Source organism: Lysinibacillus sp. FSL M8-0355 (assembly GCF_038008985.1).
Taxonomy (GTDB): Bacteria; Bacillota; Bacilli; order Bacillales_A; family Planococcaceae; genus Lysinibacillus; species Lysinibacillus fusiformis_D.
On the sequence record NZ_JBBPAI010000001.1, the window covers coordinates 3,517,959 to 3,574,656 of the forward strand.

General features: G+C 37.2%; 67 protein-coding genes and 1 riboswitch (2 of these 68 only partly in view). Of the genes, 12 read left to right on the forward strand and 55 right to left on the reverse strand.

Annotation, left to right across the window (positions count from 1 at the left end):
- Positions 1-1,951 carry the 5' portion of a DNA polymerase III subunit alpha gene (gene dnaE, locus MKY46_RS17000; RefSeq protein WP_036118912.1) on the reverse strand. The gene continues 1,133 nt to the left of window position 1, outside the view, so only the first 1,951 of its 3,084 coding nucleotides appear in the window; it begins with the start codon at positions 1,949-1,951; its stop codon lies beyond the left edge, outside the window.
- A 22-nt stretch (positions 1,952-1,973) separates the two neighbouring features.
- Positions 1,974-2,918 (reverse strand): DHH family phosphoesterase, encoded by a 945-nt coding sequence (locus MKY46_RS17005; RefSeq protein ID WP_036118911.1) that lies wholly within the window; start codon positions 2,916-2,918, stop codon positions 1,974-1,976.
- 90 nt (positions 2,919-3,008) lie between these two features.
- Here MKY46_RS17005 and MKY46_RS17010 point away from each other — a divergent pair, with 90 nt between their 5' ends.
- A complete protein-coding gene (locus MKY46_RS17010) occupies positions 3,009-3,314 on the forward strand; it encodes a YtpI family protein (RefSeq protein ID WP_036118909.1) in 306 nt (101 codons plus the stop codon).
- Positions 3,315-3,370: 56 nt separating this feature from the next.
- Here MKY46_RS17010 and MKY46_RS17015 read toward each other — a convergent pair whose 3' ends face one another.
- Both MKY46_RS17015 and MKY46_RS17020 read right to left on the reverse strand, forming a co-directional pair.
- The gene (locus MKY46_RS17015; RefSeq protein WP_036118907.1) at positions 3,371-4,678 is read right to left on the reverse strand and encodes a DRTGG domain-containing protein; all 1,308 of its coding nucleotides are present in this window, start codon (positions 4,676-4,678) and stop codon (positions 3,371-3,373) included.
- Between the two features lie 152 nt (positions 4,679-4,830).
- Positions 4,831-5,514 (reverse strand): metal-dependent hydrolase, encoded by a 684-nt coding sequence (locus tag MKY46_RS17020; protein WP_036118905.1) that lies wholly within the window; start codon positions 5,512-5,514, stop codon positions 4,831-4,833.
- Between the two features lie 233 nt (positions 5,515-5,747).
- On the opposite strand from MKY46_RS17020, the gene MKY46_RS17025 reads away from it, so the two are divergent.
- On the forward strand, positions 5,748-6,836 hold the full coding sequence (locus tag MKY46_RS17025) for a M24 family metallopeptidase (protein WP_036118903.1): 1,089 nt from the start codon (positions 5,748-5,750) through the stop codon (positions 6,834-6,836).
- Between the two features lie 48 nt (positions 6,837-6,884).
- Here the strand turns inward: MKY46_RS17025 and ald are convergent, their stop codons facing one another.
- Complete coding sequence (gene ald / locus MKY46_RS17030) at positions 6,885-8,000, reverse strand: alanine dehydrogenase (protein ID WP_036118902.1); 1,116 nt, start codon at positions 7,998-8,000, stop codon at positions 6,885-6,887.
- A 425-nt stretch (positions 8,001-8,425) separates the two neighbouring features.
- Between ald and MKY46_RS17035 the strand changes: the two genes are divergently transcribed.
- On the forward strand, positions 8,426-8,875 hold the full coding sequence (locus tag MKY46_RS17035; protein ID WP_036118901.1) for a universal stress protein: 450 nt from the start codon (positions 8,426-8,428) through the stop codon (positions 8,873-8,875).
- A gap of 209 nt (positions 8,876-9,084) precedes the next feature.
- Here the strand turns inward: MKY46_RS17035 and MKY46_RS17040 are convergent, their stop codons facing one another.
- The 5 genes from MKY46_RS17040 to mbcS all read right to left on the reverse strand — a co-directional run bounded on the left by MKY46_RS17040 (position 9,085) and on the right by mbcS (position 14,163).
- Complete coding sequence (locus MKY46_RS17040; RefSeq protein ID WP_036118900.1) at positions 9,085-10,014, reverse strand: class I SAM-dependent methyltransferase; 930 nt, start codon at positions 10,012-10,014, stop codon at positions 9,085-9,087.
- A 90-nt stretch (positions 10,015-10,104) separates the two neighbouring features.
- Positions 10,105-10,608, reverse strand: a complete 504-nt coding sequence (gene tpx / locus MKY46_RS17045) for a thiol peroxidase (protein ID WP_004226187.1) — start codon at positions 10,606-10,608, stop codon at positions 10,105-10,107.
- 134 nt (positions 10,609-10,742) lie between these two features.
- Positions 10,743-11,369: an RDD family protein gene (locus MKY46_RS17050; protein WP_036118898.1), complete on the reverse strand. Its 627-nt coding sequence runs from the start codon at positions 11,367-11,369 to the stop codon at positions 10,743-10,745.
- A 12-nt stretch (positions 11,370-11,381) separates the two neighbouring features.
- Positions 11,382-12,395: a signal peptide peptidase SppA gene (gene sppA / locus MKY46_RS17055; protein ID WP_036118896.1), complete on the reverse strand. Its 1,014-nt coding sequence runs from the start codon at positions 12,393-12,395 to the stop codon at positions 11,382-11,384.
- Positions 12,396-12,561: 166 nt separating this feature from the next.
- Positions 12,562-14,163: an acyl-CoA synthetase MbcS gene (mbcS, locus tag MKY46_RS17060; protein WP_036118894.1), complete on the reverse strand. Its 1,602-nt coding sequence runs from the start codon at positions 14,161-14,163 to the stop codon at positions 12,562-12,564.
- A 190-nt stretch (positions 14,164-14,353) separates the two neighbouring features.
- Positions 14,354-14,451: riboswitch (TPP riboswitch) on the forward strand.
- 92 nt (positions 14,452-14,543) lie between these two features.
- Here mbcS and thiM point away from each other — a divergent pair.
- From thiM to thiE, 3 genes are read left to right on the forward strand one after another with little or no spacing between them, the layout of a single operon-like run.
- Positions 14,544-15,311, forward strand: a complete 768-nt coding sequence (gene thiM, locus MKY46_RS17065) for a hydroxyethylthiazole kinase (protein ID WP_036118892.1) — start codon at positions 14,544-14,546, stop codon at positions 15,309-15,311.
- Positions 15,299-16,123 carry a bifunctional hydroxymethylpyrimidine kinase/phosphomethylpyrimidine kinase gene (gene thiD / locus MKY46_RS17070; protein ID WP_036118890.1) on the forward strand — a complete coding sequence of 275 codons (825 nt, stop codon included), beginning with the start codon at positions 15,299-15,301 and terminating at the stop codon, positions 16,121-16,123. Before thiM ends, thiD begins: the two co-directional genes overlap by 13 nt.
- Positions 16,113-16,754: a thiamine phosphate synthase gene (gene thiE / locus MKY46_RS17075; protein ID WP_036118877.1), complete on the forward strand. Its 642-nt coding sequence runs from the start codon at positions 16,113-16,115 to the stop codon at positions 16,752-16,754. Before thiD ends, thiE begins: the two co-directional genes overlap by 11 nt.
- A gap of 70 nt (positions 16,755-16,824) precedes the next feature.
- Here thiE and MKY46_RS17080 read toward each other — a convergent pair whose 3' ends face one another.
- From MKY46_RS17080 to ezrA, 5 genes are all read right to left on the reverse strand, one after another.
- On the reverse strand, positions 16,825-17,040 hold the full coding sequence (locus MKY46_RS17080; RefSeq protein ID WP_036118875.1) for an alpha/beta-type small acid-soluble spore protein: 216 nt from the start codon (positions 17,038-17,040) through the stop codon (positions 16,825-16,827).
- Positions 17,041-17,184: 144 nt separating this feature from the next.
- Positions 17,185-18,396 (reverse strand): tRNA uracil 4-sulfurtransferase ThiI, encoded by a 1,212-nt coding sequence (thiI, locus tag MKY46_RS17085; RefSeq protein WP_036118873.1) that lies wholly within the window; start codon positions 18,394-18,396, stop codon positions 17,185-17,187.
- Positions 18,396-19,550, reverse strand: a complete 1,155-nt coding sequence (locus MKY46_RS17090) for a cysteine desulfurase family protein (protein ID WP_036118871.1) — start codon at positions 19,548-19,550, stop codon at positions 18,396-18,398. Before MKY46_RS17090 ends, thiI begins: the two co-directional genes overlap by 1 nt.
- 106 nt (positions 19,551-19,656) lie before the next feature.
- Positions 19,657-20,124 carry a GNAT family N-acetyltransferase gene (locus MKY46_RS17095; RefSeq protein ID WP_089934181.1) on the reverse strand — a complete coding sequence of 156 codons (468 nt, stop codon included), beginning with the start codon at positions 20,122-20,124 and terminating at the stop codon, positions 19,657-19,659.
- Positions 20,125-20,211: 87 nt separating this feature from the next.
- Entirely contained in the window at positions 20,212-21,912 is a 1,701-nt protein-coding gene (gene ezrA, locus MKY46_RS17100; protein ID WP_036118869.1) for a septation ring formation regulator EzrA, read from the reverse strand.
- A 163-nt stretch (positions 21,913-22,075) separates the two neighbouring features.
- Here ezrA and hisJ point away from each other — a divergent pair, with 163 nt between their 5' ends.
- Positions 22,076-22,870, forward strand: a complete 795-nt coding sequence (gene hisJ, locus MKY46_RS17105; protein ID WP_036118868.1) for a histidinol-phosphatase HisJ — start codon at positions 22,076-22,078, stop codon at positions 22,868-22,870.
- Between the two features lie 24 nt (positions 22,871-22,894).
- Complete coding sequence (locus tag MKY46_RS17110) at positions 22,895-23,374, forward strand: GAF domain-containing protein (RefSeq protein ID WP_036118867.1); 480 nt, start codon at positions 22,895-22,897, stop codon at positions 23,372-23,374.
- Positions 23,375-23,414: 40 nt separating this feature from the next.
- Here MKY46_RS17110 and MKY46_RS17115 read toward each other — a convergent pair whose 3' ends face one another.
- Positions 23,415-25,343, reverse strand: a complete 1,929-nt coding sequence (locus tag MKY46_RS17115) for a sensor domain-containing diguanylate cyclase (protein ID WP_340834847.1) — start codon at positions 25,341-25,343, stop codon at positions 23,415-23,417.
- Positions 25,344-25,816: 473 nt separating this feature from the next.
- On the opposite strand from MKY46_RS17115, the gene rpsD reads away from it, so the two are divergent.
- Together rpsD and MKY46_RS17125 are read left to right on the forward strand one after the other, a co-directional pair.
- A complete protein-coding gene (rpsD, locus tag MKY46_RS17120; RefSeq protein WP_036118865.1) occupies positions 25,817-26,419 on the forward strand; it encodes a 30S ribosomal protein S4 in 603 nt (200 codons plus the stop codon).
- A gap of 399 nt (positions 26,420-26,818) precedes the next feature.
- Entirely contained in the window at positions 26,819-27,658 is an 840-nt protein-coding gene (locus tag MKY46_RS17125; RefSeq protein ID WP_340834850.1) for a hypothetical protein, read from the forward strand.
- 456 nt (positions 27,659-28,114) lie between these two features.
- On the opposite strand, the gene MKY46_RS17130 is transcribed toward MKY46_RS17125, so the two are convergent.
- Together MKY46_RS17130 and MKY46_RS17135 are read right to left on the reverse strand one after the other, a co-directional pair.
- Positions 28,115-28,432, reverse strand: coding sequence for a hypothetical protein (locus MKY46_RS17130; RefSeq protein WP_340834853.1), 318 nt, complete (start codon positions 28,430-28,432; stop codon positions 28,115-28,117).
- 50 nt (positions 28,433-28,482) lie between these two features.
- Positions 28,483-28,647, reverse strand: coding sequence for a YvrJ family protein (locus tag MKY46_RS17135; RefSeq protein ID WP_340834856.1), 165 nt, complete (start codon positions 28,645-28,647; stop codon positions 28,483-28,485).
- A gap of 101 nt (positions 28,648-28,748) precedes the next feature.
- Here MKY46_RS17135 and MKY46_RS17140 point away from each other — a divergent pair, with 101 nt between their 5' ends.
- Positions 28,749-29,036, forward strand: coding sequence for a hypothetical protein (locus tag MKY46_RS17140; RefSeq protein WP_340834859.1), 288 nt, complete (start codon positions 28,749-28,751; stop codon positions 29,034-29,036).
- A gap of 22 nt (positions 29,037-29,058) precedes the next feature.
- On the opposite strand, the gene MKY46_RS17145 is transcribed toward MKY46_RS17140, so the two are convergent.
- From MKY46_RS17145 to MKY46_RS17155, 3 genes are all read right to left on the reverse strand, one after another.
- Complete coding sequence (locus tag MKY46_RS17145; protein ID WP_141904655.1) at positions 29,059-29,694, reverse strand: hypothetical protein; 636 nt, start codon at positions 29,692-29,694, stop codon at positions 29,059-29,061.
- Positions 29,695-29,893: 199 nt separating this feature from the next.
- Positions 29,894-31,153, reverse strand: a complete 1,260-nt coding sequence (locus MKY46_RS17150; RefSeq protein ID WP_340834866.1) for a Y-family DNA polymerase — start codon at positions 31,151-31,153, stop codon at positions 29,894-29,896.
- Positions 31,150-31,323 (reverse strand): transcriptional regulator, encoded by a 174-nt coding sequence (locus MKY46_RS17155; protein ID WP_445299953.1) that lies wholly within the window; start codon positions 31,321-31,323, stop codon positions 31,150-31,152. Before MKY46_RS17155 ends, MKY46_RS17150 begins: the two co-directional genes overlap by 4 nt.
- A 164-nt stretch (positions 31,324-31,487) precedes the next feature.
- On the opposite strand from MKY46_RS17155, the gene MKY46_RS17160 reads away from it, so the two are divergent.
- Positions 31,488-31,649, forward strand: coding sequence for a hypothetical protein (locus MKY46_RS17160; protein ID WP_340834871.1), 162 nt, complete (start codon positions 31,488-31,490; stop codon positions 31,647-31,649).
- A 104-nt stretch (positions 31,650-31,753) separates the two neighbouring features.
- On the opposite strand, the gene MKY46_RS17165 is transcribed toward MKY46_RS17160, so the two are convergent.
- The 34 genes from MKY46_RS17165 to MKY46_RS17330 all read right to left on the reverse strand — a co-directional run.
- The gene (locus MKY46_RS17165) at positions 31,754-32,470 is read right to left on the reverse strand and encodes a peptidoglycan recognition protein family protein (RefSeq protein ID WP_340834872.1); all 717 of its coding nucleotides are present in this window, start codon (positions 32,468-32,470) and stop codon (positions 31,754-31,756) included.
- Entirely contained in the window at positions 32,467-32,871 is a 405-nt protein-coding gene (locus MKY46_RS17170) for a phage holin family protein (protein ID WP_340834874.1), read from the reverse strand. Before MKY46_RS17170 ends, MKY46_RS17165 begins: the two co-directional genes overlap by 4 nt.
- Positions 32,872-32,949: 78 nt before the next feature.
- A complete protein-coding gene (locus MKY46_RS17175) occupies positions 32,950-33,687 on the reverse strand; it encodes a hypothetical protein (protein WP_340834876.1) in 738 nt (245 codons plus the stop codon).
- 78 nt (positions 33,688-33,765) lie between these two features.
- Complete coding sequence (locus MKY46_RS17180) at positions 33,766-33,921, reverse strand: XkdX family protein (protein ID WP_340834878.1); 156 nt, start codon at positions 33,919-33,921, stop codon at positions 33,766-33,768.
- Entirely contained in the window at positions 33,921-34,142 is a 222-nt protein-coding gene (locus tag MKY46_RS17185) for a hypothetical protein (RefSeq protein ID WP_340834880.1), read from the reverse strand. Before MKY46_RS17185 ends, MKY46_RS17180 begins: the two co-directional genes overlap by 1 nt.
- Positions 34,142-36,766, reverse strand: coding sequence for a sialidase family protein (locus MKY46_RS17190; RefSeq protein WP_340834882.1), 2,625 nt, complete (start codon positions 36,764-36,766; stop codon positions 34,142-34,144). The genes MKY46_RS17185 and MKY46_RS17190 overlap by 1 nt, the downstream gene beginning before the upstream one ends.
- Before the next feature lies 1 nt (position 36,767).
- Complete coding sequence (locus tag MKY46_RS17195; RefSeq protein ID WP_340834884.1) at positions 36,768-37,367, reverse strand: hypothetical protein; 600 nt, start codon at positions 37,365-37,367, stop codon at positions 36,768-36,770.
- A complete protein-coding gene (locus tag MKY46_RS17200; RefSeq protein WP_340834886.1) occupies positions 37,360-37,668 on the reverse strand; it encodes a hypothetical protein in 309 nt (102 codons plus the stop codon). Before MKY46_RS17200 ends, MKY46_RS17195 begins: the two co-directional genes overlap by 8 nt.
- Positions 37,665-38,321, reverse strand: coding sequence for a putative phage tail protein (locus tag MKY46_RS17205; RefSeq protein WP_340834888.1), 657 nt, complete (start codon positions 38,319-38,321; stop codon positions 37,665-37,667). The genes MKY46_RS17200 and MKY46_RS17205 overlap by 4 nt, the downstream gene beginning before the upstream one ends.
- Positions 38,318-39,409 (reverse strand): baseplate J/gp47 family protein, encoded by a 1,092-nt coding sequence (locus MKY46_RS17210; RefSeq protein WP_340834891.1) that lies wholly within the window; start codon positions 39,407-39,409, stop codon positions 38,318-38,320. The genes MKY46_RS17205 and MKY46_RS17210 overlap by 4 nt, the downstream gene beginning before the upstream one ends.
- Entirely contained in the window at positions 39,402-39,818 is a 417-nt protein-coding gene (locus MKY46_RS17215; protein WP_340834892.1) for a DUF2634 domain-containing protein, read from the reverse strand. The genes MKY46_RS17210 and MKY46_RS17215 overlap by 8 nt, the downstream gene beginning before the upstream one ends.
- Positions 39,812-40,144 carry a DUF2577 domain-containing protein gene (locus MKY46_RS17220; RefSeq protein ID WP_340834893.1) on the reverse strand — a complete coding sequence of 111 codons (333 nt, stop codon included), beginning with the start codon at positions 40,142-40,144 and terminating at the stop codon, positions 39,812-39,814. Before MKY46_RS17220 ends, MKY46_RS17215 begins: the two co-directional genes overlap by 7 nt.
- Positions 40,141-41,109 (reverse strand): XkdQ/YqbQ family protein, encoded by a 969-nt coding sequence (locus tag MKY46_RS17225; protein WP_340834895.1) that lies wholly within the window; start codon positions 41,107-41,109, stop codon positions 40,141-40,143. Before MKY46_RS17225 ends, MKY46_RS17220 begins: the two co-directional genes overlap by 4 nt.
- A 1-nt stretch (position 41,110) precedes the next feature.
- Positions 41,111-41,809: a LysM peptidoglycan-binding domain-containing protein gene (locus MKY46_RS17230; RefSeq protein ID WP_340834898.1), complete on the reverse strand. Its 699-nt coding sequence runs from the start codon at positions 41,807-41,809 to the stop codon at positions 41,111-41,113.
- Entirely contained in the window at positions 41,806-44,496 is a 2,691-nt protein-coding gene (locus MKY46_RS17235; RefSeq protein ID WP_340834900.1) for a tape measure protein, read from the reverse strand. The genes MKY46_RS17230 and MKY46_RS17235 overlap by 4 nt, the downstream gene beginning before the upstream one ends.
- Positions 44,497-44,564: 68 nt before the next feature.
- Positions 44,565-44,927, reverse strand: coding sequence for a hypothetical protein (locus MKY46_RS17240; RefSeq protein WP_340834902.1), 363 nt, complete (start codon positions 44,925-44,927; stop codon positions 44,565-44,567).
- 244 nt (positions 44,928-45,171) lie between these two features.
- Positions 45,172-45,573, reverse strand: coding sequence for a phage tail assembly chaperone (locus MKY46_RS17245; RefSeq protein WP_340834904.1), 402 nt, complete (start codon positions 45,571-45,573; stop codon positions 45,172-45,174).
- 14 nt (positions 45,574-45,587) lie between these two features.
- Positions 45,588-46,055 (reverse strand): phage tail tube protein, encoded by a 468-nt coding sequence (locus MKY46_RS17250; protein ID WP_340834905.1) that lies wholly within the window; start codon positions 46,053-46,055, stop codon positions 45,588-45,590.
- A 17-nt stretch (positions 46,056-46,072) separates the two neighbouring features.
- Positions 46,073-47,374, reverse strand: a complete 1,302-nt coding sequence (locus MKY46_RS17255; RefSeq protein WP_340834910.1) for a phage tail sheath C-terminal domain-containing protein — start codon at positions 47,372-47,374, stop codon at positions 46,073-46,075.
- The gene (locus MKY46_RS17260) at positions 47,374-47,577 is read right to left on the reverse strand and encodes a hypothetical protein (protein ID WP_340834911.1); all 204 of its coding nucleotides are present in this window, start codon (positions 47,575-47,577) and stop codon (positions 47,374-47,376) included. The genes MKY46_RS17255 and MKY46_RS17260 overlap by 1 nt, the downstream gene beginning before the upstream one ends.
- Positions 47,525-47,983, reverse strand: coding sequence for a phage tail terminator family protein (locus tag MKY46_RS17265; protein ID WP_340834914.1), 459 nt, complete (start codon positions 47,981-47,983; stop codon positions 47,525-47,527). Before MKY46_RS17265 ends, MKY46_RS17260 begins: the two co-directional genes overlap by 53 nt.
- A complete protein-coding gene (locus MKY46_RS17270; protein WP_340834917.1) occupies positions 47,976-48,374 on the reverse strand; it encodes an HK97 gp10 family phage protein in 399 nt (132 codons plus the stop codon). The genes MKY46_RS17265 and MKY46_RS17270 overlap by 8 nt, the downstream gene beginning before the upstream one ends.
- Positions 48,374-48,766, reverse strand: a complete 393-nt coding sequence (locus tag MKY46_RS17275; RefSeq protein ID WP_340834919.1) for a hypothetical protein — start codon at positions 48,764-48,766, stop codon at positions 48,374-48,376. The genes MKY46_RS17270 and MKY46_RS17275 overlap by 1 nt, the downstream gene beginning before the upstream one ends.
- A gap of 1 nt (position 48,767) precedes the next feature.
- A complete protein-coding gene (locus MKY46_RS17280) occupies positions 48,768-49,112 on the reverse strand; it encodes a hypothetical protein (RefSeq protein WP_340834921.1) in 345 nt (114 codons plus the stop codon).
- Positions 49,113-49,123: 11 nt separating this feature from the next.
- Positions 49,124-49,306: a hypothetical protein gene (locus tag MKY46_RS17285; RefSeq protein WP_340834924.1), complete on the reverse strand. Its 183-nt coding sequence runs from the start codon at positions 49,304-49,306 to the stop codon at positions 49,124-49,126.
- A gap of 12 nt (positions 49,307-49,318) precedes the next feature.
- The gene (locus tag MKY46_RS17290; protein ID WP_340834926.1) at positions 49,319-50,335 is read right to left on the reverse strand and encodes a major capsid protein; all 1,017 of its coding nucleotides are present in this window, start codon (positions 50,333-50,335) and stop codon (positions 49,319-49,321) included.
- A gap of 29 nt (positions 50,336-50,364) precedes the next feature.
- Positions 50,365-50,679: a hypothetical protein gene (locus MKY46_RS17295; RefSeq protein ID WP_340834929.1), complete on the reverse strand. Its 315-nt coding sequence runs from the start codon at positions 50,677-50,679 to the stop codon at positions 50,365-50,367.
- Between the two features lie 12 nt (positions 50,680-50,691).
- Positions 50,692-51,279 carry a phage scaffolding protein gene (locus MKY46_RS17300; RefSeq protein ID WP_340834931.1) on the reverse strand — a complete coding sequence of 196 codons (588 nt, stop codon included), beginning with the start codon at positions 51,277-51,279 and terminating at the stop codon, positions 50,692-50,694.
- Positions 51,280-51,375: 96 nt separating this feature from the next.
- Positions 51,376-52,389: a minor capsid protein gene (locus MKY46_RS17305; RefSeq protein WP_340834933.1), complete on the reverse strand. Its 1,014-nt coding sequence runs from the start codon at positions 52,387-52,389 to the stop codon at positions 51,376-51,378.
- The gene (locus MKY46_RS17310; RefSeq protein ID WP_340834935.1) at positions 52,382-53,827 is read right to left on the reverse strand and encodes a phage portal protein; all 1,446 of its coding nucleotides are present in this window, start codon (positions 53,825-53,827) and stop codon (positions 52,382-52,384) included. Before MKY46_RS17310 ends, MKY46_RS17305 begins: the two co-directional genes overlap by 8 nt.
- Positions 53,828-53,836: 9 nt before the next feature.
- On the reverse strand, positions 53,837-55,111 hold the full coding sequence (locus MKY46_RS17315) for a PBSX family phage terminase large subunit (protein ID WP_340834936.1): 1,275 nt from the start codon (positions 55,109-55,111) through the stop codon (positions 53,837-53,839).
- Positions 55,104-55,991 carry a phage terminase small subunit gene (gene terS / locus MKY46_RS17320; protein ID WP_340834938.1) on the reverse strand — a complete coding sequence of 296 codons (888 nt, stop codon included), beginning with the start codon at positions 55,989-55,991 and terminating at the stop codon, positions 55,104-55,106. Before terS ends, MKY46_RS17315 begins: the two co-directional genes overlap by 8 nt.
- Positions 55,992-56,033: 42 nt before the next feature.
- Entirely contained in the window at positions 56,034-56,276 is a 243-nt protein-coding gene (locus MKY46_RS17325; RefSeq protein ID WP_340834940.1) for a hypothetical protein, read from the reverse strand.
- Positions 56,277-56,406: 130 nt separating this feature from the next.
- A protein-coding gene (locus tag MKY46_RS17330; RefSeq protein ID WP_340834943.1) for a DNA cytosine methyltransferase crosses the window boundary here: on the reverse strand, positions 56,407-56,698 show its final stretch. The gene runs 734 nt beyond the window's last position; the window shows 292 of its 1,026 coding nt (coding positions 735-1,026); its start codon lies off the right edge, out of view; its stop codon occupies positions 56,407-56,409.

Sequence of the window (56,698 nt, forward strand, 5' to 3'; positions counted from 1 at the left end):
TAATCTGCTCTTGATAGACAATTACACCAAATGTCTCTTGTAAAATAGGCTCTAACACTGGATGGGGCATCGTAACCATTTCTTTGCCAGCTTTTCTTCTTGCATAGACCGGAATAAAATCCATTGGACCAGGACGATAAAGTGCATTTATAGCTACAATATCTAAAAAGTTCGTAGGATGGATATCACGTAAAGCTTGTTTCATTCCGTCTGATTCTAATTGAAAAATCCCTAGCGTATCCCCTTTTTGTAAAAGTTGAAACGTCTTTTCATCATGCATAGGGATTCGTTCAAATTCTATCCAAGGTCCTCCCACTTTATAAATAGACCAACGTATTTGCTCTAAAATGGTGAGATTACGCAAGCCTAAAAAATCCATTTTGACGAGACCGCACGCTTCAATATCTCCCATCGGCCATTGCGTACTATAAATACCATCATGCCCTTCTTCAATTGGTACCGTATTCACTAATGGCGAAGGGGCGATGACAATACCAGCTGCATGTGTAGAGGAATTTCTAGGCAGACCTTCTAATTTTAGCGCTACCTCGAACCATCGCTGATGCTTTTCATTGTCTGCAAGCCAGTTTTGAAAGTCATGTGATTCTGCCATAGCTCTTTGCAATGTAATACCAGGCTTATTTGGAATCATCTTCGAAATTTTTTCTAATGTCTCTGCCTCAAAACCAAAAACCCTTGCAACATCCCTCGCAACTGCCTTTGCAGACAGTGTGCCAAATGTAATAATTTGCGCAACATTGGCTTTGCCATATTTTTGGGCAACATACTGAATCACTTGATGTCTTTTACTATCAACAAAATCAATATCAATATCAGGTAAAGTAATTCTTTCAGGGTTTAAAAAACGTTCAAATAATAAACCATAGGCAAGTGGATCTACTTGTGTAATGGCGAGGCTATATGCCACAAGGGAACCTGCGGACGAACCACGACCAGGTCCAGTCAAAATGCGATTTTCTTTCGCATAGTGCATAAAATCCGCGACAACTAAAAAATAGTCAGCAAAGCCCATGGAACAAATAATTTCAAGCTCATATTGTAGCCGTTCCCGATAGGCTGTAGGTATCGTCATTTGCTGAAATCTTTCTTCTAATCCTGTAAATGCTTCCTTCATCAGCAAGCTTTCAGCTGTTTCATCTACAGGTACAGGAAATTTAGGCATTTGCACAGACATTTCAGGTACAACAGCTTTACAGCTAGCAAGCATTTGTACACTTGCTTCAAGCCACTGTGGATGATCAGCAAACCAATTTTGCCATTCATCTGCTGTCGGTGCAAAATAGCCTTGCACATCGGCCGTTAGCATAGTGTTTCCTAGCTTATCACCTGTATCAATTGCTCTTGCTACTTCATAAGCAAAATGATCTTCTGGACGTAAAAAATAACAGCTTTGAGTGGCAACAAGCGGAATAGACTGTTCTTCGCACCAAATCACTATTTCTTCTTCATTCGCTGTTTTTACTCCATCTGGTCTAGCGATGCCCACATATAATTGCTGTTGAAATAGCTGAATTAAAGCAGTGACCGCAGTATGCCAATCCTCTAAATCTGCAAAATCATTTGTGGAAAGCAGAGCTATACAACCCGCTGCGTATCCCTCAAGCCACTTCCAAGGCAACACTTCGTCTTGTCTAATGGATATAGCACTACTAATCTTTAATAGCTGTTGATAGCCCTCCTGCGTTTGTGCATACAGAACAAGAGGGATGGTTTTCTCATGCCACTGTACGTTAACGGAAAGCCCAATGACAGCGTGGATACTTGCTTGCTGCAATGCTTTACAAAAAGGCAAAAGCCCGTACAATTTCGTATTAACGATTGCACAGGCCTGTGTCTTTTGCTCTTGTAAAAAAGGAATCAATTGCTCAAGCCGAATTGTGCTTTTCAATAAATCCGCGCTCGTATACATTTTCGTATATACATGTGTCAAATGAATCCCTTCCTTTTCTCTGTTAATGATACGCCTTACACATTTCTTGTAATCTTGAAATAACGTGGTCAGCTTCCTCCCATGAATAAGCTGTCGCACCAGATGCAAGCGGATGTCCTCCACCATTAAATTCTTTTGCTAATGTATTAATAACAGGTCCCTTCGAACGTAGACGTACTCGTATTTGATCTACTTCTTCAATGAAAACAACCCACGCGCATATCCCTTTGACACTGCCAAGGCATCCTACTAATAAAGAGGCCTCAGATGGCACTGTATTATATTCCGCTAACAATTCCTTTGTTAGCTTTACATAGGCAGCCCCATGCTCATCCATTGTAAAGTTTTGATAAATATAGCCTTGTAAATTAAGTAGCTTTTGCTCCATTTCATACATACCATCAAAAATTTGATTTCGATCAAAATCATATGTAATCAGCTCTGAAGCCACTTTAAATGTTTTCGCTGTCGTGCTTGGGAACTGGAATCTTCCTGTATCCCCTACAATTCCTGCAAATAATAAGCGTGCAGCAGCATCTGTAAGTTGCCAGCTAGCAACTGCCTTGCCTTCTTCATACAATTCATAAATCATTTCACTGCATGAGCTTGCTGTCGTATCTACCCATAATAAGTCACCATATGCATCGTCATTTGGGTGGTGATCAATTTTTATCACCATTTTTCCTTTTGTATAGCGTTGATCGTCAACCCGCTCTGTATTGGCTGTGTCTGTGACAATTACTAAAGCATTGTCGTACATATCATCTGCTATTTCATCAGGCTGTGCCATAAACGATAAGGAAGCGTCATGTTCACCAACAGCAAAGACCTTTTTCTCAGGGTAGTTGGCTAAAATAATCTCTTTTAAACCTTGCTGAGAACCATAAGCATCCGGATCTGGACGTACATGACGATGAATAATGATTGTTTCAAAGGCCTTAATTGTGTCGATGATTTGTCTTTTCACCTTAAATTCCTCCAAAATGATAGTAAGAACCGTTAGCATTTTTTTATAATTATCGTTACAATAATGTCTAGTTATGCTAGGAGGTTTACTATGCTCAATTTAATATTTGTATTTGCGATTATCATATCTTTTGTTTTTTACTTCTATTTTAAAACAAAACAATTCCGTTCTCCATTACCAATCGCCAAAAATTGGTATAAAAGTAAGGCGAATATCGGCTTAGGTTCCTTAATTTTATCCTTCGCTTTAAATCAAGCTTATTTATTCCCAGGCTTATTTACATTTATTATTGTAGCAATTCTTGTCGCACTAGGCATCTTAGTTGTTATAGAAAATATAAAAAAAGCACGCCATTATGGGCAATTTGTTGAGGAAGAATTCCGCATTAATCAATAATATATGTAACAAAGGGATGACCAAGCAATTGCGCTAGGCCATCCCTTTTTCAATACTTAACGTTCTAATAGTTGGAACATCATCATTGCCTTACCGACAAGCATTTGTTGATTATACACTTCGAAGTCCATTTTCACAAACTTACGACTCATGTCTAAAATGCGAGGCTTAACCGTAAGCGTACTTTCCATTTGAACCGGCTTAATAAAATAAATAGTCATATTCTCAGCCACTGCATCACCACGTTTACGGCGTTTTAAGGCAAATGAACCAACTTCAGCTAGTAAAGTTGTAAAAGCACCATATGAAATGGCCCCATATTGATTGGTCATTTGTGGTGTGACTTTAAACTCTACTATTAGTTCTTCATCACCCAGTACCTTCATTTCATTTTTCACTAAATCATCAATCGTTTCACCGTGCTGAGGCTGTCTTTGTGCTAATTGCAGCGCCTTAAGTACATCCTGACGACTAATAACACCTTGCAAAACATTGTCATCATCAACAATTGGTAAAAGATCAATTCCTTCCCAAATCATACGATGCCCAGCAGAAGCGACACTCATTTTCATGGAACCAGCAATCGGATTTTTTGTCATTACTTTTTCAACTAGCTCGTTCTCTTCACGACCAATAACGTCTTTTACGGTAATCATCCCGACTAATTTATTTTGATGTGTGACAACAGGAAATGCACCATGTGTTGTGCGTTCATTTAACTTATGAAAATGATGGATCGTTTCATCATTTTTTAAGGCAGCCGTGTCAGTCATTGGGACATAAATATCTTCAATAAATAAAATATCTTTTTTGATTAATTGGTCATAAATTGCTCGGTTAATCATTGTTGCTACTGTAAACGTATCATAGCTTGTTGAAATAATGGGTAAATCTAATGAATCCGCAAGTATTTTATTATCTTCCGTTGTATCAAAACCGCCAGTGATTAAAACAGCTGCACCCGCTCGAAGTGCATTTTCATGTGCCTTAATCCGGTTACCAACAATCAATAAGCTACCTGCATCTGTATAACGCATCATGTCTTCTAATTGCATTGCACCAATGACAAATTTCGTTAACGTTTTATGTAGACCCGATTTTCCACCTAAAACTTGGCCATCGACAATATTGACAATTTCTGCAAAAGTTAAGCGTTCAATATTTTCTTTCTTTTTTTTCTCAATGCGAATTGTTCCAACACGCTCAATCGAACTTACTAAGCGACGATTTTCCGCTTCCTTTATGGCACGATAAGCCGTCCCTTCACTCACTTGCATTTCTTTCGCTATTTGACGTACTGAAATTTTATCACCCACGGGTAGTGATTCGATGTATTGTAAAATTTTCTCATGTTTTGTAGACAAAATATCACCTATTTCCTAAGCTTCTATTCTGCTCTTAGTGTACCATATTTTTTATAAAAATATTTAATATAAAGTGATCAAATTGTTTAACTTTCCCCATCATTTCAACTACTAGCGTGGTGTCAATTCATATAGTACAGCCCTATGAACGATTAGAAACAGTTTACTTTTTCGCCAGCTTTCAAAATTTGAACCTCTGTATTTTGCACTAAATCTGCAAAAATTTGTGGATCCTGCTCGATTGGTGGGAATGTATTGTAATGAATTGGTACGACAATTTTCGGCTTTAAGAATGAAACCGCGCAAGCTGCATCCTCTGGTCCCATTGTAAAATTATCCCCAATCGGTAAAAATGCAATATCAATAGGGTGTCGTTCGCCAATTAATTTCATATCACTAAATAGAGCTGTATCACCTGCATGATAAATCGTTAATCCCTCAACAAATAATAAAACCCCTGCCGGCATACCCATATAAATTATTTCATTATTTTCTGTTACATAAGATGAACCGTGAAAGGCTTGTGTAAACTTCACCTTACCAAAGTCAAACTCCTTAGCACCACCAATATGCATTGGATGTGCTTTTACACCTTGCCAAGAGATCCAATTAGCTAATTCATTTGGAGCAATGACTAACGCATCTTTTTTCTTCGCTAGCTCCACTGTGTCCCCAACATGATCATTATGCCCATGTGTAAGTACAATAATATCTGGTGCTTCTTCTGCCACCGTTAAGTCTGTTTGCCCATTGCCATTAATAAAAGGGTCAATTAAAATTGTTTTCCCGTTTGTTTGAATTTTGACAACTGAATGTCCATGATAACTAATTTCCATTTTAAAATCCTCCTCGAAAACCAAATTACAGTTCATCATTTTAATTCGCTACTCATGCGCTTTTTCCCTTTTTTTGATATGCTTGTATAGAGAATAATCGTAGTGTTCTCTAACAGCCTTATACCCTGTTAGCGCACAATTATTCAGTACTAGAAAAGGAACATCGACATTGCTTTATAGAGTCGACGCTTTTTTACGTAAAATTTCCCATGTACTAAAAGGAGGACATATTGATGTCAAAGGTCGAAGAAATCCAAAGTTATTTACAGCAACATCACATCGATGCAGCATTTGTAACAACACCTGACAATGTTTTTTACGTTTCAGGCTTTAAAAGTGATCCACATGAAAGATTACTAGGAGTCATGATTTTTAAAGATGCCGAGCCTTTTCTAATTTGTCCACAAATGGAGATTCCAGATGCGAAGGCAGCAGGTTGGTCTTATGAGGTAATCGGCCATCAGGATACTGAAAACTCAATGGACGTTCTTGCGCAAGCAATCATTTCACACCAAGTTAATCCGACTACGTTTGCTATTGAAAAAGCGCAACTAATCGTCGAGCGTTTAGAAGCTTTACAGCAATCATTCCCACAGGCTAACTTTGTTCGCCTTGATGAAAAAATTAATGCTATGCGCGTCATCAAAGATGAGACTGAATTAGAAAAATTACGTAAAGCTGCGGAGCTAGCAGACTATGCAATTGAAATCGGTTGTAAGGAGATCGCTGAAGGGAAAACAGAAATGGAAATTCTAACAGCGATTGAAAGTGCTATTCAAGATAAAGGTTGCAAAATGTCCTTTGAAACAATGGTATTAAGTGGTCCAAAAACGGCCTCTCCTCACGGCAAGCCAGGTGCACGTAAAATTGAAAAAGGGGATATGGTATTATTTGACCTTGGGGTTATTTACGATGGCTATTGCTCAGATATTACGCGTACTGTTGCCTTTGGGGAGCCTAGTGAAGCACAGAAGGAAATTTATCACGCTGTTTTAGCTGCCAATACAAATGCTGTCGCAGCTGTAAAACCAGGTATTCGTGCGATGGACTTAGATAAAATTGCACGTGATACTATCACAGAAGCTGGCTATGGTGAATATTTCACTCACCGTCTTGGTCATGGCCTTGGAATTTCTGTGCATGAATTCCCATCCGTTACAGGTGCAAATGAAATGACGATGGAAGAAGGCATGGTCTTTACAATTGAGCCAGGGATTTATAAATCAGATGTGACAGGCGTACGCATTGAGGATGATGTAGTTGTAACGAAAGATGGCGTTGAAGTATTAACAAAATTCCCGAAAGATTTAATTGTTCTATAATTACACACAAAAAAAGGAAGCAACTAGTGTAGTGCTTCCTTTTTTAATTTATTGAATTAACTCATCCACTTCGACAAATGGAAGACCTTGTGAATCTGCCACTGCTTTATAGACTAGTTGTCCATCTAATGTATTCACACCTTTTTTCAGTGCCGCATTATCTAGGCAAGCTTGTTTATAGCCTTTGTTTGCAATTTGAAGTGCATATGGAATTGTATTATTTGTTAAAGCAATTGTTGATGTGCGCGGTACTGCTCCTGGCATATTTGCTACTGCATAATGTACTACGCCATGTTTCACGTATGTTGGGTCATCATGAGTTGTCACACGATCAGACGAAGCAAAAATACCGCCTTGGTCAATCGCAATATCGACTACAACAGAGCCAGCTTGCATTGACTGAATCATTTCTTCAGATACAAGTTTCGGTGCTTTTGCGCCTGGTATTAACACCGCACCAATGACTAAATCTGAATCTTTCACTGATTCTGCAATATTATAAGGATTTGAAATTAATGTTTGAACATCACGACCAAACAGATCTTCTAATTGACGTAAACGTTCTGGGCTTAAATCGATTACTGTCACATCCGCACCCATGCCAACAGCGATTTTTGCAGCATTTGTTCCTGCGATACCACCACCGATTATTGTCACCTTGCCACGCTGCACACCTGAAACGCCACCTAATAAAATACCTTTACCAGCATGGTTTCTTTCTAAGAACTGTGCACCGATTTGCGTAGCCATTTTACCAGCTACTTCACTCATAGGCGTTAACAATGGTAATGAACCGTTTGCTAATTGCACTGTTTCGTAGGCAATACCTACAACCTTTTTATTTAAAAGTGCCTGAGTTAGTTCAACCTCTGGCGCTAAGTGTAAATACGTAAATAAAATTTGACCTTCATAGAAATAATCATATTCAGAAGCTACAGGTTCTTTTACCTTCATGATCATTTCTTGTGACCATGCTTCTTTAGCAGTTTGAACAATATGAGCTCCTGCTGCAATGTAATCAGCATCCGTAAAGCTTGACCCTAAGCCTGCTCCAGTTTCAATGTATACCTCATGACCTGCGTGTGTTAAAGTTACAACTCCTGCTGGTGTCATGGCTACACGATTCTCATTGTTTTTAATTTCCTTTGGAATACCAATCTTCATTGTTTCCTATCCCCTTCCATAGCATAAAAAATAAGCATCATTATTATGTAACTAAGAATTGATGCACCCCTTGCCATTCCATATTACCAAACAAATGCAAAAAAAGCTTTAACTAAAGCAAATACAAATAAAATTTCTAACATTTATAAAATACTAAATATTTAAACGATGAATAATGGTATAAATTATTATATTTGAAAACTAAAAAGACGGCTATAACAGTTGCTAACGAAGTAAATACTTCCACAAGTTCTACCGATCAAAAGGCGTTTACACGCTGTAAATAGTGGGAATTAAGTAAGTGTATATAATTGACATTTTGAAATGAAATGTCTTCACTTTTTCATATTTTTCTTTCGGAAAGTATTTCCTTTAGAAAATCATTTGGTATAATCAACATATACAAATCAGGGAGGTTTTTCAAAATGGCTAATCATTATAAAAGCATTGTTGTTGCAGTAGACGGCTCAAAAGAAGCTGAATATGCATTTCGTAAGTCAATTGATGTTGCAAAACGAAACGAAGGTGCTGTCTTAAATCTAGTAAATGTTATTGATACACGTTCATTCGCTGCAATCGAAGCATATGACCGTTCCATTGCAGAACGTGCTCAAGCATTCTCTGAAGAGCTATTAAATGGTTACAAAAAACAAGCTGAAGATGAAGGCTTAACAAACGTTAATCTTATCATTGAGTACGGCTCTCCTAAAAATATCATTACAAAAGAGCTTTCTAAAGTCGTAGACGCAGATCTAATCATTTGTGGTGCAACTGGTCTAAATGCAGTTGAACGCTTCCTAATCGGTTCAGTATCTGAAGCAATTGTACGTTCAGCTAAATGTGACGTACTTGTTATCCGTACACCAGAAAACTAATTTGCAATACATAAAAAGGTATCCTTCCATAGGATACCTTTTTACATTGTGTTGAAAAACAAAACGATCACTAGAATTTCTATGAAGGGTGAAAAAGGCTTTCCATTCTAAAGGACGCTGGTCCAACAGAAATCACCCTCACCTTACCAAAAGGTCTTTTTCTGCTAGTAGTAACATCATCTTTTTACTTATGTCGGCTTCCAGAGCAATTATTTGCCCTCTTTCCACATCTTCACTTTTTCAAAGAACAGCGCAAGAGCTTGCTTATTCTGCATATTCGGTACTTTTGCTAATAGTACCTCTTTAGGTGCTTTCAATTCCTTTGCTTGCTTTTGCAAAATCACAATACTTTTTTCTAATGCCTTATTGGCAAACATAGCCTCAGGTAATTGAATAATGGCTTGAATCCAAGCATGCTTTTGAATGTACTTGTGTAGTTGCTTAGATTGCTCGGAGTCAAAAAGATGTGATGGTGCAAGGAAAAATAAATAGCCGCCATCCTTTGTATAATTCATCGATTGCTCAATGAATAGATGATGAGCATAACTCATCCCCTCCGCTGCGCATAATTCATAATCGAGTGCTACTTCTTCATTAGGATAATAGCCTACAGGTAAATCACAAACAACGGCATCCACTGGGTTTACCAATAAATCTTCTAAGGCATCTTGACGGTATAAGGAAATAGGCTGTTCTGTTAAATCAGCAGTAGCAGCAGCAAGACGAATTAATAGCTCGTCAACCTCTACGCCTGTCGCTTCCACTTTTCCATCTAATAAATTCATGACTGTTAGTAGTAAATTCCCCGTACCTACGGCTGGGTCCATAATTGACATTTTTTCGTTTGCAAGGCGCTCTTCAAATATTTGCTCCACAAAATAGCCAACTAGTAACCCTAACGTATCAGGTGTCATTTGATGGTTTGGCTGCGACCCTTTGCGCATTCCTTTTAAAATAGCGATTTGAATAGCTTTGCGAATATCCTCTTTTGTTGCATCCTTTTGTGAAAAATTCACTTCGCCATCAAGCCATGCCTCAAGACCATCTAGCAACCCTTCTAACAATGTTAAATCTTGTTCTTTTTCGATCTTTTCAGCATGCTCATTTAGCAGACCAAATAATTTCTCGATGTTTTCCATATTTAAACTTCCTTTCACGCAGAAAAGAGCCGTGACAAACTCTCGTCACAGCCCCTTTGTCTAGTATTATCTTAGCCTAAAAGCAGCTCATTATGCTAGTGCTTTAACAGCTGCAATGGCCGCTTCATAGTTTGGATGATCTGTAGCTTCAGGTACATATTCAACATATGTTACTTTATTATTTGCATCCACAACGAATACTGCACGTGTCAGAAGACGTAATTCTTGAATGTACACGCCATACGCTTCACCAAATGAAAGATCGCGGTGATCTGATACAGTTTGCACTGCATCAATACCTGCTGCACCACACCAACGCTTTTGAGCGAATGGAAGATCGACAGATACTGTATAAATAACTACATTGTCACCCAGGTTAGCTGCTTCTTCATTAAAACGGCGTGTTTGTGCATCACATACACCAGTATCTAATGATGGTACAACACTAAATAGACGAATTTTACCTTCTGAATCATTTAATGTTACAGGTGATAGGTCATTCGCTAATACCGTAAAATCTGGAGCTTGATCGCCCACCTTTACTTCATTTCCTACTAGTGTTACTGGACCATTTTTAAATGTTACTTGTGCCATATAAACGCCTCCTTATTTCATATGTACATAATATTACTAAATGAAGGGAATTAATTGCAACTAAGATAGCTTACTTTAGAAGAACTAGCTTAGAAATAGGAAAGACTGTCTCGAATTAGGAGACAGCCTTTTGTTTATTGTTCATTTTTTTCCTCTAGCTTGGCTAGTTCTATTTTTTCCTCTTGCACAGTCGTTTCTATCTGCTCTTGCTGTTTTGGCAAAGCGGCTGGTGCTGGATCCTTTTCAACAAAGACTTTTTCGTGCACCACTGCTGTATCTGCAAAATAATCATGTAACCCTTGATTTTCTGGTAAAATGACTACCAAAATATACAGAGGCATAAAAATATTATTGATAATGCGGCCAATCCAATCACGGAATAACACATCTGACCAAGTAAGCTTATCATGCTTTAATGAAATAACACGTAAGCCAAAAACCATTTTTCCAAGTGTTTGCCCAAAGAACTTTGTCATCAGTACAAAATAGCTATAATAGAGGATCGCTGTGATGATTGAAATCGGTGCATACCAAACAGATTCTGATAAGGACCAATCCATTAGATAAAAGATAGGATTGATAAGTATTCCAACTACAGCAGAAATAATGAATCCATCTAATAAAAATGCCCAAAACCGAATCCAAAAACCAGCCGTTTTTAAAGCATAGTTTTTATGCTTTATTGACTCATCTGGAGCGTTCATAAGAAAGCCATTTTCCATAGAGGGTGAACCTTGCATAACAAATTCATTGTTTGTCATTGTACTCCCTCCTTAGTATTCCCCGTATAAATACATCATTTTCGGTGCACTGTAGTCGGTCATAATTTTCATTAGCATTTTTTCTTCTGCAGATGGACCAAACATGGAGCCAATTTTCATCCCAACGTATGATTGCCAGCCTCCCATATCGTACGCATACTCAAATAAAGCAGCATCTTCCAGTCCATAATCTGCACGTAGAGCAGCGATGGCTGCTTCTTCATCACCAATTTCATCGATTAAACCTGCTTCAAGCGCTTTTGTGCCACCAAGAATACGACCATCTGCAACCTTCTTCACTTCTGCTTCAGACATATTACGTCCCTGCTCTACAATGTCTACAAATTCTTCATACGTTTCATTAATCATATCCTGCATCATTGCACGTTCTTCTGGTGTCACTTCACGCATTGGGCTTAGCATATCCTTATGCTCCCCTGATTTAAACGTTTCAAATTTAACACCTACTTTTTCAGCCAATGCTTGGTAGTTAATGGATTGCATAATGACGCCAATTGAGCCTGTTATTGTATCACGATGGGCAAAGATTTTATCTGCAGGTGCTGAAATATAATAACCACCTGATGCTGCCATCGAATCCATCGATACATAAATTGGAATTTGTCGTTCTTCTTTAATTTTTAGCAGCTTTTTATAGATTTCTGCAGATTCTTTCACACCACCACCTGGAGAATTGACGCTTAAAACAACGCCCTGTATCGAATCATCATACAAAATATTATCCAATTGCTCTAAGAAAAATGTATGATCATAGGCAACTGGTTGCCATAATGTACTTGAGCCGATATCTTGAATCGCTCCATCTACCTTTAAATAAGCAATTCGCTTATCAAAATTGTCCCCTTCAATGACATTTTCATATACATCTAAATTATTCCCAGCCATCAAACTATCAAAATTACCTAGGAAATCTGCTTTAAATAGGGCAAAAATGGTGTTAATTCCTAATGAAAATAGTAAAAGAACACCTGCGACTACTAAAGCAACCCACCTTTTTACATTCATGTCTTTCCGCCTCCTCAACACGTAATACGAATGACTTGCTTATTTGTTTCATTTTTTTGCAATAATATGCAAAAAGCTTGTTGCTATTTATTTCCTCATATTACCTTACCTAAAAAAATAAAAAAAATCAAAGTCCATACCTTTGCATGAACTTTGATTTTCGACATTATTTCCTAGGAAATGATGATGAATGGCATTGCTTTGTTTCTTGTTGTCGTAATTCAACTCGTCGAATTTTTCCAGAGGATGTTTTGGGTAGCTCTTCGACAAATTCAATAGCACGTGGATATTTATATGGGGCAGTCAATGATTTCACATGACTTTGAAGTGTTTGAATAAGTGTTTCATCACCAATTTCACCATTACGAAGAACAATAAATGCCTTTACAATATTTCCTCGAACTTTATCTGGACTGGCAATGACAGCAGCTTCTTTCACAGTTGGATGCTTCATCAAAGCATCCTCTACTTCAAAGGGACCAATTGTATAACCCGAGGAGATAATGACATCATCTCCTCGACCCTCAAACCAAAAGTAGCCATCTTCATCTTTGTAGGCACGATCTCCTGTTATATACCAATCACCACGGAATTGTAAATTTGTACGTTCAGGATCATTTAAATATTTTTTAAAGAGAGCTGGTGTTTCACGATGAACAGCAATATCACCCACCTCTCCCACTGCAACAGGATTGCCGAAATCGTTAATAATATTAACGGTGTTGCCAGGAGTAGGTTTTCCCATTGAGCCAACTCGCGCCTCCATCCCTACCATTGTACCAACAAGTAATGTATTTTCCGTTTGACCATAGCCATCTCGCACTTGTAAATGGAATGTTTCTGAAAATACGTTGATAACCTCACTATTTAACGGTTCACCTGCTGATACAGCTTGGCGAATTGCATGTAAATCATATGCGTGTAAATTTTCAAGTGATGCCATAAAACGATATTCAGTTGGTGTACAGCATAATACATTGATTTTGAATTTTTCAAGCATTGCCAAATAGGAAGCCGCATCAAATTTACCTTTGTAAACAAATGCAGTAGCACCACTGCCTAATGTAGCGAGAAAGGGACTCCATATCCATTTTTGCCATCCAGGTGCTGCTGTTGCCCAAACAATATCATTTTCTTGTACACCTAACCAATGTGGTGCTGTTGTTCGTAAATGAGCATAGCCCCAGCTGTGTGTATGTACCGCTGCCTTCGGGTTACCTGTTGTGCCGCTTGTATAGGCTAAAAATGCATTATCAGTACTTTTTGTCGGAGTCGGATTTATGTAAGTTGTAGGTTGATGGTGCATTTTTTCTAGTAAAGGCTGCCAAGGCTCATGTGCTTTCCCTATGACAAATTGCTGTATGCCCTGTAAATTTCCAACTTCATCAAATTGTTCAATATAGGGCTCATAGGCAACAACCCCTTTAGCATTGGCGTGATGAATGCGATACTCAATATCTTTTGTTCTTAACATTTCTGAGCTTGGAATGATGGTTAAACCTGCTTTTAATGCTGCAATATAAACAATATATGCTTCCACTGAGCGTGGTACCATCACTAAAATCACATCACCCTTCGTTAAACCTTGTAAGGTGAAAACATGTGCTGCTTGATTCGCTTTTTCCATCAAATGTGCATATGTAATAAATTGTACAGCTTGATTTTCTTCATAAATAATTAAAGCATTTTTCGTTGCATCCTGAGCATATTTTTCAATTTCCTCTGTTATGTTATACCATTCTGGTGCAACTAAATCTTGTCTTTTCATGGCAAATGCCCCCTTTTGCTATGACACATTATAAAACTCCTTTTTCAGTATTTTCAATGGTTTGCGCTTAATTTAGGTAAAGTCATGACAACTATCATACCTAGCTATATGGCATCAGTCACGTTTTGTCGATAGGAAAACTAGCTATTGAATACCAATGAAAAGTATGGTACATTTTGGTCAACTAAAAGCAAAATTGCAGGGGGACTCGAAAGAGTTGAGAAGGTAAAACCTGACCCTTTGAACCTGTTAGTTAATACTGACGTAGGGAGCAACAGACATCGATTTTTTCAGATGAAAGGCTCTTTTTCGTGTATTTTCACATAAAAAGAGCCTTTTTGCATGCTTACGTCCATCCACAAAGGAGGACTAAAATTAAAATGATATTTCAAACAATTCGTCAACAGCAACCACTTATTCATTGCATCACAAACTATGTGGTGGCAAATTTCCAAGCAAATGGTTTATTAGCATTAGGTGCTTCGCCCGTTATGGCTGACGATAGCCAAGAGGTTGAGGAAATGGTAGCAATGGCACAAGCATTATTAATTAATATCGGGACACTCAATACTCGCACCAAAAACGCCATGCTGTTAGCAGGAAAAAAAGCTAATGCACTTGGCATTCCAGTTATATTAGATCCAGTTGGGGCAGGGGCTACAACTTATCGCAAGGAAACCGTTCAATACTTACTTGAAAACATACAATTTGCCGTAATTCGCTGTAATATCGGTGAGCTTGCGGCTATAGCCAATGTAGATTGGCAACAGAAAGGTGTAGATAGTGGTCATGGCTCCATGTCACTGGAGACGGAAGCATTACTAGTGGCACAACGATATAATTGTATCGTTATTGTAACAGGTGAACGTGATCTTATAACAAATGGTGAGCATAGCCAGTGGATAGCTGGTGGCCACCCACAAATGACAGAGGTCACTGGTACTGGCTGTTTACTTAGTGCGCTTTGTGGTGCTGCCTATGTCGCAGGTAACAAGCCATACAACCAATTAGCAGAAACACTCACTTACTATAAAAAGGCAGCAGTACTAGCTTCTGCATTCACTGCAGATATCGGTGATTTTCAAATAGCTTTGCTTAATGCTATACATCGTTTATCAAAGGATGGTGAAGCATCATGCATATTGTAACGACGATTGCTGGATCAGATAGTGGTGGCGGTGCTGGTATACAGGCTGATTTAAAAACATTTCAGGAATTAGAGGTGTTCGGCACTTCCGTTATTACAGCTTTAACTGCACAAAATACAACAGGCGTGACAGGTGTTTTCCCCATTGACATTTCGTTTGTGGAAAAACAATTTCAAGCGTTAGTCGAAGATTTTCCGATTGCTGCAATGAAAACAGGCATGCTTTATTCCTCTGGTATTATCCAAGCCATCGCACGCATGATCGGTGAATTAAACATACCACTAATTGTGGATCCCGTGATGATTGCAAAAGGTGGAGAAAGCTTATTACAGCAAGAAGCTATTGAGGCGTTACGCTCATCTTTACTACCACTAGCTACGATTGTTACGCCAAATATACCCGAAGCAGAGGCTCTCACGGGGAGAACCATTCGCCATTTTGAGGATATGAAACAAGTGGCTCAAAGCTTTTTACAGCTAGGTGTACAATGCGTCATTGTAAAGGGTGGGCATTTAGCAGAACCACTTTATGCCATTGATTATGTATTTTTCAAAAATGGACAATCTTTTTCGATGCAGTCTCCACGAATCCAAACCAAAAATACACATGGTACTGGCTGTACATTTTCAGCAGCACTCACTGCTTTTCTTGGACGAGGTTTAGCGATGGAAGAGGCTATTATCGAAGCTAAAAAATTTATTCAATTAGCGATTATGCATGATTTAGCCATCGGCAACGGGCACGGACCTACAAATCATTTCGCTTATCAACAGCATAAGGAAGCCTGTGAGGTAATTATTCATGAAACGTGAGGATTTACAGCTTTATTTTATTATGGGGACAGGCAATGTTTTTCAACAAAATCCCATCCATCTCCTCGAAAAGGCATTGCAAGCTGGCATTACGATGTTTCAATTTCGCGAGAAAGGGTCTCTTGCCTTAACTGGATTAGCCTATGAACAATTTGCACGCCAATGTCAAAAACTTTGTCAGCAGTATAATGTACCGTTTATCGTTAACGATGATATAGAGCTCGCTTTGCGAATTGGTGCCGATGGCGTTCATATTGGACAAGATGATTTAGATGTTGAAATAGCACGTAAAAAAATCGGGAACATGATACTTGGTGTTTCTGTACATTCACAGGAAGAATTACAAACAGCTATAGACCATCATGCTGATTATGTAGGAATTGGTCCAATCTTTGCAACAACATCTAAAAGTGATGCACAACCACCATGCGGTACAAATTTTTTACAGCAAGCTTATCATCTTTATCCTGAATTACCGATTGTAGCGATTGGTGGGATTACTTGTACAAATGCACATTCTGTTTTTCAAGCAGGTGCTGATGGTGTTGCCGTTATTTCTGCTATCTGTGAAAGTCAAGACATTGCACACACTGTATCTACATTTACGTCATTATCTCGCATAAAAAAATGATCTATAAACAAACTAAAACCAGTGCCTTTTACGGTCACTGGTTTTAAGTTTATAAATGCTTAGTCAGCATTTATTGGTTGTTTGGCATACCTTTTAATTGAGATTCTGCCATTTGTACAAGACGTTTAGTGATTTCACCACCAACGGAACCGTTAGCACGAGCTGAAGCTTCAGCTCCTAATTGAACACCAAATTCTTGTGCAATTTCGTATTTCATTTGATCTAGTGCTTGTTGTACACCAGGTACTGCAAGCTTGTTTGAACTGCGGTTGTTGTTTGAAGTCATGTGTCTCACCTCCTTGTGAATATAGAATGTGCGATATTCGATTTTTAATACGAAAATTTTAAAGGTAAATTGTACCTCTAATGGCATCTAGCCAGTAATATAAAAAAGCCGTCTCAAAATGGACTTTGAGACGGCTTTGAATCCTTATAATAGTTCTGCAAACTTATCTTGTTGTTGCTCTTCTTTCTTAGGGAAAATATAGACCTCTCGATTTTTTACTGCTCGCTCGATTAGCTCATCAAAATCAGAGAAGCTTTCATAATGCTCGACCTTTTCAAGCTTCGGCTTTGTTTTTGGACTTGTAGGTGTAAAAATCGTACAGCAATCTTCAAATGGCTGAATAGATGTTTCGTATGTGCCGATTTTTTCTGCAATATCAATGATTTCGAGTTTATCTGATGAAATTAACGGACGCAAAATAGGTGTATTCGTTACAGCATTAATCGCTGTTAAACTTTCAAGCGTTTGACTCGCTACCTGCCCAAGACTTTCACCTGTTACAATGGCAAGTGCCCCAATTTCCTCACGCACCTGATCAGCTACTTTCAACATCATACGGCGTGTTGTTGTCATCGATACATTAGAAGGCACTTTCTCTTTAATAAGAACTTGTATTTCAGTAAACGGAATGACATGTAAACGAATACTAGCACCAAATTTCGTTAGTTCATTGGCAAGTACCTTTACTTTTTCTAATGAATTTTCGCTTGTATATGGTGGACTAAAGAAGTGAATCGCTTCTAATCGCACGCCTCGCTTCATCATTAAATAACCTGCAACAGGGCTATCAATACCACCAGATAACATTAATAAAGATTTTCCATTAGACCCTACAGGCATTCCACCTGCGCCAGGAATAACTTGTGCCATCATATATGTTGCATCATGACGAACTTCTACACGTAGTTCAATATCAGGCTGCTTCACTTTGACTGATAAATTTTGAAATTGCGGTAAAACATAGCCACCAATCTCACGTTGGATGGCATGAGATTCTAAAGGAAATGTTTTATCGGTACGTTTCACTTCTACTTTAAATGTATGCTGCTCATCTTTAAATGTCTCCATTATAGTGATGGCAAGTTTCTTCATACTTTCTATATCTTTTTCACATGCAGCCACAGGGCTAAAAGATTGAATACCAAAAATTTTAGGTAAGCCTGTTACGAGTGCCTGCATTTGTGTTTCGTTTTCTATAGCAATAAACATACGATCACGCTCTGTACGAATATGCAGTTGTCCTAGATCGGCAAAAGCATGACGAATATTTTCACGTAAGCGACGGATAAAATCCATTTTGTTGCGACCTTTTGTAGAAAGCTCACCATATCGAATTAAAATTTCTTTCCAAATCATTACTTAATTTCTCCTTTGAGTTCCAGCATGACTTCTGCTAGTACTTGTTTAAACTTTTCTATATCTTGTGCTGTGTTATGCGCACCAAAGCTCATACGAATTACACCTTTTTTATAATGCTCATCGAGGTGCAGAGCCTCGACAACATGGCTTGTTTTCGTTTGCTTCGATGAACAAGCACTTGATGTTGACACGATGATGCCACGTTTTTGCATAGCATTAATAATGACTTCCCCTTTTAAATCACGAACACTGAACGATAAAATATGTGCAGCTCCTTGTGGAGTCGATAAAATATGCACTGCCTCTCCGTATCCTTTTAGTTGCGTACGAATTTCATCTTGCCATTGACGGTATTTCATTGCACGGTCATTCAATGTTTCTACTGCTAATCGAGCCGCTTTTGCTAATGCAGCTGCTTGCGGTACCGCTACAGTACCACTTCGCAAACCAAATTCCTGACCTCCACCAAGTGCATAAGGCTGCCATCTCATGCTTTTACGAAAGGCTAATACACCTGAGCCTTTAAAGCCATGAATTTTATGACCAGAAATAGCAATACTGTCTGGACCTTCTTCTCCATTAAAGGACACAGCTAATTTCCCAAAGCTTTGAACAGCATCAACATGAAGAGCTGCTCTACTCATTTCATGAATCATTGCTGCTGCTTCCTTAATAGGCTGGATAGCACCCATTTCATTATTCACATGCATAATGCTGACTAAAATTGTATCTTTACGTATTTTAGCACGCAGCTCCTCTAAAGAAATGACTCCATGTTGATCAACTCGAAGATAGTCAACCTCATAGCCCTCTTTTGTAAGCTGTTTAACTGTTTCTAAAACCGATGGATGTTCTATTTCAGTCGTTAAAATATGCTTTCCTATATGTGTATTACTACGTGCTATACCAAAAATAGCTGCATTATTTGACTCGGTCCCACCTGAAGTAAATAGCACATTTTTTGCCTCTGTCTGCAAAATATCTGCTACTTGCTCACGTGCACGCATTAATAAATCATTTGCTTCAACTCCCATGGCATGGATGGATGCAGGATTGGCATAATACTGCTCATTCACTACCATAAATGTCTGCATAACCTCTGTTAAAGGTTTTGTTGTTGCACTATTATCTAAATAAATTGTCTTAACCATCACTTTTCACACACTTTCAAAACGTTGATTTAACGGTATTTATCATAACGCAATCTTTGGCGATTGACCACTAACTTTCACGATTCTTCAAATTTTAAATAGCATATTACACTTTTTTCAACATTGTAATAAAGACTGTTGGTGTACTAAATTCACTATCTTTGACAAAGCCGAATTTTTCATAAAGACAAATGGCTCTCTTATTAAATCGGGCCACAGTTAAACGAAGCGGTAGTTGATGCTCTTGTTGAATTGTTTTGACAATAAACGAAAAAAATGCCGTCCCTAAGCCTTGACCAGTTAGATTGGGCTTCATACCGATGCCGATATCTACATAGCATTCTGCATATGCCCCAATGTCATGTCCTTTCGGTACTTGTGCGGCTGTTCCTGTGCAATAATAGCCGATTAACTCCTCCCGCTCATTAAAGATAGCATAGTAGGGATTTTCGAGCATTTCTTGTAAGGTTTCATCTGATAAATCATTATTATAAAAATCGTATGGTGCTGCATAATGCCATTGTAAAATTTCACTCGCATACTTCTCATTCATTTCTCGTAGCGACAGCTTCAACCGTATCACACCTTTCCCTCTATTTAATAAAGAAAGCTGTCTAAAAAGTAATCGCTATACTTTTTAGACAGCTAACAGTTATTTGAATTAATTTGACATAGACTCTTCTGCAACCATTTCTTGAATACGTTTTAAAGCACCTGGCTCCATCTCTTCAACAGCTGTTCCTGCTTCTTCTAATGCTTTCGCATAACGGAATTGATGGAATGCCTCTTCAGCTTCTTTTAAACGCGCATTCAATGTTGGATTCGAAGCACGATGACGATTTCCATACTGAATAATACGTTCAATAAGCATAACATTTTCTATTAACTCATGTGCTTTGACTTTTACATCCTCTACGCACAGTGTGGCAGCATTTAAATTATTATGAACAGTCCCCATATTTAATGGTACTTCTTGCAGGCTTTGCATAACAATGTAGATGTGCTCTGCAGCCTCATCAAGACGTGCATCCATTTCCTCAGGGATTCCTGGGATATTGGCCTTGTTCAATAAGCGATCTGTATCTTGTAATATTTTCTTTAAATTTTCAACTTGAGCGCGGGCTTTATTTTCATCAATTCGAAGTTTCTTCATTGTATTTGATAAATGTCCTTGCTCCTCATGAATTCGTTCAAGCTCTTCACTAATTTCGATTAATTCTTCCTGTAAACTAGAATAAGCCGATTTTTCTTCTCTCACACGCATAGCTAATAAGTCGTAGCGACGTTGTAATGCTTCCAATTGTTTTAATGCAGCTTTCGGAATTTCTGCATCCTTTTCGTTCAAATGATAACTTTGTTGCACATAGGTCGCTTCATCATTCACTAATTTTGTTGAAGAAATAACATTAGTGATGGAGCTTAATAAACGCTCACAATTTTGATCAACGTAATTTTTAGCAATAACCTCTTTTTCAAGTAAATCATAAAAATGATCGATTTCTTCATTTATTTCTGTCACACGAGGTTTAACTACTGTTAAATTAAGCGCTGCTAAGTCTTTTTTTAATTCATCAAACTCTTTTTCATACTTATTTAATGCCTCAGTCAATTCTAAATGCTGTAAATAGTAAGATTGATCTTCCATCTCACGCTGACCATTCCGCAATTCCTGAACTGCTCCTGGTAGCTTCACTTGTAATTCCGTTAAAATAGTTGGGACATCATTAATAAATTCAAAGGTCTGCTGTGATTCTTGATTTAAACTAATGACAATTTCGCGTGCTTGCAAATAATTCCCATCATTTGTCAATACATCAAACTCTTCAAACTTTTGTACAAATGTTTCTAGCTTTTTCTCAAGTGCAGGTAACGCTACACCAAATGAATGTTGGTGAGCAAGCAAAGTCTTTCTTGCAGAGCGATAATATTCCTTTAATTGTTCAATTTCAATTCGATTTTTTTCTTCGCTGCCAATTAATTCATTCAGTTCTTCTAAAATTTTATCTTTATCTTGTTCGCATTTCTCAATATAATCTTCAATTTCACGTTCTATAAACGTCGCTTTTTTAAAACGAAGTCGATTAATTTGATCCTCAGCATCAAATAGCAATGAATCAATTTTAGTCATATGTACATCGATGACCTCATCCCAAGTATTGCGCCATCGTTCAAACATTTCTTCCGTTTCACCGTTCATGTTTAAAGATTTTACTTTTGAAATTTCTTCATTTATAGGATTATGTTGAATTTGTAATTTTTCATTTTCAAGTTTTGCAATGATTGCAACATGTTTTCTTCGCATCATAAATCCTACTATGGCTAAAATTAATAGTAGGATAATCGGAATGATGATATACTCCATCGTAAGCCTCCTATTCTACAATAAACGAATTGGCTAGTTGTCTTTATTATATACTATGTTTTCGCCTTTTGTACTAAAATTTAAGTGTTTTTCAGAAAACTGTATTTTCGCTATTGTGAAATACTTAAATAGCGCATCTATAGAGCTAAAGGAGTGGTAAATTATGAAACGTGATGGGCATATACATAGTCCTTTTTGTCCACATGGCAGTTCAGATTCTTTCGTGCAATATATTGAAAAAGCAATTTCTCACCATTTCACTGATATCACCTTTACTGAACATGCCCCATTACCAAATAATTTTGTCGATCCTACCCCGCAAAAAGATAGCGGAATGAATCCACATGATCTCATGCCCTACTTTGAGGAATTGCAACACCTACAAAAACAGTATGCACAAGATATTCGCATCCGAATTGGGTTAGAAGTTGACTATATCCAAGGTTTTGAACAAGAAACTCGGCAATTCCTTGATACATATGGACATTTTTTAGATGATGCGATCTTGTCTGTCCATTTTTTGCAATGGCAAGATTCCTTTGTCTGTATCGACTTTTCTCCTGAGTGCTTTATTGATTTTTCAAAAAAAGTTGGCTCTGTTAAACAGGTTTATGATTTATATTATGATACTGTCCTACAATCCATTAAGGCCGATCTTGGTCCATACAAGCCGAAGCGGATTGGGCATCCATCTCTTGTTCATAAATTTCAGCTAGTGCATAATGAAAAAATCAATGATGCCCCACGCATCAAAGAAGTATTAGACAGCATGAAATGTGGAGGCTATGAGCTAGATATAAATAGTGCTGGTTTAAGCAAACAATATTGTCAGGAGCCTTACCCTCCATTTACTTTTATCAAGTATAGTCAAGCTATTGAACTGCCATATGTATTTGGTTCGGATGCACATAGCGCAACGGACTTACATCAACATCATAATGTTATATTACCAATATAAATAATTTTTAAACGAGGTGCTTATATGTTTACAAAAATTAATTACGAAGGATCAATTGCTGGCCAATATCTGACATTATCCAAACAATTAGATGCACTACTGACTGGCGAAACAGATTTGATCGCCAATTTAAGTAATGCCTCAGCACTTTTAAATCAGTTTTTAACTGACATTAACTGGGTTGGCTTTTATATCCTACAAGAAAATGAGCTTGTACTCGGACCATTTCAAGGTCTTCCAGCCTGCGTGAGAATCCCCATTGGTCGTGGCGTTTGTGGAACATCCGTGGCAACGAAAGAAACGATTGTTGTCAAAGATGTGCACGAATTTCCAGGACATATTGCCTGTGATGCTGCTTCACAGTCCGAAATTGTGATTCCATTGATAAAACAAGGCAAGATCATTGGTGTCCTTGACATTGATAGCCCCATTGTGAGCCGTTTTTCAGAGGAAGACCGCAATGGCTTAGAACAATTTGTCCAAACATTACTTCTTCATTTATAAAATATTAAAAAATTGCCCTGAAATGTTTTATATTGTCATTTCAGGGCAAATTATTTGTACAGCCGTAGGCATTTCGCCTTATTTGCCTATACATTAGTTTGATAAGAGCCGTCATGAATGCAAAAACGATTTTTCCCACTATTTTTCGCTTCATATAAGGCTGTATCAGCATGTAAAAAAACAGACTGGATGCTGGTCGGTCTCGTTCATCCCATGTTATGAGGCCCGCAGAAATAGTTACTTGTGGATCTGTAGTACTCGGAATAACCTCCACAATGGCGGATGCTAATTCTAATGCTTCCTGCTCCTTAATATTTGGTACATAAACAGACATCTCTTCTCCGCCCCATCTTGCACAAATCCCACGACTACCAATCGTCTCTTTCAATTGGAGCGCTATTTGCACAAGAATTTTATCCCCTACTTGGTGACCGTACGTGTCATTGATGCGCTTAAAATTATCAATATCAATTAACAAGAACATCCCAGATTGGTCGTATTCAAGCGACTTTTCTACAAATTGATCGAGATAACTGCGTGCATATAGTTTTGTTAAATGATCCAAATCGACCATTTCCTGAAGTTGTGTTCGTAAAATTGAATTTGCAATGGCTAAAGAGGAGTGATGAATTAACGATTGCATTAATTTAAAACTATCGAACGAAAAGAAATATGGCTCTTTATGTAAGACAATACTAAAACCATTGATCTTTTCTTCCATTAATATAGGGATCGCCATAATGGAACGGTACTCAATTTGATTCGCTGTTAAACGACTGAAATCGGCAATAAACAGTGGATCATTCGTTTGAGCAAAATGCTGCTCAACATGTTTTATATAGGTCTGCCCCTCTTCTGCATTGAACAAAGATGTACTTGCGCCCGTCACTTCAAACGTATCATTTTTTTTAAATGCAAAACAAACTTCCATTGGTTGAAAAGATTTCAGTAACTGCTTTTGTAGGAAAAGTAACATTTCATGAATGTCAATCCGCATATTTAAACGATGTGATGTTTCATTGATGAGTTGTAAATCGCTTACAAGACGATGCGATTGATGATATAATTTTGCATTTTCAAGTGCATTTCCTGACGCTTGTGCAAGCATTCGTACGAAGTCTTTTTCAGTCGTTGAAAAAAGATAAGTCGTTGGTGCACTTACTTGCAAGATGCCATAGATAGCTTGCCTGCCCTTTATCGGCGCATTTAACAATCGACAATTTAAATCACTCGCTAGTTCTGTTGTTAACTCTCCTGATACAAAAGCCTCAATTGTAGCAGGTCTTTCTGATAAATAATCAAAAAGCTTAATATCGATGGTCGTATGTCGATCTTGATCATTCGATAATATAAGCTCTACATTAAACTCAGGGAAATTATCCCTTATATTTTTCAATACATTTTCTAAAATTAAATCAATATCCATTGTTGAATGAAATAAATCAGTCATATTATAGAGTTTTCTATATTGATCTTCGTTTATTTTGACATCTAAATTGTCCCTCATCATTTGAAGAACTTTCGAAAGTATTTCTATACACTCTTCACCATAATCCGAGGTCATAAAGTCATTCCAAGACTCTGATGCCTCCACAAGTAATACACCAATGGGATGTTTGCCCTCTGCTTGGAAAAGCACCATATCTGTCATCATTGAATAGGCCTGTCTTGCTTTTATTATATAAGGAATTTTCACTACTTTTTGTTGATAAAAACTAGCTTCGATCATCAGCCATGACACAGCATTTAGCTTTGTTTCAATTGTTAATGAAGCCATCTCCTCAATAGGTATTAATGAATTACCTTCAAAGCTGAGAAAAGCTGCATTATCAATTTTCAAGTGCTTCTTTAGACACTGTTTTAATGAATAAAAATACCCATTAAAACTAGCTTGTTCTTCATTAGAACTCACCCAAAAGCTCAAAACATCAGATTTTATATATTTTAGCGTTTGTAAATGGTCTGTCATGAAATCACCTTTTCTATATAACGTCCAAATCAATTACTATTAACTTATAATATATTATACATAATTTGTGTCATTTTGACTATGTAATTATCCCTTACTTTTACATTTTACATTACACAGCGTATCATTAACTATTTTCACATCATTTGAAATAGGTCTTAAGGAATTTCCTACTATGAAAACTCATGATGAAATTTTATATGTTAATAATTGACGTCCTTGTCCTGAGCAGTTACAATGGAGTTTGTGTAAAATAAACGCAGCAGTGGTATAAGCTTATAACTGTATTTTATTCCTCTATTTTCATATGTACAACTACTTAGATTCTTCTAGCAACGGAAATTAGATGGTGTATTGCGTAACCTAACGGCTGCATAGGCGAAAATACATGAAAATAAAATGCGTGTAAGAATGGGTACTACTGGTTTTTGTTTTACAACAAAAAAACCAAATTTAAAGGAGGAGACAACAATATGTCTCGTTATACAGGTCCATCTTGGAAATTATCACGTCGTCTTGGTATCTCACTAAGCGGTACAGGTAAAGAAATCGAAAAACGCCCTTACGCACCAGGTCAACACGGTCCAAACCAACGTAAAAAATTATCAGAATACGGTTTACAACTTCAAGAGAAGCAAAAACTTCGTCATATGTATGGTATGAACGAACGTCAATTCCGTACACTATTTGACCGCGCTGGTAAAATGAAAGGTGTTCACGGTGAAAACTTCATGATCCTTCTTGAAACTCGCCTTGACAACTTAGTTTACCGTTTAGGTTTAGCTCGTACTCGTCGTGGTTCTCGTCAATTAGTTAACCATGGTCACATTTTAGTAGATGGCAAACGCGTTGATATCCCATCATACAGCGTAAAACCAGGTCAAACGATTTCTCTTCGTGAAAAATCTCAAAACCTTGCTGTTGTAGCAGAAGCTATCGAAGTAAACAACTTCGTACCTGACTACTTAACATTCGACGCTGACAAAAAAGAAGGTACATTCACTCGCCTTCCTGAGCGTTCTGAATTATCAGCTGAAATCAACGAATCATTCATCGTAGAGTACTACTCTCGTTAATATTCTTGGTTATCAGACCAAATCAATCAAAAGTCCTCAATCCTGTTTTATCAACGGTTTGAGGGCTTTTTTTAGTTTTCTTTATTATCAAAATCTGTCATTATCCTTCAAACTTTTGGGGGACTTGTTGGGGGAACAATTAAATTCAAGGAATCAAAATGTGGTCATGATTGAATTTCTCACTGGGGTACATGCTCAAAACCTTGCTATATCAACGTTGGGTACACATAAATGATTATACAAGGATTATCAAATATTATCTGGCAGGTGTACTAAAAAATTACGAAGTTACATTCACTATGAAAAGGTCACAACAATCTCATTTATGTTGTGACTTTTTCAGTAAAAAAATAAACACTTTTACCATTAACGAAATGTGGAAATTTTGATATAGTTATATTGCATTATTTATATCGTACATTCAAAGGAGAGATTGATATAGGCATCTTACTTACCCTATTAAGCATAGTTGGGATTATTATAGGTTTAATCTTATTAATAGCAGCATCCATTATAAAACGAAAAATGAAAGGTGGACTTATCTTAGGCATTTCATTCGTTCTTTTCATAATTGGCTTAATTATGATTCCTACTGATTCTGAAAAAACAGTTGAAAAATCTGATGATGAGCCGAAAACCGAAAATAAAACACCTGTTATTTCAACTGAAAAAAAGTTGTCATTAGAAGAACAGAGCAAACAGTTTATCGATGAGAATTTAGAAGGAAAAACAATCGCAGATTTTACAAACAAATTATTAACTGTAGAAGATGAAAAATTAGTGGATATGATTATTCTTGGCCATAAAAAAGGACAACAATTCAAAGATGATTTTGATATTCTTGGTAGAAAAGCAACCGCTTCTGGTATAATCACAGAATTCGTATTTGAAAGTTCAAATATTGGCCAAAAAAGAAGAAGAGAAGGTTCAACTACAGCGGTTCGTACAGATAAATTCACTATCTATATGGGAAACAAGGATATAGAGAACTATGAGTACATTGAATATGATGAACTTTTTCATAAAGATAGAAATAAAGAAGAATTTTTCTTAGGTACTTATCCTGAAGAAATAACAAACTTTGCAATAATTGATTTAGATCAAGAAGCTGATTTAACAGTTGGGCAGCAGATAACCGTAGAAGGTACAATTGCTAATTATGTTTTAAGAAAAGACTACTCAGACGAAAGTAAAGTTGACGATTTTAATGTATTGTTAAATGATGCCGTATTAAAATAGAACTAAAAAATTCACTCATTATTTTAAATGAGTGAATTTTCTTCATCATATAAAACTGTTCATAGCCTCTCTCGTTTCAATTGAGTATGTTTCATCTTCTCGGATGATTGGTTCATTTCAATCTATCCTTGTTTCGCTTTGTTGACCACGTTTCATATCTTCCTATATTGACCTTTTTACATACTTGCTAAAATTACGTGGTGTTTGTCATGTTAACATGTGTCTCTACATTCTTCCCTAGCTGCACTTGTAACTACGATATATGCAGCAACTCTAACACCACTCGAAATGGCAGTACACGTTGTTGCAGGTGATACTATTACAACAACCTATACACCTGTTTAAAGAACATACGTTCTTTATGTGACATAAAAAAATAGCCAAATAGGCAAATTTATTATTTAATCTTTATCAAACTCTACGGCTCACATGGTTTCATCTTACATTATAATTTTTTTACAACACATTTTGCTTGTTATGAAGTAAATGGCTTATCCCAAGATAGATTTTCACCAGCACTTTTTTTCGAATAACATAAATCATCTGCTGGCTGTAATTCATTTCTTGGGCTACCTTAACTATCGTCCATCCTTTTATGTATCTAAAGTTTATAAATGTAACTTCTTTTTCTGGCAATATACTTAACAATTCACTAATACATATTGCTATTCTTTGATCTATAGTCAATTCCCCTACTCTCTCTTTACTAATATAAGGGTACATTTTTAGATGTTCCTCTACTAATTTATCAACTTCGCGATCATTCTTTTTCATATCCATTTTCCCCTTGCCCTATATGTTTGCCCTTTTCTTTTAGCCTCTGTTTAGCCCTTACTCCTGAACCTTGAGTTCTTAAGTTCGTTTGTTAAATTAACAATAGCAATTTCTATATTTTTCATACTCTTGTCCAATTTAACAAGTAAAAATGTAGAAACAACAACTGGAAAGCCTAATTCCATTATCGATTTAGTTAACTCTACATACTCCATGTAAACCACCTCCACAAGAACGTAAGTTCTCTTTTTTTCACCTTTATTATACTGTATACTTAATATTATTTTCAAATTTTTACATTTAAGGGAGAGAAAATATGAGCCCAGAACAAATTACACAAATCTATTCATTTTTCTTAACGACACCGATTTTAGTAAGGTTAACAGTATTCAATTTTATTTTTAAAGAACACAAACATTTTATGGTTATTTTGTTGGATTCAATTGTTTTAATATCAACAACTATTTGGTTAATATTAATTAGAGATGTAATATTACCTCTACCTTCATTAATTTTAAATGTATCTAGTGTACTTTATATAATTTTGATTATTGACATTGCATTCAATTTTTACCGATTAAAAAAAGCGAAAGCACTTAACTAATCATTAAGTGCTTTACTTTTATTTATTTAGGATAAGTGATATATTTAGCAACTGTCGGTGCTGATGTGTAAGTACCACCACTAAATGAATTACCATTTTTATCTTTATACGGTTTTTGGACAAACTTAACTACTGTTTGTACTCCCCCGATAACAGGTGTATAAGTAGTCGTCATAGTATCTCCTACTCGTGGTTTAGGGAATGTGAATTTTGTTGATGTAGCTTGTGTTGTACCAAAAAATATTGAAAGTACTGAACCTAACGTCGCAGCATACATTCCAATAGCTGTAAGTACTCCTAATTGTAATAGGCCACCCTCTTCATGTTTTCTAACATCCGCTGCTTTGTATGTGAATTTCTTTACCTTTTCAGCTTTTAAGAATACGTTACGATAAGTGAAGTCATACGTTTGGCCATTGTTAGACTTAATATGAACTTTATATTCGCCGAAGTACGGAACTTCAAATGTGAAAGATCCCTTTTTAACATCTTGGTTATATGTCTTAGAATAAACAATTTGACCATCTCCAGGACGTTGGATGTCAATACGACCATTATAACCAATACCACCACTACGACTCCATGATACTTTTAAACTCTTATCCCCTGTTTGTGAAACACTTAAATTAAAATCAGTATTTCCTTTATTAATTGCCATAAATATTTTCCTCCTTGTGTTGTTTAATTGGTACATCTTAATAATAGGCTTTCCACGATGTTTAAAACTCTGTAAAATATACATAATTATTCCATTAAATATCTATCAAAACTCTATATAAACAAAAAAAAGACCAAGTACTCATTTGAGAGCCTAGTCTTTGGTTTATTGTCTCTGTCTTATATCATCCAATCATTCCTTATGCTAAATGCCCACCAACTAATCGATCACGGCTGATAGCTGTACCTGCATCTGTAAACGAAACAGCACGTAATAAAGCTGTGGCACCAAAACGATTGCGTATTGCGTCCATCGTTGGACCAATCAGCTGTCGCTGCGGTTTTCGATCATCGAATAAATCTAGTTGGATACTATGCTCTCTTTCCAAGTTGGATATACGGACAGATAGTTGCCGAGCTGGTTCACCAGCAAAATGTTCATCCAATAGCTCAAGACATGTTTTATACATTACAAGTGTTTCATTTGTTGGATTTGAGATAGTCCTTGAACGATGAAACCCTTTAGTCATCGCATTATGACTATACGATAATCCCAAACTGATAGTGCGGCCAATAAAACCTGCATCACGCGCACGTTTCATGACATCTTCGCACATTTCGAGGAGTACCACAGATATTTCCTTGCGTGTATGGTAATCCCTCATCAACATTTGGCCCTTCCCAAAACTTAACGCTCCGTTTGCTATTAACGGCTCCCCTAATTTGGATAGATCTATTCCCCATGCATGGTAATAGAGTTGATTACCCATTACGCCAAATTGCTTTTCTAATTCATCCAATTCCGCATTAGCTAAACCACCAACTGTTTGAATACCCATCGCATTTAACTTGGCTTCCATCTGTTTTCCGATCCCCCACATTTCAGAAAGGGGTCGAACAGACCAAAGTTTCTGGGGAATATCTTCATATGTCCATTTAGCAAATCCAGTTTTCTTTGCCTCAATATCGAGCGCTAATTTAGCCATCAACATATTTGGTCCCATACCTACAGCGCTAGGTACATTAAATTGGTCAAGTATGGCTTGCTGTATTTCCTTTGCTGTTTCCTCAGCTGTGCCCCAAAGTTTTTCAGTGCCAGTTAAATCAACAAAGCTCTCGTCTATGCTGTACACATGTATGGCATCTACAGGTACATAATTAGCGATTAGTTGTGTGATGGTCATTGACATTTGAATAAAGAAACTCATTTTTGGCTCAAATAACTTAATATCTGGGTGCTTTGGTATTTCATATCGTCTACTTCCAGTTTTGATTTTAAATTTCTCTTTCATCAATGGTGATGCCGCAAGCACGACGCTACCTGGCTGGTCAAAGTTTGCTACTACTGCAACTGGCGTTTTTAAAATATCTAGCCCATGTAACATCGCCACGCAGCTAGCATAAAAACATTTCATATCGATGCAAATGATTGGTCTATCTGGCATGCCATCGTAGTTCATACAGCGCCACGCTCCTTATAAATAACTGGAACAATAGCAAGAACATTACTGATTAAAAAAGTACGCTTTGCGTGTCTTGTAAAACAGAATGCTTGAAATGAATCACCAACGATTTTAATAACCTTTACTTGCCTTTTTGTTACAGATCCATTTTTAGATACATACATCATGTTTCCTCCCGATACGTGAAATGTTCCTGTTTGTAATTTACGCAAGAACACTTGTTTGTATACATTTTAGAACAAATGTTTGCTTTTTATCAAATGTAAAATGTGGAAAAATTAAGGTACTTCCTTTTAAAAATCATCGTAGTATATTAAAAAAGGAGGATTTAATGAAGAAGAATCCGCAGACTGAGGCGAATAAGCGTTGGCAAGCGAAGAATAAAGAACGCGCTAAATACCTTAGCGCTAGATCTGTAGACGAGCTCATGGAATTAATGTTAGAACGTAAACAATTATTATTAGAAATGAAAATAAACCAAGATGGCATGTAGCTGTCTTGGTTTATTTACTTTGGTTTGTATTTTATTAAGCAATTAATTTGTGGAAATAAAAAAAGTCCATGCTCAAATTAATGAGTACCTGGACTTTGCTGTCACTAATTACTACGCTGTGCAATGATAAGTTTCAACCCTTCGAAATCACCACTTGTCATAGTGCCATTATCGAATTTCTCCAACCAAGATTTATCAATTAATCCTTTATCGACTGCTTGTTGAATATAATCACGTACTGCAGCTTTGGCAGTTGTGCTTGTGAATTTCATCGTATCATCATCCTCTCCAATTTGTTGTTCTGATTCATTAGGTTTCATTGCATTTTCGATTCTTTTCAAGAAACTACCCCAACGATCTTCCGCTAGTATACGGTGAGGGCAATATTTGCCGTTCCAGTCCTGGTGTTTCTTCACTCGTTCAATGCCCCATCCAAACTGTTTTAATAGCTTTGCAATGTATTGAACAGCGTTTTCCTCAGCTACTCCATAGCGAACGCCACCACTTTTGCTGTAACAGATTTCGATACCAATAGAAAGGCGATTCCCTTTCTTTAAAGCGTTAGGGTCGGTGCTACCTCCACCGTCCCCACAATGCCATGCATTTCGATTAAAAGGTATTGCTTGAATAACCTCTTTATCATCTATTGCAACGTGATAAGAAACCTGATTATTATTGCCAAGCATGTATGAGACTTCATTAGCAGCTGGTGCATCATTGGCTGTATTGTGTACGGTTATGAATTGTGGATACATAATGTATGGTGCCTTAATTGAATACTTTGTTGAAGGTAATAAGATTTGTCTAAAAGTGTAACTCATTTAACCTCACCCTCTCCTGTTTTATCCTTCACGATTGCTAAAATATTTTTAACAAAGTTAGGCATTGGCAAGCCCATTTTAGTACCATTTTCTGTGATTGATATAAATTCCAATACACAAAATGCAATGGCTGCCCCATCTCCTGCATACTCAATGCCAGGAATCACAACGGACAATAAATAAACCGATCCTACTAGCATTAAGTAATAAATCTTTCGTATGATGCCGTTAAAGCCTGTACGACTGTTTAAGTTTTGATTAACGACTCCACTCATGATGCCAGTGGCATAGTCAATAGCCATGAAACCGATTAGAACCGTCACAGCCATTCCTAACCCATCAACCGAATAAGAAATAATTGTGCCGATTGCTCCACTTACTGCAGCGATCCATTTTTCCATTACAACACTTCCTTTATGCATAATAAAAAGCACCCTCAGCTGAGGATGCTCGTCTACTTTAATGAAATTCATAGTATATTAATTACTATTTTTATACTCAGTATAATTTTTTAATATAATCACGCTTATAAACGATCCTACTCCACCAATTATATATAGAATCAACGAAAATCTGCCGAAAAATAGAAATGGACTAAACATAAAAGCAATAGAAATAATTATCAATATTACTATTAATAATATCATTGGAATATTTCTATATTGATTAGAGAACTTAAATAATTTACTGAATGGTATTTCTCCGCTTCTCACCTCTCTTATTTCTAAACCCTTCCAATCTTCTAGCATCATTTGAACTTTTTTATCACTCTTCTTACGGAGTATCAAACAATTATTTGAAGACATTTTAATAATTTTCCATTCTTCGTTCGTATTATCTAATTTTAAATAGTAATCAGCAGTTAATGTTAATTTTTTTTCAAACCAATTCATTATAATGATTAACACCTGAAATAGTACAACTATAATTGCACCAATAACTAGAAAAATTGATATTACCACACTAGATTCCACTGAAAATATTTCTTGTCTTTTCTCGGGATCGAATAATATTCTTACATATGAGATTATCATTATAAATGTAACAATTACGATTAGTTTCCAGAAACTTATCTTTATTCTTTGTAAATCATTCATAAATTTTTTTTCAAATTGCGTTGTATTCCAATAATTAATTGCTCTAGGAATAACGTATATAAGTATAGACAATAAAAATAAATAATGTGGATTATCTATTACGTTTTCTAATAACACCATGGTTCCTTTCCTCCAATCCATAAACTACATTCGACAAAAGGAAAGGATTTCCTTCTAATTTAGACAATAAAAATAACGCTAAGCCTCAGCTTGCGTCTCGAAATCTTGCCCTGTAATTTCATTGTACTGTTTTGGTGTGATTTCTCCAAAAGGATTTGCTTCTGTTTTGACAGCTAATCGTAATTGCGCTGCAGTAACCCACTTGTACATAAAAGCGATTTGCCAAAATTGCATTATACCTCGCCCCCTTTCATGGCCAACATTTCTAGTTTCAATTGTGTGACTGTTTGACCAAGGCTATTAATAAGGAGATCTTTTTGAATCCCTTTAATCTTCTCTTGGGCTAATTGTTCACCAAGAGATAACACTTGTTCATCTATGCTCAATCCAGTTCCAACCTTCACTGGTTGGCCCATAGAGCCATCTGGTTCACGCTTTTTATATTCAATAGCCATTACTCTACCGCCCCCGATATTAAGTGTATTTTATGATTCACAGTAGCATCTGGCCGTGTTGTAGAAAGTTTCAAAATAATATTGTCTTTCGGCTCTGTGGCCTCATAATAATACGTATCTTCCACAATGCCATTTGTATTGGGCATAGGCGCTGTGTTATCAGCTGTGAGCGTTTCATACTGCTCCTGCTCGCCAGTTAACGTCATGGAAATTTCAACTTTAAGGTCCATCTCCTCATCACGTTCGACAAATAATAAAACGCCCTTTGCAGACCCAGCAGGAGGTGTAATCTTGTACCTCGCCACAGAATGTAAAATAGGCGTTTTCACTTCATTTTTCTTTAATTTTATTGTCTTACTAGTCTTAGCATTGTGGTTGTCGATTACTTCAATAACAATGGTGTTTTCACCTACCACTAGTTGAGCAAGCGATACATCAAACTCCCATGCTCCACCTTGGCCACTGTAAATTTCAACAGGATCTCCACCGTTTATTTTCCTTGTTACTTTAACATTTGAATTAGCATCTTCATCCGATGCAGTACCGTTGATTTTAAAGTTATCCGCATCAACAACCCCTGAAGGGACAACCGCATCTATAGAAAGTAGTGGTGCCCTATTAGGCACGACATAAAACGTGCGCTCTACAGTAGTAGACTGAGCGTTTTCACTATCTACCGCCCAAAATTTTAAAATATGTGCTACACCTTCTGTAAGTTTGCCAGTAAGAACCGTTTCACCATCATACAATTTGCCATCCTTAAACATCAACTGCTTTGATAATGCAATTTGTGTTTGACTGACATTTGTAGCCAAAACTTTTCTAGGTTCGCTGTTAATCTGATAAAACACTGTTACCGATTGATCTTTGTCTGCATCGTAGGCACTACCTGAAATATTGATTGTGTCATTTTCATAAAGTGTTAGGTTATTCTCGATCGATACAGCGATAGTAGGGGCACTATTAGCTACAATACCTCCACTAAATTGTAAGGATGGCATCTGGTAAATAAACGGAGCTGTAGGTTTAAATAATACTTTGAATTTCGGGTCATACAATCCTCCTGGGTGGTATAAATTAGCACCTTCATTTAATGCAGCTGTAGTAAAATTCCAAGTATCACCGTTATCTAAACTGCGAATCTGCATAATGTAATAAAAGCTCATAGATGAGGGACCACGAGTTGAAATGAGAATACATAATGTATTATTTTTATCAACTGTTATCACAGGGAATGTTGATTCACTAGTCCAGTTTGTTAGTGTCTTTTTATTTATCCATGTAGCTCCACCGTCTAAACTCTTTGCGTACCATATCTGATGTGGCATTCCTACTTCAGGCATTGCTTGCCATGTCATGTGCAATACTCCCGAATTGTCACTTACCACACTTGGGTTGGTTATCCCTAAGCTTGGAGTACTGGACGTGTGCACGGGCACTTGAATCCACGAGCTACCATTGTGATACACACAAAACACACCAAAAGTGAAATTAACCGTAGCGTAAAATGTTACTACAGGATATACACGATTTTTTACCCAAGCCATGCTTACATTGGAAACATTGCTGTTATCCATATCTAATCCTGTTAAAAATACTTGAGTAGCCCAATTAACTCCAAAGTCTGGGCTAGTTGTGTATATAATGTTTTGTGATTTCGTGTACGACGTAGTACTTTTTCCGACAAACGCCACATGTAATCGCCCGTTTAAAGGGTCTATTTCAATACAAGGGTACAATGCCACGCTAAAGGAAATTCCTAAATTTTTAATGACACCAATATCAAAGTAACCTTGTGTTGTCGCATCAAATTTATAAAGAGCCACTGAACCATTAACAGTTGTTAGTATAGAGAATACCTGATTTCCCCATGTAGCAATCGCTACCCCGCTAATATCTGCTGTAGAAATCGTAGTGTAACATAGATCGTTCCACGTAATTCCGTTGTCTTTTGATACATACCATGTCACACGACGTCTACTAGCTGTTTTTATAGCAGCAGCGACCAACCAACCGTTATCCAAGACCCTTAATTTCCGACTAGTTCCTAATCCAATAGAAACACTTTCAATGTCAAGAGTGCCTGGTAATTTAACTGCTGCAACACCCTTAACATACCAAAAACCATCAGTATGCCGTCCATTCGTTGGGTATGTGTTGTCCTCTGCTACAACGTTTGCCTGTAATAGCGCGCCTTTTGAGTAGGTTGTTGTTGGTCCTTCTACTATATCTAGTCTAAATAACTCTCTTTTATAAGAATAATCGACAGAAGAGTACACTATACGCATTCTATAAAATTCGAATGTCGAGCCATATTTCCCGTAGAAATAAAACGACTGCTCTCCAGAGTCGGAAGAACCACCTAATCCAGAGTGGTAAATTTGATAAAGTTTTGGGTACTTGGTAAAATCTCCTCCATTACCTTGTAGACTAATGCCATCATTGTATATTTCGGCACTTAGGAAAATACTATCGAATATCGCTGTTCCAGGTAACAGCATACCTAAATAGTCTTTAACTATAAGATCGCTACTTACCTTTTCTAGTGACGCTCCTCTTGTCTCTTGTATCACTTTTGGTCTGGTAGCTATCGCTGTAAACTTGTCATAATAATACTTTGCCATTCTAAACCACCTCCACTAACTCAACTTTATATGTTTGCCAATCGCCCACACCCATTTCAGCATTGACCATATCAATCGAGACATTACTTCGAGCCACTTTAGCGCCTTTTTTATAATTATTAGCAAGTGCTTGTACTTTAATAGTGTCTGAGCTAACCTCAGTAATCACAATGTCTTCGTTGTGTTCATCATCAAAAATAGTGACCTGTGTAAAAGCTGTGAATCCTTCTACACTTGCCACTTTTAAAGTAGTTGTTCCAGCTGTAACAGCTTCGATAATATCTGTTAAGGTGTTATCTAATTTAATTTTATTTGAGCTGCCATCAAGTGTATCTGCAAATGTTCCACTGTTGCCTGGCACTCGGCCATCAAGCTCCATTTGTACACGCATTCGTTCTATTTGCCGATTCATTTCGATCAAATAACGATATGAGTTAAAAATGCCCCATTCAAAGTTATTTGCATACTCAGACATAAATGCTGTACCTTCTTCAATGATTTCACCAGTATTAGGGTCTTCTACATCGTCATGCCATTGAGTACGATTGTAAGGGTTTGTTTTTAGATTTAACGGAATTTCTCCAATCATCAATTTACCCATTCACTTTCACTTCCTTTGCTTCAATCTGTAGTGGAAATACAATTACATAACCCTTTGTACCCTTTTGGTAGTTCATTGTTTTTACATACAGCTCTCGTCCATTACTATCAACTAAAGCTGCTTTGGTTATTAACCCTCGTTCAGCAGAAAGTTTCACATACTTTCGTAAGCCATGTTTTGTACTGGTATGGTAAATTTCTTTTTCGTATTCAACATTATCAATGGTTATTTTTGCTTTTACTACCAAGTTGTTTAAAAATTGCTGGACTAAATCTATTAATAAAGGTTGTATTTCATTCAATCTCTTACACCTCCAGCTCTAAATCTGCCACAAATACGATTATTATTTATAAGAAATCCATAAACCCCATTTGAAACACTTAAAATTTCATTTCCTAATGCACCTTGAGTTCTTGCTGTTTTAAAGCGACCGCAGATTTTATAATCAAGTCTCCATGTATAAGTACCACCTAAAATAAAAAGGCACTCTTTTAACGCAAGTATTGTTGTCATTAAGTCAATATTTAATGGAACAATTCTTTCAACAATGTTTACTACCTCGTTATAAAATATAGTTTGTTCAGTTTCTATAGCTACTTCCATATCAAATTTATTAATATCTAACAATATTTTATGGTTATTTTCTCCGAGCAATCCCGTGAGTGTTTTTGCTAAATACTCTAAAACGTAAGGAGCGCTTTCTTGCATACGAGAAAGTAATCTAAGTTTGCGAAATTTCAATGTTTCATTCTTAGGGTCTGCACGAATACCAAAATCCTTTTCTCTTATTGCTATAGCCGCTTCACATGATGTTAAAATAAATTGATCGTTTTCCACGCTAAAGAGAGCTTCATCAATTTGATTCCAGTTAACTGTAACTGTATTGGACATCTCTCGAAACTCTCTTATGTCTTGATAGTAAGATGGCAATTCCTCTAAAAATGCATTGGTCATGTACTCACTTCCCTCAATGTTACATTAGATAGAACAGGAATATCTTCAATCAAGTTGATATTTTTATCTAGTCCATTTAACAACGTTGATGCTATATCCTCTATACCTTCGATCTTTAAAAGCCTAGATTCTATGTGAGTAATACGTACATTGATGTCAAAGTCCTTAAACCAATTTGCACGTAGTTCAGCGAAATACTCCTCTAACGTCCCAATCACTTGAGCTTCAATTTGTCCAATTGTTGAACCATTTAAGACGAGTTCACTTTCAACAGTAATTTCATTTTTCCTCACTCCTTCAACAGTTACCTCATGGCCAATAGGTGCTGTGCCATAGCCTTCACCCTTAAACTCTAGCGGATCCATAAGTTCTTGAACATAGGAGACAAAATCAGTTGTAGGAACATTAAAATCCGAGTCGATAATAATGGCTTTTACAGTCCCTCCTCCAAATGGTGCACGTCGTAAACGAACGCCGCCCACACCTTGAATGGCCATTAACTTTTTCTTATAATCAGCACGATTTCCACCAAATGTTTTTTCACGGATATGATCTATAAATTTATAATATAATGATTCATCTGTTTCCTCATCTTCACCAGGTACAAGTACATCTGCTAGAATAGCTTTTCCTAATTTGTCGTTCGCTTCTATAGGCAACATTTCGCCATAATCCTTATTTCCAACTGATCCGGCTGTCAGAGCTTCTACTTTATACTCTCCAGCTTCTATTCGTTCACTTACCTTATATACAATAGCATCTAGCTTAAATTGGCTATCTATAGCCACATCAAGTGGTTGTCCATCACCATCTGAAAATAAAGCACGACGGATTGCTTTACCTGCCTTTTTACGCTCAACTCCATGCTCATTAACACGCTTTTCAAGATCATCGCCGTCTGCTGTAGCTGCAAAAGTTCGACGATATAATACAGCCATATCCCAATATGTTTCAGCTATCTTTAAGGCTGTAGGTGCAAGAGCATCATAAATTACACTACCTTCACGCTTATCAATGTCATCCGGAACACGTTCAAGTAATTCTGTCAAAATACTATCAAAAGATTGTGATTCTAAGTATTCAAGCAATCCTGATCGCCTCCCTCAATAAGTTAACATCACCATAAATGGTTCGAGCTAAAAATGTAACTAAAACATCGTCCTTCTTGGTAAACTCAAGGCTGAAATTTTCCAGTGACGTTATACGCTCATCTTGTAACAAGGCTTCGTGTATACGTCTGCCCAAATCACCACGTACATATAACTCATCGTAGCCAACCATATTTTGAAAGCCGTAGTTATTTGTATAGATTAGATGTTCAAAACGGATAGTATTTAAAGCTTTAAAAATCGCTTGTTCCATTGCTTTTTGACCATCAACGAAACCTTTACAACAACCTTTTTTTAAGTCTAAGTGGTATGTTCGAGTGGGTAATTCAACCGCATCAAGTACCTCTATTTCTGGTGTTATTGTTATTTCTTGCGTTGGAATCACCATATATTACTTCCTTCCTTATATCTGTCTGATACAAAATATTGACGCCCTCCTTGCACCCTGTGCATAATCACCTTATCACCTTCTTTTAATCCATCTTCTAGTATTAGTTTCGCATAACGCATCTCATAGTCTTCGATGGAAATAACCCTCTCATGCCTTGTTAAATGTTCAGCCACAAGCAAAAACTCATCTGTTAAGATGAGTTTAGAATGGACTTGTATTCTGAGTGGCTTTGATTCAATGACTTCCCCTACTAAAATATTGACTGGATTGGATGCTTGGAATGCAGCCATAGCCGTTGTTTTGATTAAATCTAATAAACTCACGAAATCACCTTCAATTCTAATGACATTGTGTGGACTTTAGGTGTCCAATCATGTGTACAAGCATCCACCAAAAACAATTGTTTTAGCCCCAGCTTTTCTATGAAGATGAAAACCATTTTTCCTGCTCTTACTCGCCAATCGCCTAAACATTTCAAAGACAGTTTCTTTTTTTCTTTGTTGTGTACAGTTAGTAATGCATCAAGTAAATTTTCAACCTGCGCTCGTGTCATATTTTCATCTACTTTTTCGTAATACTGTAATTGTCCCCATTTAGCGATATTGTTACTATCCTGCGCTATAAATACCCTTCTCTTTGATGCCTTTTTATCATCTAAAACGAGCTTAATTCGATTGTAACTATCATCAATAGAGATGGAATAATCATAATCATACAAAAGACTTTCTTCACCTATATAAAAATCAGTAGGTGGGATAACTAAATTTTTAATATTATGAAGCTCAAGTGAGCCAAAATTGTCCATAAACACAAAGCTTTGATTTGTAGCAACAATAGCCGAGTCAATATACTTCATAACGACATCTAACGCCTTTTTATCTTCCTCTATCATTGCTGGCGCTTTATAGCCCGTCTTCGTAGATACACTTAACTTTAATTTTGCTTGACTGCATATTTGAGCTATAGCAGCCTCAGCCTGCATTGATTTCATTACAAATGTGTCATTGTACATTAAATACCTTAGTTGGTCATAAGCTGTAATCTTAAATTCACTGCTTATCCCAAACCCAGCTTTAAATGAATAACCGTAGAAAATTTTGTGTTCATCATCAGTTACTCTTACAATTGCCCCAGATACAATTTTATTTTCAAGTGGCTTAGGATTTAACAGATTAACATTAAGTTCAGATGATTTTCCCGTTTTTTCTGTTTTCCAACTAATTGACGTGACAGGTATTTCATATATATTTCCGTCACGATTGTCGATTAATACTTCTATACCTGTCACCTCATTTCTTAGCCGTCCACTCAGGTGGAATTTTTACTTTTAAGCCTATAGGTAGTTTCCTTAACTCACTGTCCTTTATTCCATTCAACGATTGTAGAGACTTGTAATTTGCTCCATTCCCTGTATACTTTTGAGCAATTTTCCAAAGAGAATCCCCCTTTACCAAACTATACGTTTGCGGTACTGGTTTAGGATTATCTCGAGGGGCTTCCTTTTTTGCAACTTTCGCTGGCTGTTTAGTGGCTTTTCCTTTTTTAGTGGTGCTTTTTTTTACCACTTCCATTTTTTTAAACCCAAACGGCACGTATTTTTTAAAAGAGATAGTGTAATCCACATCCGCTGTTCCATATTGGTCTTTCACTTCGAAACTCTCGATTGTCACTTGTTCATTAATAGAAAATGAACCGCCAACATAAATAAAGCGGATGACCGTTTCTTTGGCCATCCACATGTTTATTTGATCTATATACTTTTTAGGCTCTTTAAATTGAGTCTCTGCATAATGAGTATCATTTGCAGGAAAAAAAGATGAAAATGCAAACTCAGTAAGCTTCATTGGTTTAGGTACATTAACAGTTCCCTTTTTTGCGATTGTAAATTCCTCACCATCTGCGGTGTTTTTAAATGGTAACTCAGGAGGGTTTACAGGGATACGGAAACCCTCTTTGTCATTATTTGCACTAAGGTAGATTCCTATCATGTATATACCCCCTCAACAGAGCGATCTTGCTCATCCTTTAACCACTTTGTTATTAGTTTGATTAGTTCGTTTAAATCCACATCTTTATGAATATCACCGGAAAATTCGATCTTAGGATCACTCTTAATATGCTGAACTATGGTTTTATTATTGTTTGTAATAGGTGAAGAGGATACTTTTTCTCGTATATCTTTTGAAACTGTAATATCATCTCTAGACGGAGCGGTTAATGAGTTTGATATATGTTCATTAATTTCAGATGAATTACCGCCTACTCTGGATAAATCATCATACTTATTAAGCATTTTCTCCATCATGCTACCTGTAGTATCTTCAAAATTATTATGGACCTGTAAGTTAGGTGTAAGAGAAATAATGTTATTGATGGCCTTTCCTTCTGCTATATCTTTAAATATTTCAAGATATTCATCAGCAAGATTGACTTTATCCTCAATTTTTTTAACTTTATCGAGTTTTCCACCTTTTAGTTTTCCCTTGTCAGGGTCACCTGCTGCGCCTAGACCTGATTCAGATGGAGCGGTTTTTAAAACGTCATCCATTAAACTCGCTTTATCAGTAAAAGGATTTTCTTTATTTTTGTCATCCTTACCTAATCCAACTAAACCCTTTGCTTTATCCATTAAGCCACCTAATTTTTCGCTAGCAGCCATTGAAAAATCCTGTCCTACTTCATTACCTTTAGTATACGCATCTCCTAAGTTCTTGTACTCTAAACGATCGAATGAAGCTTGTTGAGGGGCTGTAGGCATTTCTACGCTTTTCATATAAGCTCCCGCAGTATTAAAGGACCCAAGGTTAACAGGAGCAGCTTTAGTCGGCTTTTCTAAGTCAGATTTTATTTTATTCAATTTATCAACAGCAGATGTACTTGCCTTTAAGTCAACTTCTCCTAGATTACTGATATCTACACCTGGAATCTTATTGATTAGACCAATGAGTTTATTAATACCTTTAACTGCACCGTTTATGAGTGTGGATATTGCGCCTAGTGCATCATTTACAGCTCCAACTATACCCGAAGCTACGCCACTCATGATTGTGAGTATACCTTTTTGCATAAAATAGAACGCCAATTGTACTCCATAAACAGCCTCATTCCACTTGTTTAAGAAAAACTCAGCAACTCTTAGAGCTGCGTTTCCTATAGCATCAAAAATCATACGAACTAATAAATTAAGAGCAATCCATGCTAGCTGAACCATGAAAATCCCTTGATTCCATGTGTTCACGAACCATTCGGCTACCATAATGCCAAAGTTTCCAATACCCATTAATACGTTGTAAATTACTGCACCAAGCCAGTAAACAGAACCAACAATAGCACCAACTACTGCGGCCGTCTGTTCTGACCACATAACCATGGCCATTATAACTAAAGCAATTACTGCTATAATTCCAATCAATACCCATGTTATAGGGTTAGCTAAAAATGCTGAGTTTACAACCCATTGAGCAGCAGCCCATGCAAGAGTAGCCAAGCGTATTAAACCCAAGACTGCATATTTTGTCATTAAAATTGCTACTATAGAACCTATAACTACCCCCATTATTACAAGGATTGGAGTTACCCAACTGGCGTTATCATACATAAATTGTCCTACTGCACCAATTATGTTGTACATAGTTTCTAAAGCGCTGAATACGAGCGATATACCAGCTGTGAATAAATTGACAAAAATCATGGCATGTCCTGCCAAAACACCGAATGCATTTGAATTAACAAATTCACTAAATCGTTTAAATAAAGGTTCAAATGCAGTTTGTGCCCAGTTCTTAAAAACTGTCATAGCATCAGCGAAAGTTAATGGCATCTTACTGAATTTATTCTCTATATCATCGGCAGCATTAAATAAAGCAGTTTTAATTATATCTGCCGTTATTTCACCATCTGAAGACATTTCTTTTAACTCACCCATGCTTTTACCTACTGAATCAGCAATTGCTTTAGCAAGTAAAGGGGCATTTTCAGTTATAGAAGTGAACTCATCCCCTTGTAAACGCCCAGATGCCATCGCTTGTGTCAATTGATGCATACCAGCGGACTTTTCTTGGTTTCCTGCGCCAGATACTGAGAAAGACTTATTCATTAGCTCACTAAATCGTATCGCTTCGTCGTTACTAGCAAAAGCATCTCCTGCTAACAAATTTAATTTAGCTACACTAGAAGCAGTGTCATTATACGAACTTAAACTTCTTTGAGATGCCCTATATATCTTGTCTTGCAAGTCAGCTTGTGTTTGCAATCCATCATTAATATTAGCTAATCGAGCATTCGTATTAGAGTAGTTATCCGAAGCTTGAGTAAATTTATTAAAACCATTAGAAACTCCTTGAATAGATAAGTACGCAGCTGCAAATCCCATAAGACTTGATATCAAGCTGCGCACACTACTGGTGGCTGAATTGGCGCTATCCCGAACACTATTCAAGCCATTTCGTAACATATTACCAGTATTGTGCCCTTCTCTACCAGCTAACCTGGCACTTGCTCTTAAACGTTCAAAAGATGCACTAGCACTTTCTATATCGCGCCGAGCTCTCTGCAAACTTCTCATATCACCAACTTGATTAGATGCTGTATGCATCTGTTCCATTGCTCTAATTGTACTGTTCATCGCTTTCATCATTTTTTGAAGCGTACCAGTCATTTTATCAGTTAGTGACATGGTTGTACGTACAGACAGGTTAATCCTCCTCCTTCCTAGCCAAAATAAAAAGCACTCATTAAGAGTGCTTAAAACATTTTTTGTATGAATAACTTATAAATTTTTTCATTAACTTCAATCAAACTTTTCTTTCCATCTTTAAACTCAAGAACTAAAGTATGTGTACCTTTATTTTTTGCTGATAAGCCAGCTAAGAGTCCAACAGGTCCTAACAGTGCACCACCAACCAATCCTCTAGTAACACCACTTACTGCACTTTTTCGATGTTCCTCAGTAATCATTTCGTACGAATCAACAGTTTCTTTATTTAAAGGAAATTTTTTTGTGAATCCCGTGAATAAAAAAACCTCTTCTTTACTGAAGAACCCCTGTTGACCAATCATTATGTTTTTTCCTTCATAATCTCCTGCAAGTACCTTATTTTGAGCCATGTGTATCCCTCCTCATACACAAATATACATAACTTGGAGGGATTTCACTATACTGTATGTGCATAAATCTACTATTTTTTAGCCGCTTCTGCTTCTTTTTCAAGCTCTATATCCAAGCTCGCGATGATAAATGCCCTTTCCTTACGATCCATACTTAAAAAGCTATTGGGCAGGATGTTAAAACGATGTAGAGCAACATGTGCATAGAAAGCTAGTCCATCACGCTCATCTTCACTGCCCTGTATTAGTTTTTTGCTTCTTCTATCTCATCTTCTAAAGCATGATCTAAACCACTAATCTCTGATACTTTTTCAGAGATTTGAGATGCTTCTCCAACCCAGAACATTGCACCAAACAATTGCTCTGCACCTTTTACTCCGTATGACTTCTGTAGTTCTGTATCGTTTAAATCCGGATAAACAATCGAAGCAACACTAATACCACGGTTATAAGCCACTGGATCAAATACGCGTTCTTGTCGCCCTTTTTTACCAGGTTTATTTTTAAAACAACGATCGTTAATTAAATCAGATTCCGCAGATGTTAATGGACGCAATTCGATTGGTTCTGCGAATCTTTCTAATTTCAATTTCACAGGATCAGCTTGGCGTACGTTTTCTTTCATGAATGCTTTAAAATTACTCATTTATAAGTTCCCCCTTATTGGATAACGTTGAATTGGTTTAAGATTTCAAAATCGTCGAATGTGAATGGAAATTCGTCTTTTAGTGTGTCAGCACTATCAGCATCTAACATCGCTAGTAACGTTTTATCAGGGACGATATTACGCACATCTACGGTCTGTTTACCAGCTGCACTTGTTATATCTGCGTTGACAATTGTTGCGTCAAACATTGGTGATTTACCTGATCGTAGATAATCCATAGCCATTGCTCGAACCTCTGGACGGTGGTAGTACATCGTCATTTCACCTACGCCTTTTGCCCCTACAATCTTAGAACCTTCCATGCGAGCATTTAATCGCTTTACTTCAACTTTGTTATATTCTACTTCTGCTTTAAATTTTAGAATTTCAGCAATTTCAAATGTTCGACCTTCAATATTAATAAACACCAAGCCTTCACGTGAGGACATAGCGTCTTTTGTTTGCATAACGTTTGCTGCCATTGAATCTTACCTCCTTCTTATTTGCACTCAACTCGCATATATAATTTTTCCATAGCATCATTGAATGTAATGCCCATCACCACAAATACCGCATCTTTTTCGTCACCTTGTCCAATTACAATATCTTCTGGTACATAATCACTGATAACACCTAATCTTTTATAAGGATCAAGTACGGATTTCATAATCTGTTTCTTAAATAAATCACGACCGTTTCCCTCTTTATCGTTATCAATTTTCCCAATAAAGTATTTGCGGAAAATGTGTCTTACGTTATTGTGAATAATGTCCATACCCCTAACAATTTTCCCTTTACGAAAATCTTTGTTTTTCTCTTTTGTAAACGAACGGAAAGTATTAATGTCCTGCTCTACAACAACTTCATCATCGTTAAATGAATAGACAATATGACCATCCAGTAATGCTTGAATAATTTCATCATTTGTCATTGTTTCGACTTCAATTGCACCAGGGTACTTTGCATAAGTTAATGATTCCACCGTTGAAGCAGCGAATGCCGCTCCAAACCAATAAACGGCTTCTCGAGCTGCTAATACTTCTCCTCCGTCAAGGGTGACACCATTCTTAATGGATACAGTACTTTCGTGATCCGCAGCATTGTAATTATTAGTAACAAAAGTTACCCGTTTTCCAATCTGTTCACGAAACTCTTTTATTTTTAAAGACAGTAAAGCTTTTGTGGTACTATCGTCAGTCCCATAAGCAACAACCTTAAAATTTAGAGTGTCCAATGCAGATGCAAACTCTGATATAGATTCGTTTGTAGCTACTACCGTAGTTCCACCAACCAACGTCAAAGTGGCATCCCCCGTAGGTAAAGATCCGTTGAACACTACATAATCATTTGATTTTAATTCTTCGAAATCAGCCACCTTTTGCGAGTCAACTTGAATAGCATCATAATATGTTTTTACTGTTGTAGAGCCATCTAACCCTACTGTTGCAGTGACATGAATCTTGTTACCGTCTGTACCTCCATATTTTGCAGTTACAGTAAAACTTTCAGCAGTTGCCTTTGCTTTCTCACCTAATCCATTTAAGTTGTAAAGAAAGATGCTACTAGTAGCTTTAAATGCCTCACGAACCGGTAAAATAGCGTCTAGTGATTTACCAAACAAAGCCCGAAATTTAGTGTTAGAAGACAGTTTAATAAACTTCCCTACTTCTCCCCAATCGAACATTACAGGTATTACTAAGGCGCCATTTGAATCTAGCCCCATCGTATTTAAACTATTAGTTTCAAAATTGATATACGCATCCGGTCGTACTTTATTTTGTGTTTCCCACATGCCACCCATTAAACTCCAACCCCTTTCTTTTTCCACGCATCCACCAATTTATCAGCTTCATTTTTCGTATAGGTTTTATTATCTTCAAGTACTACCTCATACTCTAAACGAGCTTTTGTGGAAGAAGCGGACTCTAAAAAAGCAACCTTAGAGAACTTTTTATTCTCCGGCTGCTTCTTCGTGTTCGTTTTGTTTGTCATCTCTTGTGTCAAAATCAACGCCCTCCAATGTTCTCATTTTCACTTCTTCTAATATGTCGTGTAGACAAGCTTTAACTTGATATTTAATTACAAGCGTTTCATCCACTATTTCACCATCAATTTCATGCACGTGAAACCTGTCAGCGAGGTATTTAAAGTTGTTTTGCACGACTTCTAATACATTTAGGCATTCCTCATCTATATCGTCTGTAGAAGGGAAATAAACCATGCTAAACGAATAGGTACGATTTGCTTGATACTTCATACCTCGCTCTTGATGCACATTAAAAATACGTACTAAAAAAGCAGGCACTTTCAAACCCTGCTTAACTGGTTTATCATAAATTTTCATTGATGGATAAAGAGAACGTATTTGCATAATAGCAAGTGTCTTAATGCCTTCTGTTACATTACTCACCTAAAATACGCCTCCATTCCTTCTCAATTTCACGCTCCCACATTCGCGGTGCCAGTCTTTCCATTTCTTGTTCTGTCAGTTCTAACATAAACTGACCATCCACAAACCCTACTGTACGGCCAGCTATTACAATACGGTGGCCTTTCTCTACAAAAAGTGCGTATTCTACATTGTTATAGATAATAATTTTGTACGTATCGCCTTGCTTAATGATGTGATACTTCCAGTTATTGCGTAAATCACTCGTATCAACAGGCGTAAGCATTTTAACCTTACGAATGGCTAATTGAGCAATTCTTTCTGCCACTTTTTTATGGATTTTACCCGATGCAATAGTGAGCTCTTTCATCTTTTCTGCTAGTTGTTTCACTTCTTCAAATTCAAAGGCCATTAAGCATACACCTTCTTCTTCAAAAGCACTTCCTGATGTGTTACATACAGAAAAGACTCTTTAGCAGACGAAAATTCATCCGTCATGATCAACTCGCCATCTTCAAATAGCTGAACCGTTATTTCATCCCCAGCTAAAATATCAACGGTTGAAGAAAGAAACAACTTGGCATCATATAGGATCTGATTTGCTTCTCCTTCCACAGTATTATTAAGTGTCTGCATCCCTACTGTAGATAAACGGCAAGGCACATTGGCACGCTTTGTAACCCATTTCTGTCCGGTGGAACCATTAGGCTTTTCATACTCTTCATACCGCTTCACTGTCGCCTTTCGATCATATAAGAGCTCAACAGACTTTGTAGCTGTAGACAATAGCTTTCGAATGTTCAATCTACCACCTCAATTTTCGGAAGCGGTTAAGCTGAGATGTGTAGTTAGTAAAAATTTGCATAGTTGCTTGTTCACTTGTCGTTGTACTGGTACCTAATTCAACAGTGACATCGCCCTCTTTAACAGACTTAGCAACAGCAAAATCGGATGGATTCATCGATTTCATTTCATAGTTGATTAGATCAAGTGTCATATTCGCATGCACGAATTTTATGTCGTCCGGAATATCACTCCGGTTACAGTACGTTTTAATCGCTTGAGCTGCCTCTTCAATTTTTAGAAGTAGTTCATTATCAGTAAATGTATCTGGTTGAACTTTACTTTTTACGATATCAAATACGTTCAAGTTAAAACCTCCTAGTCAGTAGGTTCCGTAGATTTCGTAGTGCGTTTCTTCGATGTTTCTATTACTGATAAGATCTCAAAACTAGGATGCTCAGCGTGTTCACTAAGTACTTCTAATTCCTCACCAACTTTGTACACTTCATCATCATAGCGTACAGGGAAGCTGTTCTCTTTGACTTTCACAAGAGTTTTCATTTAGCAACCTCCTTATATTGTTTGAGCTTGGAACACGTTATCGGCAGCATGGAATGATGGAATAGCTGTAGCGGCTGCTTTTGTCCAAGTCGAAACTGGGTCTTGTCCTTCTTCAAACACCATTGTGATGATTTTACCCACGCTCGACACGTCTGCACCTTCTCGCAACATACGACTTTCTTCTGGTGTTGGTCCATATAACGTTTCACCTAAAGTTCCATCACCAAACATGACGAATTTGTCTTCATCAAGGTAACGATGTGATGTGTAAGATCCATTGGCTGCTTGCTTACGATACTTTGCATCATATACTGCAATGACAGGCAAATCATGTTGTTGTAAAAAAGCGTTTAAATCTTGTCGTGTTGGAATACGACCTGAATCTTTACCAAATAAAGCAGCAATGATTTTAGCATTTCTTAAAATTGAGCGAAGTATTTTAGTAGAAGTTAATGCACGTGTGGGTTTATCAGTTAAAGTATCTGCCCAACGTTCCATATCACCGATAATATCAGCTGAATCAGCTGTCCATAGTCCGGCACCACTTAAAGCTTCTTGGTGATCAGGCGGCACATGGTAATTGACAGACATATTAAGTCCATTTTCATTCAACGTCACTTTACCTTTTGATAGCGCTTCGATCCGCATTAATTCAACACGGGCGCGTACACCATTCACAAGTGTATCAACATCATTAAATACATTTTGCATTAAGTAATTCTTTTCTGCTTCATTGCGAGGTTGAGCCAATGCAATTAAATCTTTCTCAGTAATTTGCATTTTACGTTTAATATAGGCTGCCTCTAAAGCTTGCTTAGAAGCTTCACGACTACCAATTTCAGCCTCTGTGTCAAATGCATGTACTGATGCAATTGTCGGTAATGAACTTCCACCTTTAATCATGTCAAACTCAAGCGTAGAGTGCTTAACCTCTGGGAAAAGTGTTTCTCCTAGTAACGGCTTATACTCCCGTGTTTTTGAGTAATCAAGCATAGTTTTTTGATTGAATAATTCTAATACATCTGGCATATTCGTTTACTCCTTTCAAATGGCCGCTATTAGCGGAATGTGATATTTTTCAATGCAGTTTTTGCTTCTGCTGAAGGTGCCGTGTGTAACCTAGCTTCTAAAATGTAAGCTTGATCAATTAACGAACCAGGTTGTGGTCCGTTTGTTACATCCACATCGGTATACAAAATACCTTTCGCAGTACCGTCATTTGCAGGTAGTACTGTCCCTGCTTTAACAATCTTTTTACCGTTTGAATCTGCAACTACGCCTACATCACTTACCTGATACGTGAACGATTGCACCTTTGATGATGCTAAAAAATTTACACGTTCTGCTTTTTGTACACTACTTACATATGGCATATAATGTCCTCCCTAATCCCAAATAGTTTTTGATTCACTTGACTGACTGCGTGTATTTAATTGTTGAGCGATTTGAGCACTGATTGATGTAGATGGTTTATCGTCATTTTTACCTTCACCCGGTTTAGTTCCCTTTGGTAGCGGCTTTTCCTCGGTTTCAGGAGTAAACAAAAAGGCTTTAGATTCACGCAGTGTTTTAATCTGCTCATCTAAGCCTTTTTTTACGTTACCCTCTTCGTCCAATTCAATTGCTGATTTGTCAATAAGGCCTGTAACTAGATCCGTATCATGTACTTTACTGGCAAGTGCTAATTTCAAGGCACTTTTAAGTTGTGTATCCTTTATTTTAGCTTCATATTCAGCCTTGTCAGTTTCGTTTTGTTGCTGCAATTCTTCAATTTTTGTCTGTAACCCAGCAGCATCCATTCTTTTCAAATCATTTAGCTGAGTGTCACGTTCTTTCAATTGAGTTGTGAGGTCCTTTACTTCGTTAATTTTATCGTCAAGACGACTTTTAGGAACCATGGTGCCAAAACCTGCTATTACTTTATCTGCTTGTTCATCCGTTAAACCTAAAGCAATTAAATCTTCTTTTTTCATCGTATAGCCTCCTATTTCGCATTATCGTAGTACGCACGATAGGTTCTTGCTTTGAATCTTTTACGTCTGCAAAGCGAAAAAGACGCAAAATTAATTTTATGCAACATACCTCTCTTCCCATTCTTTATAGTTCATTTTCTTAATCCTACCGTTATTAGAATTTCGTGTTTCATTAGCCATATACTCAGCTTCATCAAAATATGGAATAGTAGTAGTTCTGCAACGTGCATGAAATGGGGGTGCATTAGTACCTGGTATATAGTCCTTCACAAAGTAAATATTCATATCCTGCTCTTGGCAAATTTCAGATGTGCGATTGTCCAAAGTAGCAAGGATTTGATAACGTTCTAGATCCGCTTCAATGTATGAGTTATTAGCGGCAATGTTATGAAAGAAGTTAGCTTCTGTTCTTACCAGTGCCTCTGCTCGACTTAATACCACGTCGGTAGCTTTGCTGATTGCCCTTGATGTTCTACTAAGGGAGCGGCCATGCCTAAATGACTTTTCTAACTCATTTCTAATCGTAACCATAGTTGCCGCTTCATGACCCCAAATACGCTTTGAAAATTCCTTACCTGACCAGTTATAGGTGAGTACTTCCTTCATAACACTATCAGTTAACCTAGTGACAGGCTGATAAACAGCAGTGAATGTGGCAATGTCATATAACCCTTTATAATAAGAGTTTTCATATACTTCTGTTAAACCTGTATACATATAAGCCTGTAATCCATTCACACCGCCATATAGTTCAAGCATCTGTAACTGAATCTGCAAATGCAGCATCTCTAATCGAGAGATACGAGCCCGATAGCCAATTGCCTCTAAAATGCGATCATATTCTGGATTCCCTGACAATGAAAGAGCTTTGTATTGCTGCAATGTAATATTACGAAAGTCTTTTAACTCTTTGGCAGTTAAATACTTCTTAGCATCTGAATACGAGATCTTATTATCAATAGCATAACGAGAATAAAACACCTCAATCTGCTGTATGATGTTCGCTTGTGCCATGCGTAGTTGTTCTTCCATGCGAGCAAGATACTTACTGGCAATAAGCTGTGATTCCAGTTCACGTTGTGCAGCACGATTTTCCCAATACTTACTCATCGTTTGTCACGTACGATTGAGACTGGCGCTGTTTCTCCAAAGCCTCTTGGTACTCGTCAATTTCTTTCTGTTCTGCTTCCATTTGCTCTTTTAGGCGTTTCTCAACAGCAGGTGAGTACCAAGGATGGTTTTCGCGGTTCGTTTGATCGTCGATAATTCCTACGGACTTTTCACACATTTCAACCGCTTCTGCCTCATTAATAATAATGTCACGATTAAACACAAACTTAAATTTTTCATTTGTGAAATCCCCTTGACCAACCATATCCAAATAATGGGTAACAAACCACATCATATGTTCAATACTTGACTGCATTTCACTTTCCAAGATATTGCAATCCATATCTAAATCGCTGTAGCGGAATTTAAGTGCCACTCCTGATGCATTGCCCAGACTTTCATGTAATGTATCGACTCCTCGACCAAGCTCGTAAATGGCTCTACGAGTACGTTCCAGTTCCTTCTCGTTGGCCTCGGTCTGTATATCCGCTGTCAATTTGTCAACATCACCATTTTCATCTGTTTTGACCACACGATAAATATTAAGATCACTAATAAATTCCTTTAAATCAACTCCGCCATAGTTAATTAGTTTGTAAATGAAATTTGGAATATCAGCAAGTACATCAGCATTTGTTGATGCTTGAGTGTTGTAGTTATCCACTAATGATTTAATTTGCTCTACCAACGGTTGTTCTTCTTCGTTATACCTGAAATGGATAAGAGGTATCTTCTCCCACAGCACTGGTTGATCTCCTAATAAAAAATGATAACCCTGTTCCCCTCCTGCTGGAATATCAGAAATAAGAGTGGAACCTTCAAATACGTAGTGATTAATACCCTCGCTGTGATAATGTTCAACTTTTTTTAATGTCTTTTTGGTTGTGCCTTCATAATGATTAGTTTCATACACTCGTAAAAACGACTCAATTTTCATATTTTCGGAATCAGTATAAAACGGTATGATTTGTTCAGATGGGAACCGCATGAAGCTAAGCTCACCAAATTCATTAAAGTGTGGATGTAGATAAGCAACGCCTTTATTTATGGCTTCTTTACCTACTTTACGCAAGCGGTTAATCATGCCTGCATCGAATATGTCATTTAGCTTTTTCTGATACTCTGTATTCTCACTAGTCACAGATGGCATTTTTGCTAGCGTATATCCAACCTTTTGATCTACAAGTTTCTTCACATAGCCATGTATCAGCTTTATATTTGACTTCCACTCTGCATCACGTTGCTTTTGGTCAATGTCCATCTTATTTTTGTAATACATATCACCAATTAACATAAGTTTCCGCTTCGGAGAGTTCTCCCAATCCTTAATCTCATTAAGCAGCACTTGTTCATTTTTAATAACACTTTCCACCATTCGTTTTATCACCTCCTCCATCTGTTCATGCCAACGCGGTCTATATAAATCCTCAATTAGCATTTAATCACCTCACTTTAGAACGGATATACCGCCTTTTTTGAACACAACTGTATTAACAAAATATCTGTCACTATCCATCTGGTGGTCATTATGTTTTACTGGCTTATCCTCGCCCCGATCTGCTGCTTTTTCATCCCAAATGTAAGATGAAAACTCTCGAAAAGTTTCCTTGCAGCAATCGTTATATTTGATTAAATCGTTAATAAGCGCATTACCAACGTTTCTAATACCTTCTAACACATCATTTTTTGCCTTTATCACACGTATACCATTCTGTTTTAGAAGTGTGATAAACGAAGAAGCGGACGGGTCAACGATAACACCTTGGAAGTTTTGTACACCCTCAATGAAGTCTAACAAGTCCTTATAATACTCTTGGTCCGTCTTTTGTTTACTCCTCTTACGACCGTCATAATGATATTCTTTAATCTTGTACCAAATTCCATCAAAAAAGCCCCACAGACCGAATGTTGTAGGGTTCTGAGTGCCGTAGTCGACACTGACATAGTATTTCGTATAGTTACGTGATATCGTTTCGACTGTATGCAATTTCTTATCAAACATGTCGTAGATAACGCCCTCTGCCAGCACCCATAATCCAAGGATGAAACGTTGATAGAACACACCTTTATACATGCGCTTGTACCGGTCTTTAATACGCTGCGATAACGAAAGGTTATCATCCATTGTAAAGTGCAGATGCAGCATGTTCTTATCTTCTAACTGGTCTAAGTACTCTAATTTAAACCAATGATAAGGTCCAGCGGGGTTACAGTTAAACCAAAACTTAGCTCCATCAACAGAACATCGAGCTGTTGCTTGGTTAACAAATGATTGAGGCATAAGTGCTACTTCGTCAAAGAACATTCCAGCGAGAGTAATCCCTTGGATAAGATCTTGTGATGCCTCATCTCTTCCGCCGAAAATATAAAAATAGTTCACCTTGCCATTTCGAGTGACGGTGAACATATTTTCTGAACGATATTCTTTTACTTTATAGCCACGGGACTGCAACATCCGCTTCAAAGGTTTGAAAACGTTTCTTCTAAACGAACCGATTGTTTTACCAGCCATGCCAAGGTTTTCATCATCAAAAGTTTCCATTGCCCACATAACAAACGATAGAGACATAACTATTGTTTTCCCAGCGCGAACAGAACCATCACAAATAAGGCCATCTTTATCCTTATGAGGGGAATCAGATTGCCACCATTTGAGTACTTTGAGTTGCTTCTTGCTAAACGGTTTGAATTTGAATAGAGCGGTTTTTTTCCGTTTACTCATCCCAATCCACTTCCGTCCCTTTTAAGGCCTCTAAGAAGCCATCGTCCTCATATTCATCTTCGCCCTCACCGTTTTCTTTGCGAATAGTTATCTTAGTTAGTTCAATGTCTGTTTTGGTTTTTTCAATGTTTAACTTCATCTGTTCAAGCTTCACTTGTTGCTCAAGAATAGACTTTTCTATATCATGCTTTTGTTTAATAGCCCTCACAAGTTGGTTAGTGATTCTCGTAAGGGCTTCTTCAATGTTTAAAATGTCATCTATGGCTCTAAATTCGGTTTCATCTATTTCTACCGTTACCATACGTTCTTTTGTCACTGTTACCGTTTTGCCATCAGCTCCAGTAGCGGCTTCTTTCACCTTCCTCAATTGCTGGAGAACACGCCTTTGTGTTTCTGAAAGTCCATCTTCAACTTTTTTAATCCGCTTCATCATCCTACGCTGCCTGATGGTTAATTCGCGAATAGTCATATCAATCTGAAAAAGCGGGTCCGTTTCAATGGAATCAAAAATAGCTTTTTCTTCATCGTCTAGATAGTCCCACATGATAGTTTCATATTCACCAGTTGTAACAGCGTTTTGATTGCCTGTAGGAGCGGAGCCACCTTTGTTACCTTTAGCATTCCTATTGCCACGTGGTGCGCCTCCTGTATTGCCTACAGCATTTTTATTACCTTTCGGTGCACCTGATTTGGTATGCATACTTTTTTTATTTGGTGTGCATACTTTTTGGCTGGCACCATTATTATTGTCCATCTCTTTCCACTTACGCTGTTGCCAACTCTTAACGGTATTAATGGACACATTATACTTAGCGGCGATATCCTTTTGCTTCATACCATTTTTATAATCTTCATACGCTAATTCATAGTTTTCAGCCATGCTGCATCAACACCACCTCCATCTATTGAGTTGAGTTTGTTTTCATAAATCTTCATCCTTTAGCAAGTTGATGTCGAGCTCGATAAGCTTTTTCAGATCATCAACTGTATTCACTTTGATATGACCGCTTCTGAAATCCTTTATCCATTGAGCGATACCTGCTTGAACAATTTTACGGTACTTCTCTTTGGATTCATTGATATTTTCAGATACTTCTATTTCGTGTTGTAGTAATAAAAGCGACTTTTCTTCTTCTCCAAAAGGAACGTTTGTTCTATTTTTCATTGCCTCCTACCGACCTTTCACATATAATGAAAGTGAGATAGCGCGTTGAGAAAAAACCGTGCACGGTGTAACGCTATCTCTGCCGATATTCGGCACCCATTTCAGAGAGGTGTTAGCGCACCTCTCTTTTTTATTTCAACCATTGAAGATAAACTTGCTCAGCTATTTTTTTCATCATAACTGGCGGAACACTCATACCACATACATATTGGGTATCAGCATTCCCAAAATCATAATCATGGGGGAAGCTTTGGATTCGAATAACATCCATCCTGCTAATAAAAAAAGGCTCATCATATCTGATGAACTGCGAGTTACTTGCTAATGTGTATGGAACTTTGCTGTCTTTAACTAGAATGGTATTAAAGGAACTATCTTTCCCTTCAGTTCGCTTAGTAATATCACCTATGTTGTTATCAACT

What these genes read in the sequence shown, in the direction of transcription:
- MKY46_RS17010 (WP_036118909.1), top strand. Translation starts at nt 3,009, where the DNA reads ATGCTCAATTTAATATTTGTATTTGCGATTATCATATCTTTTGTTTTT.
- MKY46_RS17020 (WP_036118905.1), bottom strand. Translation starts at nt 5,514, where the DNA reads ATGGAAATTAGTTATCATGGACATTCAGTTGTCAAAATTCAAACAAAC.
- MKY46_RS17025 (WP_036118903.1), top strand. Translation starts at nt 5,748, where the DNA reads ATGTCAAAGGTCGAAGAAATCCAAAGTTATTTACAGCAACATCACATC.
- ald (WP_036118902.1), bottom strand. Translation starts at nt 8,000, where the DNA reads ATGAAGATTGGTATTCCAAAGGAAATTAAAAACAATGAGAATCGTGTA.
- MKY46_RS17035 (WP_036118901.1), top strand. Translation starts at nt 8,426, where the DNA reads ATGGCTAATCATTATAAAAGCATTGTTGTTGCAGTAGACGGCTCAAAA.
- MKY46_RS17040 (WP_036118900.1), bottom strand. Translation starts at nt 10,014, where the DNA reads ATGGAAAACATCGAGAAATTATTTGGTCTGCTAAATGAGCATGCTGAA.
- tpx (WP_004226187.1), bottom strand. Translation starts at nt 10,608, where the DNA reads ATGGCACAAGTAACATTTAAAAATGGTCCAGTAACACTAGTAGGAAAT.
- MKY46_RS17050 (WP_036118898.1), bottom strand. Translation starts at nt 11,369, where the DNA reads ATGACAAACAATGAATTTGTTATGCAAGGTTCACCCTCTATGGAAAAT.
- sppA (WP_036118896.1), bottom strand. Translation starts at nt 12,395, where the DNA reads ATGAATGTAAAAAGGTGGGTTGCTTTAGTAGTCGCAGGTGTTCTTTTA.
- mbcS (WP_036118894.1), bottom strand. Translation starts at nt 14,163, where the DNA reads ATGAAAAGACAAGATTTAGTTGCACCAGAATGGTATAACATAACAGAG.
- thiM (WP_036118892.1), top strand. Translation starts at nt 14,544, where the DNA reads ATGATATTTCAAACAATTCGTCAACAGCAACCACTTATTCATTGCATC.
- thiD (WP_036118890.1), top strand. Translation starts at nt 15,299, where the DNA reads ATGCATATTGTAACGACGATTGCTGGATCAGATAGTGGTGGCGGTGCT.
- thiE (WP_036118877.1), top strand. Translation starts at nt 16,113, where the DNA reads ATGAAACGTGAGGATTTACAGCTTTATTTTATTATGGGGACAGGCAAT.
- MKY46_RS17080 (WP_036118875.1), bottom strand. Translation starts at nt 17,040, where the DNA reads ATGACTTCAAACAACAACCGCAGTTCAAACAAGCTTGCAGTACCTGGT.
- thiI (WP_036118873.1), bottom strand. Translation starts at nt 18,396, where the DNA reads ATGATTTGGAAAGAAATTTTAATTCGATATGGTGAGCTTTCTACAAAA.
- MKY46_RS17090 (WP_036118871.1), bottom strand. Translation starts at nt 19,550, where the DNA reads ATGGTTAAGACAATTTATTTAGATAATAGTGCAACAACAAAACCTTTA.
- ezrA (WP_036118869.1), bottom strand. Translation starts at nt 21,912, where the DNA reads ATGGAGTATATCATCATTCCGATTATCCTACTATTAATTTTAGCCATA.
- hisJ (WP_036118868.1), top strand. Translation starts at nt 22,076, where the DNA reads ATGAAACGTGATGGGCATATACATAGTCCTTTTTGTCCACATGGCAGT.
- MKY46_RS17110 (WP_036118867.1), top strand. Translation starts at nt 22,895, where the DNA reads ATGTTTACAAAAATTAATTACGAAGGATCAATTGCTGGCCAATATCTG.
- MKY46_RS17115 (WP_340834847.1), bottom strand. Translation starts at nt 25,343, where the DNA reads ATGACAGACCATTTACAAACGCTAAAATATATAAAATCTGATGTTTTG.
- rpsD (WP_036118865.1), top strand. Translation starts at nt 25,817, where the DNA reads ATGTCTCGTTATACAGGTCCATCTTGGAAATTATCACGTCGTCTTGGT.
- MKY46_RS17130 (WP_340834853.1), bottom strand. Translation starts at nt 28,432, where the DNA reads ATGAAAAAGAATGATCGCGAAGTTGATAAATTAGTAGAGGAACATCTA.
- MKY46_RS17135 (WP_340834856.1), bottom strand. Translation starts at nt 28,647, where the DNA reads ATGGAGTATGTAGAGTTAACTAAATCGATAATGGAATTAGGCTTTCCA.
- MKY46_RS17140 (WP_340834859.1), top strand. Translation starts at nt 28,749, where the DNA reads ATGAGCCCAGAACAAATTACACAAATCTATTCATTTTTCTTAACGACA.
- MKY46_RS17145 (WP_141904655.1), bottom strand. Translation starts at nt 29,694, where the DNA reads ATGGCAATTAATAAAGGAAATACTGATTTTAATTTAAGTGTTTCACAA.
- MKY46_RS17150 (WP_340834866.1), bottom strand. Translation starts at nt 31,153, where the DNA reads ATGAACTACGATGGCATGCCAGATAGACCAATCATTTGCATCGATATG.
- MKY46_RS17155 (WP_445299953.1), bottom strand. Translation starts at nt 31,323, where the DNA reads ATGATGTATGTATCTAAAAATGGATCTGTAACAAAAAGGCAAGTAAAG.
- MKY46_RS17160 (WP_340834871.1), top strand. Translation starts at nt 31,488, where the DNA reads ATGAAGAAGAATCCGCAGACTGAGGCGAATAAGCGTTGGCAAGCGAAG.
- MKY46_RS17165 (WP_340834872.1), bottom strand. Translation starts at nt 32,470, where the DNA reads ATGAGTTACACTTTTAGACAAATCTTATTACCTTCAACAAAGTATTCA.
- MKY46_RS17170 (WP_340834874.1), bottom strand. Translation starts at nt 32,871, where the DNA reads ATGGAAAAATGGATCGCTGCAGTAAGTGGAGCAATCGGCACAATTATT.
- MKY46_RS17175 (WP_340834876.1), bottom strand. Translation starts at nt 33,687, where the DNA reads ATGGTGTTATTAGAAAACGTAATAGATAATCCACATTATTTATTTTTA.
- MKY46_RS17180 (WP_340834878.1), bottom strand. Translation starts at nt 33,921, where the DNA reads ATGCAATTTTGGCAAATCGCTTTTATGTACAAGTGGGTTACTGCAGCG.
- MKY46_RS17185 (WP_340834880.1), bottom strand. Translation starts at nt 34,142, where the DNA reads ATGGCTATTGAATATAAAAAGCGTGAACCAGATGGCTCTATGGGCCAA.
- MKY46_RS17190 (WP_340834882.1), bottom strand. Translation starts at nt 36,766, where the DNA reads ATGGCAAAGTATTATTATGACAAGTTTACAGCGATAGCTACCAGACCA.
- MKY46_RS17195 (WP_340834884.1), bottom strand. Translation starts at nt 37,367, where the DNA reads ATGGGTAAATTGATGATTGGAGAAATTCCGTTAAATCTAAAAACAAAC.
- MKY46_RS17205 (WP_340834888.1), bottom strand. Translation starts at nt 38,321, where the DNA reads ATGACCAATGCATTTTTAGAGGAATTGCCATCTTACTATCAAGACATA.
- MKY46_RS17215 (WP_340834892.1), bottom strand. Translation starts at nt 39,818, where the DNA reads ATGGTGATTCCAACGCAAGAAATAACAATAACACCAGAAATAGAGGTA.
- MKY46_RS17230 (WP_340834898.1), bottom strand. Translation starts at nt 41,809, where the DNA reads ATGATAGGAATCTACCTTAGTGCAAATAATGACAAAGAGGGTTTCCGT.
- MKY46_RS17235 (WP_340834900.1), bottom strand. Translation starts at nt 44,496, where the DNA reads ATGTCACTAACTGATAAAATGACTGGTACGCTTCAAAAAATGATGAAA.
- MKY46_RS17240 (WP_340834902.1), bottom strand. Translation starts at nt 44,927, where the DNA reads ATGGCTCAAAATAAGGTACTTGCAGGAGATTATGAAGGAAAAAACATA.
- MKY46_RS17245 (WP_340834904.1), bottom strand. Translation starts at nt 45,573, where the DNA reads ATGAGTAATTTTAAAGCATTCATGAAAGAAAACGTACGCCAAGCTGAT.
- MKY46_RS17250 (WP_340834905.1), bottom strand. Translation starts at nt 46,055, where the DNA reads ATGGCAGCAAACGTTATGCAAACAAAAGACGCTATGTCCTCACGTGAA.
- MKY46_RS17255 (WP_340834910.1), bottom strand. Translation starts at nt 47,374, where the DNA reads ATGGGTGGCATGTGGGAAACACAAAATAAAGTACGACCGGATGCGTAT.
- MKY46_RS17270 (WP_340834917.1), bottom strand. Translation starts at nt 48,374, where the DNA reads ATGGCCTTTGAATTTGAAGAAGTGAAACAACTAGCAGAAAAGATGAAA.
- MKY46_RS17285 (WP_340834924.1), bottom strand. Translation starts at nt 49,306, where the DNA reads ATGAAAACTCTTGTGAAAGTCAAAGAGAACAGCTTCCCTGTACGCTAT.
- MKY46_RS17290 (WP_340834926.1), bottom strand. Translation starts at nt 50,335, where the DNA reads ATGCCAGATGTATTAGAATTATTCAATCAAAAAACTATGCTTGATTAC.
- MKY46_RS17295 (WP_340834929.1), bottom strand. Translation starts at nt 50,679, where the DNA reads ATGCCATATGTAAGTAGTGTACAAAAAGCAGAACGTGTAAATTTTTTA.
- MKY46_RS17300 (WP_340834931.1), bottom strand. Translation starts at nt 51,279, where the DNA reads ATGAAAAAAGAAGATTTAATTGCTTTAGGTTTAACGGATGAACAAGCA.
- MKY46_RS17305 (WP_340834933.1), bottom strand. Translation starts at nt 52,389, where the DNA reads ATGAGTAAGTATTGGGAAAATCGTGCTGCACAACGTGAACTGGAATCA.
- MKY46_RS17310 (WP_340834935.1), bottom strand. Translation starts at nt 53,827, where the DNA reads ATGCTAATTGAGGATTTATATAGACCGCGTTGGCATGAACAGATGGAG.
- MKY46_RS17315 (WP_340834936.1), bottom strand. Translation starts at nt 55,111, where the DNA reads ATGAGTAAACGGAAAAAAACCGCTCTATTCAAATTCAAACCGTTTAGC.
- terS (WP_340834938.1), bottom strand. Translation starts at nt 55,991, where the DNA reads ATGGCTGAAAACTATGAATTAGCGTATGAAGATTATAAAAATGGTATG.
- MKY46_RS17325 (WP_340834940.1), bottom strand. Translation starts at nt 56,276, where the DNA reads ATGAAAAATAGAACAAACGTTCCTTTTGGAGAAGAAGAAAAGTCGCTT.